The sequence below is a fragment of the Nocardiopsis lambiniae genome, assembly GCF_031845465.1.
Taxonomy (GTDB): Bacteria; Actinomycetota; Actinomycetes; order Streptosporangiales; family Streptosporangiaceae; genus Nocardiopsis; species Nocardiopsis lambiniae.
Map to the genome: position 1 here is coordinate 172008 of NZ_JAVREP010000010.1, position 57671 is coordinate 229678.

General features: G+C 71.7%; 48 protein-coding genes, 1 pseudogene, 1 CRISPR repeat array and 1 riboswitch (2 of these 51 cut by a window edge). Of the genes and pseudogenes, 30 read left to right on the forward strand and 19 right to left on the reverse strand.

What is annotated here, in order from left to right; all coding sequences use genetic code 11:
• The 4 genes from RM479_RS16585 to idi all read left to right on the forward strand — a co-directional run.
• Nucleotides 1-491 carry the final stretch of a family 2B encapsulin nanocompartment shell protein gene (locus tag RM479_RS16585; protein ID WP_311512622.1) on the forward strand. The gene continues 910 nt to the left of window position 1, outside the view, so the window shows 491 of its 1401 coding nt (coding positions 911-1401); its start codon lies beyond the left edge, outside the window; its stop codon occupies nt 489-491.
• Nucleotides 492-532: 41 nt separating this feature from the next.
• Nucleotides 533-1738 carry a family 2 encapsulin nanocompartment cargo protein terpene cyclase gene (locus RM479_RS16590; RefSeq protein WP_311512623.1) on the forward strand — a complete coding sequence of 402 codons (1206 nt, stop codon included), beginning with the start codon at nt 533-535 and terminating at the stop codon, nt 1736-1738.
• A gap of 73 nt (nt 1739-1811) precedes the next feature.
• A complete protein-coding gene (locus tag RM479_RS16595) occupies nt 1812-2675 on the forward strand; it encodes a geranyl diphosphate 2-C-methyltransferase (RefSeq protein WP_311512624.1) in 864 nt (287 codons plus the stop codon).
• 81 nt (nt 2676-2756) lie between these two features.
• Nucleotides 2757-3347 (forward strand): isopentenyl-diphosphate Delta-isomerase, encoded by a 591-nt coding sequence (gene idi / locus RM479_RS16600; RefSeq protein WP_311512625.1) that lies wholly within the window; start codon nt 2757-2759, stop codon nt 3345-3347.
• A 290-nt stretch (nt 3348-3637) separates the two neighbouring features.
• On the opposite strand, the gene RM479_RS16605 is transcribed toward idi, so the two are convergent.
• Nucleotides 3638-5911: a HelD family protein gene (locus tag RM479_RS16605; protein ID WP_311512626.1), complete on the reverse strand. Its 2274-nt coding sequence runs from the start codon at nt 5909-5911 to the stop codon at nt 3638-3640.
• 379 nt (nt 5912-6290) lie between these two features.
• Here RM479_RS16605 and RM479_RS16610 point away from each other — a divergent pair, with 379 nt between their 5' ends.
• The 3 genes from RM479_RS16610 to thyX all read left to right on the forward strand — a co-directional run bounded on the left by RM479_RS16610 (nt 6291) and on the right by thyX (nt 9781).
• Nucleotides 6291-8501, forward strand: a complete 2211-nt coding sequence (locus RM479_RS16610; protein WP_311512627.1) for an anthranilate synthase component I — start codon at nt 6291-6293, stop codon at nt 8499-8501.
• Between the two features lie 142 nt (nt 8502-8643).
• Nucleotides 8644-8784: a GPGG-motif small membrane protein gene (locus tag RM479_RS16615; protein ID WP_274811302.1), complete on the forward strand. Its 141-nt coding sequence runs from the start codon at nt 8644-8646 to the stop codon at nt 8782-8784.
• Nucleotides 8785-8983: 199 nt separating this feature from the next.
• On the forward strand, nt 8984-9781 hold the full coding sequence (gene thyX, locus RM479_RS16620; protein ID WP_311512628.1) for an FAD-dependent thymidylate synthase: 798 nt from the start codon (nt 8984-8986) through the stop codon (nt 9779-9781).
• A gap of 61 nt (nt 9782-9842) precedes the next feature.
• Here the strand turns inward: thyX and RM479_RS16625 are convergent, their stop codons facing one another.
• The 4 genes from RM479_RS16625 to RM479_RS16640 all read right to left on the reverse strand — a co-directional run bounded on the left by RM479_RS16625 (nt 9843) and on the right by RM479_RS16640 (nt 11602).
• Nucleotides 9843-10565, reverse strand: coding sequence for an ATP-binding protein (locus tag RM479_RS16625; protein ID WP_311512629.1), 723 nt, complete (start codon nt 10563-10565; stop codon nt 9843-9845).
• Nucleotides 10562-11125 carry a DUF6879 family protein gene (locus RM479_RS16630; protein WP_274811305.1) on the reverse strand — a complete coding sequence of 188 codons (564 nt, stop codon included), beginning with the start codon at nt 11123-11125 and terminating at the stop codon, nt 10562-10564. The genes RM479_RS16625 and RM479_RS16630 overlap by 4 nt, the downstream gene beginning before the upstream one ends.
• A complete protein-coding gene (locus RM479_RS16635; protein WP_274811306.1) occupies nt 11122-11340 on the reverse strand; it encodes a hypothetical protein in 219 nt (72 codons plus the stop codon). The genes RM479_RS16630 and RM479_RS16635 overlap by 4 nt, the downstream gene beginning before the upstream one ends.
• A gap of 91 nt (nt 11341-11431) precedes the next feature.
• Nucleotides 11432-11602 (reverse strand): hypothetical protein, encoded by a 171-nt coding sequence (locus RM479_RS16640; RefSeq protein ID WP_274811308.1) that lies wholly within the window; start codon nt 11600-11602, stop codon nt 11432-11434.
• 264 nt (nt 11603-11866) lie between these two features.
• Between RM479_RS16640 and RM479_RS16645 the strand changes: the two are divergent.
• From RM479_RS16645 to RM479_RS16655, 3 genes and pseudogenes are all read left to right on the forward strand, one after another.
• Nucleotides 11867-12208, forward strand: a pseudogene (locus tag RM479_RS16645) (transposase); the annotation flags it as partial.
• Nucleotides 12209-12498: 290 nt separating this feature from the next.
• A complete protein-coding gene (locus tag RM479_RS16650; protein ID WP_311512631.1) occupies nt 12499-13707 on the forward strand; it encodes a right-handed parallel beta-helix repeat-containing protein in 1209 nt (402 codons plus the stop codon).
• 225 nt (nt 13708-13932) lie between these two features.
• The gene (locus tag RM479_RS16655) at nt 13933-14766 is read left to right on the forward strand and encodes a DUF2382 domain-containing protein (protein ID WP_311512632.1); all 834 of its coding nucleotides are present in this window, start codon (nt 13933-13935) and stop codon (nt 14764-14766) included.
• A gap of 294 nt (nt 14767-15060) precedes the next feature.
• Here RM479_RS16655 and RM479_RS16660 read toward each other — a convergent pair whose 3' ends face one another.
• The gene (locus RM479_RS16660) at nt 15061-15636 is read right to left on the reverse strand and encodes a chorismate mutase (RefSeq protein WP_311512633.1); all 576 of its coding nucleotides are present in this window, start codon (nt 15634-15636) and stop codon (nt 15061-15063) included.
• Between the two features lie 192 nt (nt 15637-15828).
• Between RM479_RS16660 and RM479_RS16665 the strand changes: the two genes are divergently transcribed.
• Nucleotides 15829-17214: a flavin monoamine oxidase family protein gene (locus tag RM479_RS16665; protein WP_311512634.1), complete on the forward strand. Its 1386-nt coding sequence runs from the start codon at nt 15829-15831 to the stop codon at nt 17212-17214.
• Nucleotides 17215-17250: 36 nt separating this feature from the next.
• Here the strand turns inward: RM479_RS16665 and RM479_RS16670 are convergent, their stop codons facing one another.
• Both RM479_RS16670 and RM479_RS16675 read right to left on the reverse strand, forming a co-directional pair.
• Nucleotides 17251-17547 (reverse strand): MTH1187 family thiamine-binding protein, encoded by a 297-nt coding sequence (locus RM479_RS16670; RefSeq protein ID WP_311512635.1) that lies wholly within the window; start codon nt 17545-17547, stop codon nt 17251-17253.
• Nucleotides 17548-17581: 34 nt separating this feature from the next.
• Nucleotides 17582-18370, reverse strand: a complete 789-nt coding sequence (locus RM479_RS16675; RefSeq protein ID WP_311512636.1) for a hypothetical protein — start codon at nt 18368-18370, stop codon at nt 17582-17584.
• A gap of 114 nt (nt 18371-18484) precedes the next feature.
• Between RM479_RS16675 and RM479_RS16680 the strand changes: the two genes are divergently transcribed.
• The 10 genes from RM479_RS16680 to RM479_RS16725 all read left to right on the forward strand — a co-directional run bounded on the left by RM479_RS16680 (nt 18485) and on the right by RM479_RS16725 (nt 33250).
• Nucleotides 18485-20299 carry a carbon starvation CstA family protein gene (locus RM479_RS16680; protein WP_311512637.1) on the forward strand — a complete coding sequence of 605 codons (1815 nt, stop codon included), beginning with the start codon at nt 18485-18487 and terminating at the stop codon, nt 20297-20299.
• A gap of 10 nt (nt 20300-20309) precedes the next feature.
• Entirely contained in the window at nt 20310-20618 is a 309-nt protein-coding gene (locus RM479_RS16685; protein WP_274811323.1) for a cory-CC-star protein, read from the forward strand.
• Nucleotides 20564-21529, forward strand: a complete 966-nt coding sequence (locus RM479_RS16690; protein WP_397222364.1) for an ArsA family ATPase — start codon at nt 20564-20566, stop codon at nt 21527-21529. Before RM479_RS16685 ends, RM479_RS16690 begins: the two co-directional genes overlap by 55 nt.
• A gap of 236 nt (nt 21530-21765) precedes the next feature.
• Entirely contained in the window at nt 21766-22521 is a 756-nt protein-coding gene (locus RM479_RS16695; RefSeq protein ID WP_311512684.1) for a CDP-alcohol phosphatidyltransferase family protein, read from the forward strand.
• A gap of 198 nt (nt 22522-22719) precedes the next feature.
• A complete protein-coding gene (locus RM479_RS16700) occupies nt 22720-25224 on the forward strand; it encodes a mannose-1-phosphate guanyltransferase (RefSeq protein ID WP_311512685.1) in 2505 nt (834 codons plus the stop codon).
• A 613-nt stretch (nt 25225-25837) separates the two neighbouring features.
• On the forward strand, nt 25838-26380 hold the full coding sequence (locus tag RM479_RS16705) for an FHA domain-containing protein (RefSeq protein ID WP_311512638.1): 543 nt from the start codon (nt 25838-25840) through the stop codon (nt 26378-26380).
• Nucleotides 26381-26564: 184 nt separating this feature from the next.
• Nucleotides 26565-27038, forward strand: coding sequence for a bifunctional nuclease family protein (locus RM479_RS16710; protein WP_274811325.1), 474 nt, complete (start codon nt 26565-26567; stop codon nt 27036-27038).
• 461 nt (nt 27039-27499) lie between these two features.
• A complete protein-coding gene (locus tag RM479_RS16715) occupies nt 27500-27988 on the forward strand; it encodes a MerR family transcriptional regulator (RefSeq protein ID WP_274811407.1) in 489 nt (162 codons plus the stop codon).
• 732 nt (nt 27989-28720) lie between these two features.
• Nucleotides 28721-28814, forward strand: a riboswitch (glycine riboswitch).
• Between the two features lie 98 nt (nt 28815-28912).
• Nucleotides 28913-31807 carry an aminomethyl-transferring glycine dehydrogenase gene (gcvP, locus tag RM479_RS16720; protein ID WP_311512639.1) on the forward strand — a complete coding sequence of 965 codons (2895 nt, stop codon included), beginning with the start codon at nt 28913-28915 and terminating at the stop codon, nt 31805-31807.
• A gap of 219 nt (nt 31808-32026) precedes the next feature.
• Nucleotides 32027-33250, forward strand: a complete 1224-nt coding sequence (locus RM479_RS16725) for a tetratricopeptide repeat protein (protein ID WP_311512640.1) — start codon at nt 32027-32029, stop codon at nt 33248-33250.
• A 356-nt stretch (nt 33251-33606) separates the two neighbouring features.
• On the opposite strand, the gene RM479_RS16730 is transcribed toward RM479_RS16725, so the two are convergent.
• From RM479_RS16730 to RM479_RS16745, 4 genes are all read right to left on the reverse strand, one after another.
• The gene (locus RM479_RS16730; protein WP_274811328.1) at nt 33607-33798 is read right to left on the reverse strand and encodes a DUF5999 family protein; all 192 of its coding nucleotides are present in this window, start codon (nt 33796-33798) and stop codon (nt 33607-33609) included.
• A 168-nt stretch (nt 33799-33966) separates the two neighbouring features.
• Nucleotides 33967-35394, reverse strand: coding sequence for a threonine/serine exporter family protein (locus RM479_RS16735; RefSeq protein ID WP_311512641.1), 1428 nt, complete (start codon nt 35392-35394; stop codon nt 33967-33969).
• Nucleotides 35395-35595: 201 nt separating this feature from the next.
• Entirely contained in the window at nt 35596-36285 is a 690-nt protein-coding gene (locus RM479_RS16740; protein ID WP_311512642.1) for a response regulator transcription factor, read from the reverse strand.
• A 61-nt stretch (nt 36286-36346) separates the two neighbouring features.
• The gene (locus RM479_RS16745) at nt 36347-37159 is read right to left on the reverse strand and encodes a RecB family exonuclease (RefSeq protein WP_274811331.1); all 813 of its coding nucleotides are present in this window, start codon (nt 37157-37159) and stop codon (nt 36347-36349) included.
• Nucleotides 37160-37249: 90 nt separating this feature from the next.
• On the opposite strand from RM479_RS16745, the gene RM479_RS16750 reads away from it, so the two are divergent.
• Nucleotides 37250-38401 (forward strand): site-2 protease family protein, encoded by a 1152-nt coding sequence (locus tag RM479_RS16750; protein WP_311512643.1) that lies wholly within the window; start codon nt 37250-37252, stop codon nt 38399-38401.
• 263 nt (nt 38402-38664) lie between these two features.
• Here the strand turns inward: RM479_RS16750 and RM479_RS16755 are convergent, their stop codons facing one another.
• Nucleotides 38665-39138 carry a hypothetical protein gene (locus RM479_RS16755; protein ID WP_311512644.1) on the reverse strand — a complete coding sequence of 158 codons (474 nt, stop codon included), beginning with the start codon at nt 39136-39138 and terminating at the stop codon, nt 38665-38667.
• A 102-nt stretch (nt 39139-39240) separates the two neighbouring features.
• On the reverse strand, nt 39241-40464 hold the full coding sequence (locus RM479_RS16760) for a helix-turn-helix domain-containing protein (protein ID WP_397222395.1): 1224 nt from the start codon (nt 40462-40464) through the stop codon (nt 39241-39243).
• Nucleotides 40465-40839: 375 nt separating this feature from the next.
• On the opposite strand from RM479_RS16760, the gene RM479_RS16765 reads away from it, so the two are divergent.
• Nucleotides 40840-41142: a hypothetical protein gene (locus RM479_RS16765; protein WP_274811333.1), complete on the forward strand. Its 303-nt coding sequence runs from the start codon at nt 40840-40842 to the stop codon at nt 41140-41142.
• Nucleotides 41143-41594: 452 nt separating this feature from the next.
• Here RM479_RS16765 and ppgK read toward each other — a convergent pair whose 3' ends face one another.
• Nucleotides 41595-42398 (reverse strand): polyphosphate--glucose phosphotransferase, encoded by an 804-nt coding sequence (ppgK, locus tag RM479_RS16770; RefSeq protein WP_311512646.1) that lies wholly within the window; start codon nt 42396-42398, stop codon nt 41595-41597.
• A gap of 231 nt (nt 42399-42629) precedes the next feature.
• On the opposite strand from ppgK, the gene RM479_RS16775 reads away from it, so the two are divergent.
• Nucleotides 42630-43682: a tRNA (adenine-N1)-methyltransferase gene (locus RM479_RS16775; RefSeq protein WP_311512647.1), complete on the forward strand. Its 1053-nt coding sequence runs from the start codon at nt 42630-42632 to the stop codon at nt 43680-43682.
• Between the two features lie 416 nt (nt 43683-44098).
• Nucleotides 44099-45868: a proteasome ATPase gene (gene arc, locus RM479_RS16780; RefSeq protein ID WP_311512648.1), complete on the forward strand. Its 1770-nt coding sequence runs from the start codon at nt 44099-44101 to the stop codon at nt 45866-45868.
• Nucleotides 45869-46146: 278 nt separating this feature from the next.
• Here arc and RM479_RS16785 read toward each other — a convergent pair whose 3' ends face one another.
• Nucleotides 46147-46764 carry a phosphatase PAP2 family protein gene (locus RM479_RS16785; RefSeq protein WP_311512649.1) on the reverse strand — a complete coding sequence of 206 codons (618 nt, stop codon included), beginning with the start codon at nt 46762-46764 and terminating at the stop codon, nt 46147-46149.
• Between the two features lie 341 nt (nt 46765-47105).
• Between RM479_RS16785 and dop the strand changes: the two genes are divergently transcribed.
• Entirely contained in the window at nt 47106-48623 is a 1518-nt protein-coding gene (dop, locus tag RM479_RS16790; protein ID WP_397222371.1) for a depupylase/deamidase Dop, read from the forward strand.
• Between the two features lie 310 nt (nt 48624-48933).
• Nucleotides 48934-49413, forward strand: coding sequence for a PPOX class F420-dependent oxidoreductase (locus RM479_RS16795; protein WP_311512651.1), 480 nt, complete (start codon nt 48934-48936; stop codon nt 49411-49413).
• Between the two features lie 85 nt (nt 49414-49498).
• Nucleotides 49499-50442: a CRISPR direct-repeat array (repeat unit 29 nt; unit sequence GTGCTCCCCGCGCACGCGGGGATGGTCCC).
• Nucleotides 50443-50519: 77 nt separating this feature from the next.
• Here RM479_RS16795 and RM479_RS16800 read toward each other — a convergent pair.
• On the reverse strand, nt 50520-51089 hold the full coding sequence (locus RM479_RS16800) for a TetR/AcrR family transcriptional regulator (RefSeq protein ID WP_311512652.1): 570 nt from the start codon (nt 51087-51089) through the stop codon (nt 50520-50522).
• 254 nt (nt 51090-51343) lie between these two features.
• Here RM479_RS16800 and RM479_RS16805 point away from each other — a divergent pair, with 254 nt between their 5' ends.
• Nucleotides 51344-51952, forward strand: a complete 609-nt coding sequence (locus tag RM479_RS16805; RefSeq protein ID WP_274811341.1) for an NAD(P)-dependent oxidoreductase — start codon at nt 51344-51346, stop codon at nt 51950-51952.
• Between the two features lie 81 nt (nt 51953-52033).
• Here RM479_RS16805 and RM479_RS16810 read toward each other — a convergent pair whose 3' ends face one another.
• Complete coding sequence (locus tag RM479_RS16810) at nt 52034-53542, reverse strand: PucR family transcriptional regulator (protein WP_311512653.1); 1509 nt, start codon at nt 53540-53542, stop codon at nt 52034-52036.
• Between the two features lie 156 nt (nt 53543-53698).
• Between RM479_RS16810 and RM479_RS16815 the strand changes: the two genes are divergently transcribed.
• Both RM479_RS16815 and RM479_RS16820 read left to right on the forward strand, forming a co-directional pair.
• Nucleotides 53699-55000, forward strand: coding sequence for an MFS transporter (locus tag RM479_RS16815; RefSeq protein ID WP_311512654.1), 1302 nt, complete (start codon nt 53699-53701; stop codon nt 54998-55000).
• 89 nt (nt 55001-55089) lie between these two features.
• Nucleotides 55090-56700, forward strand: coding sequence for an amidohydrolase (locus RM479_RS16820; RefSeq protein WP_311512655.1), 1611 nt, complete (start codon nt 55090-55092; stop codon nt 56698-56700).
• Between the two features lie 91 nt (nt 56701-56791).
• On the opposite strand, the gene RM479_RS16825 is transcribed toward RM479_RS16820, so the two are convergent.
• On the reverse strand, nt 56792-57671 hold the 3' portion of the coding sequence (locus RM479_RS16825; RefSeq protein WP_311512656.1) for a S1 family peptidase. It continues 263 nt past the right edge of the window; 880 of the gene's 1143 nt are visible here — the last part of the coding sequence; the start codon falls outside the window, past its right edge; the stop codon is at nt 56792-56794.

Sequence of the window (57671 nt, forward strand, 5' to 3'; positions counted from 1 at the left end):
GTCTGCTCAACAACGCCGACTTCGGCCAGCGCATCCAGGCCCAGGAGGGTCCGCCCACCCCGGACGACCTGGACGACCTCATCACGATGCGCCGCAACACCCAGTACCTGTACGCCCACCCCAAGGCGATCGCGGCGTTCGCCAAGGAGTGCAACAAGCGTGGTCTGGCCCTGGACACCGCCGAGGTGAACGGCAACCGGCTGCCCGCCTGGCGGGGCATCCCGCTGCTGCCCTGCGGCAAGATCCCCGTCACCGAGCACCGGACCTCCTCGATCATCGCGGTGCGCACCGGCGAGGACAACGAGGGCGTCGTCGGCCTGCACCAGGTCGGGCTGCCCGACGAGGTGGAGCCGGGCCTCAACGCCCGGTTCATGGGCATCGACGACAAGGCGGTGATCTCCTACCTGGTCAGCACCTACTACTCGGCCGCGATCCTGGTGCCCGACGCGGTCGGGATCCTGGAGAACATCGAGGTCAAGCCGCGTGCCTGACGCATCGCCCGAGACGACACCGACGAAGGAGGGGTGAGACGGTGTCATCGCTGTCCAGGATGTTCGCGGCGCCCGCCGCCCCAGAGACGGCGGCGCTGGTCGACGCGCTGCTGCGCGACCCCAGACGTCCGGGCCCCGCCGAACTGCCGGTGCCCGGGCGGGGCCCCGCGCCGAACGGCGCGGGGACCGGGACCCCGTCCCTGCCGGTCCACCCGCCGGGCCCGCTCCCGTCCTCGGGAGCGATGGGGACCGAGGTGGCCGGGTCACGGGTCGCGGGCGGGGGAGCCGACCCCGTGCCGGTCCTGTACTGCCCTCCGGCGGTGCGCGACGACCCCGCGCTCGGCGACGAGGTGGACGACCGGCTCGTCGCCTGGGCCGAGGAGGTCGGCGTGTACCCGGGTCAGCTCGACCGGGTGCGGGCCGCCGGGTTCGGACGGCTCATCATGCTCGCCCACCCCGAGACCGACGACCCCGACCGGCTGCTGGCGGCAGCCAAGTGCGCCCTGGCGGAGTGGTCGGTGGACGACCACTACGTCGACGGGGAGGTCGAGGAGGCCCGGCACGACCTGCTCGGGCAGCGCCTGGCCATCGCCCACTCGGTGATCGACCAGGCGCACCTGCCGCGCCGCTACGCCCCCGAACTGGAACGGGTGGTGCGGGCCGACCCCGTCGCGGTGGCCCTGCGCTCCAGCATCGAGAACCTGGGCAGGTACGCCACCTGGCAGCAGGTGCGCAGGCTCCGGCACGAACTGGCCATCATGTTCGTCGCCTACAACCAGGAAGGCGTCTGGTACACCACCGGGCAGCGCCCGCCGGTCTGGGAGTTCCTCATGCACCGGCACGAGAACAGCTTCGTGCCGTGCATGGCCCTCATCGACCCGGTGGCCGGGTACGAGCTGCCCGCCGAGCAGTTCGGCCGACCCGAGGTCCGGCGGGTGTTCACCCTGGCCGGATCCGCCAGCGTCATCGTCAACGACCTCTACTCCATGGGCAAGGAGGACGTCGACGACTTCAGCCTGCCCCGCCTCATCGAGACCGAGGACGGCTGCTCGCCCCGCGAGGCGATGGAGCGCACCGTCGCGATCCACGACGAGCTCATGCACGTCTTCGAGGCCGAGGCCGCCGCACTGGCCGCCACCGGGCCCCCGGAACTGGGCCGATTCCTCTGGGGCCTGTGGGCCTGGATGGGTGGCAGCCGGGAGTGGCACGCCAGCACCGCCCGCTATCACCGCACCGCTCAGGCCTGAACCGAGCGCACGCTCCGCGGGGCCGGCCACCGGGTCGGCCCGCGCACACCATGACGACAAGGAGTTCCTCTCGATGACCGACACCATGCCCTCGACCGCGGACAAGGTCCTGCGCACCGCCTACCAGGAATCGGTGGCCGCCTACTGGAACGCCGAACAGGACCCGGTCAACATCCGCCTCGGCGACGTGGACGGCCTGTACCACCACCACTACGGGGTGGGGGACTACGACCCCTCCGTCCTGGAGGGCCCCGAGGAGACCCGGGACCAGCGCATCATCGAGGAGATGCACCGCCTGGAGACGGCCCAGGCCGAGCTGCTGCTCGACCACCTCGGGCCGCTGGGGCCCCAGGACCGGATCATGGACACCGGATCCGGGCGGGGCGGGACGAGCTTCATGGCCAACGCCCGGTTCGGCTGCTCCGTGGACGGGGTGAGCATCTCCCGCAAGCAGGTGGACTTCTGCAACGCCCAGGCTCGCGAGCGCGGGGTGGACGACCGGGTGCGCTTCCACTTCCGCAACATGCTCGACACCGGTCTGGAGACCGGGTCGCTGAGCGCGAGCTGGAACAACGAGTCCACCATGTACGTGGACCTGTTCGAACTCTTCGCCGAGCACGCCCGCCTGCTCCGTCACGGTGGCCGCTACGTGACGATCACCGGCTGCTACAACGACGTGACCGGCGGTCGCTCCAAGGCGGTCAGCCGCATCGACGAGCACTACACCTGCAACATCCACCCGCGCAGCGCCTACTTCAAGGCGATGGCGGCCAACGGGCTGGTTCCCATCTCCGTGGTGGACCTGACCGACGCCACCATCCCCTACTGGGAGCTGCGGTCCCACTCCTCCGTCGCCACCGGCGTCGAGGAGCCCTTCCTGACCGCCTACCGTGAGCGCAGCTTCCACTACCTGCTCATCGCGGCCGACCGCATCTGAGCACCCGGGGCCGTGTCCGTCCGCGGGCACGGCCCCGACGCCGCACACGGCAGTCACCACCCGCACGCACGAAGGACGGCGATGTCCCACACCGCGAGAACCGCACCGCCCGAGCGCGCGCCGGCGCCCGCCGACACGATCATGCTCGAACTCGTCGACGAGCACGGGGTCACCACGGGCACGGCCGAGAAACTGGCGGCGCACCGGGCGCCGGGCACCCTGCACCGGGCCTTCTCGGTCTTCCTCGTCGACGACCACGGCCGGCTGCTCCTCCAGCGCCGGGCCCTGGACAAGTACCACTCGCCCGGTGTGTGGTCCAACACCTGCTGCGGCCACCCCTTCCCGGGGGAACGGCCGCTCATCGCCGCCGTTCGACGGGTCGGCGAGGAACTCGGGATGGCGCCCGCCCTGCTCCGGGAGGCCGGCACGGTCACCTACCGCCACCCCGACCCGGAGTCGGGGCTGGTGGAACACGAGTACAACCACCTCTTCGTCGGCCGCGCCGACCGGCCGACGCGCCCCGACCCCCGGGAGGTGGCGGAGGTCCGCGCGGTCACCCCCGGAGAACTGGAACGGCTGCGAGCCGAGGCACCGTTCTCGGTGTGGTTCACCACGGTGTGGGAGGCCGTTCTCCCTCGGCTTCGGGAGTCGGTGCCCGACGGGGGCTGGTGACGGCTTCCCGGCGGGCCCACCGAACCTTCCAGGGCCCACCGAACCTTCCAGGGCCCACCGGAGGCTCCGGGGCCGACCGGTCCGGGCTCTCACCCGGCTCCGGTGCCCACCGGTCGGTGGGCGAGAGGGGCGAGGAGATCCCGGTCCCCGCGGTCGGCCAGGTGCTCCGACAGCCGTTGCGGTGGGGCGCCCTCGGTGAGGCCGACGGCCCGGACAGGGCGGCCGGACCGCCGGCGTCCGGGGCCGGACCGGCGGCTCCCCTTCCCCACGCCCCTCACCGGGCCGTCGCCTCAGCCGGCCAGCCTCCGCAGGACGGCGGGGAGCGGTCCGGTGTGCGCGACGGTGAGGCGGCGGGTGGCGCGGGTCAGGGCGACGTACAGGTCGTTGGCGCCGCGCGGTGCCGCCAGCAGCGCCTGCGGGTCCACGACCACCACCGCGTCGAACTCCAGCCCCTTGGCCTCGGTGGCGGTCAGCACCACCACGTCGTTCTCCAGCTCCTCGGCGCGGGCGGCCGTCGGCAGGGCCGCCCGTACCGCCGCCACCCGCTCGTCGGCGGTGATCACCGCGACCTTGCCCTCGCCGATCCGGCCCCGTTCCCCGTCCACCAGCGCGGCCAGCCCGTCCAGGTCGGCGGGCAGGGGCACGGCGCGCGGCGGGGCGCCGTCCTCGCGCACCGACTCCGGGGGTTCCTCGTCCGGGGCGGCCTCGCGCAGCACGTCGGCGGCGACCTCCATGATCGGCGCGGGCGTGCGGTAGTTCACCCGGAGCCGTTCCACGTGCACCTTGCCGCGCGCGTACGGTTCCAGCGCCCCGGTCCAGGAGACCGCCCCGGCGGCGCTGCCGGTCTGGGCGAGGTCACCGACGACGGTCAGGGAGCGGGTGGGAACCCGGCGCATCACCGTGCGCCAGGCCATGGGGGAGAGTTCCTGGGCCTCGTCGACGATGACGTGCCCGTAGGCCCACTCCCGGTCGGCGCCGGCGCGTTCGGCGGTGGTGAGGTCGGCACCGCCGTGGCGGTGGCGGGCGGCCAGGGTCGCGGCGTCCAGCACCCCCTCGTCGGCCAGGCCGGTGAACTCCAGGACCCCCTGGGCGTAGCGCTCCTCCTCGGCGCGTTCGGCGGCGGCACGGCGCTCGCGGGCGCGGCGCCCGCCCTCGTCGCGGCCGAGCAGTTCGGCGGCCTCGTCGAGCAGTGGCACGTCCTGGACCGTCCAGTCGGCGTCGGCGGGGCGGTGGAGCAGGGCGGCCTCGTCGGGGGAGAACCCGGCCCGCGCGCCGACCCGGGACAGCGCGTCGCGGTCGGTGAGGAGACCGCGCAGCAGGGCCTGCGGGGTCAGCACCGGCCACAGGGCGTCCACGGCCTCGCGCACCGGGTCCTCGGACCACAGGCGTTCGCGGACGAACCGCGCGTCCTCCCGTTGGAACGGGCGGCCCAGGGCCTCGGCCTCGGCGCGGGCGAGCGCGGAGAGGAGTTCGGTGACGGTGTACCTGCGGGCGACGTTGTGCGCCAGGCGCAGCCCTCGCGCGGTGCGCACGATGTGCGCGCAGGTCGATCCGGGCACGGTGAGGGTGGTGCCGTCGACCTCCACCACGAGGTCGTCGGCGCCGAACGCCTCGCGTGGGGTGCGCTGTCGGTCGGCGACGGCGGACCGGAGCAGATCGACGACGCGGGTGTCCCCCTTGAGCGCTGCCACCGGGTACGGGTCGTGCCGGTGGGCGGACACCCCGGGGAAGAGCCCGCCGAGGGTGCTCATGACCGCGTCGGTCTCGCCGAGGGAGGGCAGGACGTCGCCGATGTAGCGCAGGAACGCCGGGTTGGGCCCCACCACCAGGACGCCGCGCCGCTCCAGTACGTGGCGGTGGGTGTAGAGCAGGTACGCGGCGCGGTGCAGGGCGGCGACGGTCTTGCCGGTGCCGGGCCCGCCCTGGACCACGAGCACGCCGTCGAGCCGGGCCCGGATCACCCGGTCTTGTTCGGTCTGGATGGTGGCGACGATGTCGCCCATGCGGCCGGTACGGCCGCTGCGCAGGGACGAGAGCAGGGCGGCCTCGCCGACGAGCCGGCGGCGGTCGTCGGCGCCGAGCCCGTCGATGTCGAACACCTCGTCGTCCAGGCCGACGACCCGTCGGCGGCGCACGCGCAGGTGGCGTCGGCGGATCACCCCCTGCGGGTCGCCGGGGGTGGCGGCGTAGAAGGGGCGGGCGGCCGGGGCCCGCCAGTCCACGAGGATGGTCTCGTACTCGGCGTCGCGCAGGCCGATCCGACCGATGTAACGGGCCTCGGGGCCGTCGTCGTGGACGATGTCGATCCGGCCGAAGCACAGCCCCTCCTCCACCGAACCGAGGCGGGCGCGCTCCCGCGCGTGTTCGTACGCGCGGGACTCGCGTTCCACGATGGCGGCGAAACCGGAGCGTTCCTGGAGGTGGGCGGCGGCGAGCCGGTGCGCGGTGCGGTCGCGCAGTTCGTCCAGACGCGTGTACATCGCGTCGACCCGCCCCTGTTCGGCGGCCAGTGCGGCGCGCTCGGGGGAGACCGTTCCGGAGGTGTCGGATTGACCCACGGGCATCCTTCTGATAGGCTAAGCGCTAAGGACAAGATTTTTCTTGATCCTTGGCGTGCAGAGTTTCCCACCGTAGCACGCCCTGGGCCCCGGCACGGACGGTACGGACGGGACGGATGAGAGCGCCCCGACCGGCCGCTCCCCTCCCGGCGACGCCGACACGGATCACGCGGACTTTCCCCCGAAGGCTCCTCACGCGCCCCCGCACCCGCTACACTCTGCCCCATGCGAAACACCTCCGTTCAGGCCCAGTGGTGGCGCCGCCTCTAGGCGGCGTCGATGTTTCGCGTATCTCTCGCAGCGACCGCCCCGGACCGGCGGTCGTTTCCGTTTCACGGCCCCCGGCCGGTGTGACCCACCCCGACCAGCGCCAGAAGGACCGGCCGTGACATCCAGCGACGCACAGACCACCACGTACCGCACCCGGGGCGGCGTGACCGTCCACCGCCAGGCCACCCCCTGCGATCCGGAGATCCTCACCGACCTCGTCCGCGACGTCGAGTACCGCCGCGGCGGTGTCCTGTCCTCCGGCATGGAGTATCCGGGCCGGTACGACCGCTGGCACCTGGGGTACGTCGACCCGTGCCTGGAGTTCACCACCCGCGGCCGTCGCGTCACCGCCACCGCCCTCAACGAACGCGGTCGCGTGCTGCTCCCGGTCGTCGCCGACGCGCTGGAGACCACCGGGGTCGACTTCGAGAGCGGCCCCGACCACGCGGCCGTCACCGTCCCCGAACCCGACCCCGGAGTCTTCTTCACCGAGGAGGAGCGCAGCCGCCGTCCCAGCGTCTTCACCGCCCTGCGCGCCGTCATCGACGTCCTGAGCGCCCCCGAGGACGGCAACCTGGGCCTGTACGGCGCCTTCGGCTACGACCTGGCCTTCCAGTTCGAACCCATCCGGCGGCACATCGACCGCGACCCCACCGATCGCGACCTGGTCCTGCACCTGCCCGACGCGATCGTCGTGCGCGACCGCAAGCGCGAGACGTGCGTGCGCTACACCTACGACTTCGCCGTCCCGGCCGGGACCGGCCGGGACGAGGCCGACACCCGGGGACTGGACCGGCTGACCGAGCCCACCCCGCCGGTCGTCGCCGGTGAGGTCCCCGGTGACCCCGAGCCCGGTTCCTACGCCCGCGTCGTCGCCCACGCCAAGGAGAGGTTCCGGCGCGGCGACCTGTTCGAGGTCGTCCCCGGACACCGCACCTACGCCCGCTGCTCTTCGCCGGCCCGCTTCTACGAGCTGCTGCGCGAGCGCAACCCCGCCCCCTACGAGTTCTTCTTCAACCTGGGCGGGGGCGAGTACCTGGTCGGCGCCTCCCCGGAGATGTTCGTGCGGGTCAGCGGCGAGCCCGGAACCGGCCAGCGGGTGGAGACGTGCCCCATCTCCGGCACCATCCGCCGGGGCGACGACGCCCTGGGCGACGCGGAGAACATCCAGGAGCTGCTCTCCTCCGTCAAGGAGAAGTCCGAGCTCACCATGTGCACCGACGTCGACCGCAACGACAAGTCGCGGGTGTGCGAACCCGGAAGCGTCCGGGTCATCGGTCGCCGCCAGATCGAGATGTACTCCCGGCTCATCCACACCGTCGACCACATCGAGGGCACCCTGCGCCGGGAGTTCGACGCCCTGGACGCCTTCCTCACCCACATGTGGGCGGTCACCGTCACCGGTGCCCCCAAGACGTGGGCGATGCGCTTCATCGAGCAGCACGAGACCAGCCCCCGCCGCTGGTACGGCGGCGCGGTCGGGGTGATCAACTTCGACGGCTCCATGAACACCGGGCTGACGCTGCGCACCGCCCACATCCGCGACGGCGTCGCGGCGGTGCGCGTGGGCGCCACCCTGCTCTACGACTCCGACCCCGAGGCCGAGGAGCGCGAGACGTTCCTCAAGGCGCGGGCCCTGCTGGAGACCCTCGCCCTGAGCGAGGAGGACGACACCGCCTCCGCGCGGGCGGGCGCCGCGAAGACGCGGGACGACGAGGAGCGGCCGGGGGAGGGCATGAAGGTCCTGCTGGTCGACCACGAGGACTCCTTCGTCAACACCCTGGCCGACTACGTGCGACGCCACGGGGCCGAGGTGATCACAGTCCGCTACGGGTTCGAGCCCTCACTCCTGGACCGGCTGGCCCCGGACCTGGTGGTGCTCTCGCCCGGCCCGGGTCTGCCCGTCGACTTCGGCATGTCGGCCCTGCTCGACGAACTCCAGAGCCGGAACCTGCCGGTGTTCGGGGTGTGCCTGGGATTGCAGGGCATGGTGGAGCACGCCGGCGGGGAGCTGCGCACCCTGGACGAGCCGGTGCACGGCAAGCCGGGGCGGGTCCGCGCCCTGGGCGGCGCCCTGCTCTCCGGACTCGGGGAGGAGGGGCTGTTCCAGGCGGCCCGCTATCACTCCACCTACGCCCTGCCCGAACTGGTGAAGGGCTACGAGGTCACCGCCGTCATCGACGCGGAGGGCGAGGAGCCGGTGGTGATGGCCATCGAGGACCGACAGAACCGCCGGTACGCGGTCCAGTTCCATCCGGAATCGATTCTCACGGCCTCCGTCGGCGAGGAGATCGTCGCACGGGCGTTGCAGCTGGCCCGCGGCTGACGGGGTAAGGGTGCGCGGGCGAGTGTGACGGGGGTCACATTCACCCGCGCCCATCTGCGGAAAATGTTGTCTGGTGACAACATTTTAAGCTTCTTGGTGTTTCGTCTTGTTTGATCTGCTTCCTCTCGGTCAGGGGTGGGGCATGGGTATTCTGCTTACGATCCTCGGAATCATTCTTCTCATCGTCGGCGTCCTGGGCGTGGTGCGCGGACAGCTCCTCTGGGGCATCATCGCCATCGTGCTCGGACTCTTCCTCACCCCCGGCTACTTCTTCGGTATCTAGCCGGACGACCCCACGACCCCGGCGCGGTCCCCGACCGCGCCGGGGCGTCCCCCTGTCTTCGGCCCGCGTGGGACCCGGCCGGACGTGTACCCTCGGGGAAGGCTGATCAGCCCCACCCCGTTCCACGCCCCCCGTGCCCGGTCCCGGTCACGGCCCAGCGGCGTGCCCGGGGCGGGGCCACGACACGGGAGGCAGTGCAGTGAAGAGGGTCGAACCGCAGGTCCGACTGATCTCGCGTCCGCAGGTGGACTACGACGCGATCGCCGACTATCTCAAGGAGGTCGGCGGGCAGTCCTGGCTGGAACGCTTCGACCGCGGTGAGCTCGACGACCACCTCAACGACCCGCAGAACCTCGCCGAGTTCGCCGGGCGCCTGTGCTACCGCTCCTGGGAACCGGGCCTGAACCCGAACGTCACCCGGGTGCGCACCGACCAGGACGCCTACCTGGGCAACATCCTGGCCAGCCTGCACGGCTCGGTGCTGGAGCACGTCACCTTCGGGTTCGTCCTGCACAACGTCTCCCGCGTCCTGACCCACGAACTCATCCGGCACCGGCCGGGCGTGGCCATCTCCCAGGAGTCGCTGCGCTTCGTGCGCCTGAGCGACCTGCCGTTCTGGTTCCCCGACTGGGCCCAGGACGACCCGGAGCTGATGGAGCGCGCGGGCGAGATGCTCCAGCGGATGGAGGAGTTCCAGCTCTGGATGGCCGACCACTTCGGCCTGGACGACGAGGGCGTCAAGTTCGCGGAGAAGAAGCACAAGACCTCCTTCATGCGCCGCTTCGCCCCCGAGGGCGTGGCCACCGGGCTGGTGTGGAGCGCCAACGTGCGCACCCTGCGCCACACTCTGGAGGCCCGCACCGCCCCCGGCGCGGAGGAGGAGATCCGCCTGCTCTTCCACCTCATCGGAGAGACCCTCCAGAGGGAGGCCCCGGCCCTGTTCGGCGACTACGTCGTCGAGGACGGCGCCTGGGTCCCGCAGTGGCGCAAGGTCTGACAGCGCCCTGATCACCGAGCGGGGCTCGACCGGATACCGGTCGGGCCCCGCTTCCACGTGTTCAGTACCCCAGATCCGCCAGGCGTTCCGTGGAGTCGGTGTCCACACGCGGACCGATCGTGTTCCGGAGCAGTGCCACGGAGTCGGCCATCGGCAGGACGTCCAGGGGGAGGCGTCGGGCCCCCTCCCGGGCGATGAGCCCCGACAACGTGTTACGGCTGGTCACCACCACCATGCAGCCGGGTGAGGCGGGCAGCAGCGGACGCACCTGAGCCGGTCCGAGCACGTCGTCGATGACGATCAGCAGGTGCTTGCCGTCGGTCTCGGTACGGTACAGGGCCGAGCGGCCGTCCAGGTCCAAAGGGACACGGTCGGGAGGGACACCGAGCGCCCGCAGGAGGGAGTCCAGGTTCTGTGCGGCCTCCGCGCGCGGGCCCGGGGCGTGTGCGTGGACGCCGACGTAGAGGCAGCCGCCGGGGAATCGGGCTCGGGCACGGTGCGCCCAGTGAACGGCCAGCGCGGTCTTGCCGACACCGGGTGGGCCGGACAGCACCACGACCGGGACACGGACCTTCGCCTCCTCCGCCAAAGCGTCCAAGCGCCGCAGATGTGTCGTCCGGCCCACGAAACCGGTGGCCGGCAACGGAAGTTGGCGGGGGACCGGTGCGGAGCGGCCGGGGGAGGAGGCGATGTGGACGCCACCGTGGACGGTGCCCGCTTGGACCACGGCCTCGGGGCTGCCGTACACGGTGTTCTCTGTGCGGTCGTCGTGGGAGTTCGTCACAGGGGTTTCATGTCGGCGTCGAAACGTTTCTCGTATTCGCTGAAGGGGACCGACAGGTGCAGGGCCCGGTCCCGTACGGCGTTGGCCAGGACGACCTCTCCGGGGTCGGTCACCAGCTCGGGGGTGAGCATGGTTCCGTCCGGCGCGTAGTTCATCCGCACCAGGCGATGCGAGTCGAACAGCCAGTAGTCGGAGCGGGGGATGCCCGCGGGCCAGGTGTTCTCTGCGACGGGCAGGATGTTGACGTCCTCGCCGGCTTCGACGTTGGATCGGTAGGCCCACACGCATTCGAATCGCAGGTAGTCGGTGAGGGGTTCGATGACCACGTGCACACGACGGAAATGGCGCTCGCCACCGACGATGCGCGCCCACTCCGAGTGAGAGTCGGTGGTGATGATCTGGCCGTCGGCCAGAAAGCGCCGGAACGCTTCCTCCTCATAACCGACGTCGTAGATTTGAAGTGTTTCGAGCCGGAAGGCGGTGTAGCGGCATTCGGTGAAGAACCGGTCGAATTCCTCCGTGTCCACGGGCCGGATACCACCGCCGTCGGAAGGGGTCACACGCTCCTCCGCCGGTAGGCCTCCACAGCGGCCAGGACGATCTCGGGAGAGATGCGCACGGCGGTCTCACCGGGCAGGGGATCGGCCAGCTCACTGAAGTCGGTGTCGTTCAGCCCGACCCCCTGGACGACGAACTCACCCGTGTCGCTGAGGTAGACGGAGGGACAGCCCTTGTCCCCCGACTTGTCGTCCTTGGCCAGCAGTACCAGTTCCATGGTGCTCCGATCAGGCCGCTCCGGAACGCGAATCGCGGACCACGAAACTAACATGAAGCCTTGCCCCGTAGGGTTTGTGGCCGAGGTCGACCTACTCGCCGGTGTATCTTCTCCGTATCCGCTCCACTTCGTTCCCATCGTCCTCGCGGGACGCACGCACCAGCCGTTTGATGTCGGCTGCGGCGAGCGCGTCACCCAGCGCGGTGACGCTCGTCCGGCGTGTGTCCGTCCGGGCCTCGGTGGGGCGGTCGGAATCGCTCATGTCTCCAGTTGACCACATCCTCTCAAGGGCGATGGGCCATCGAATTACATCCGTTTTCGGTGTAGAAGGACTTTCGTCCCTCGAATACGGGGTTCGCTTCCGACAGTGGCCGTTACCCTCTTCCGGTACTCCAGTCGGACTTCCGGTTTGATCGGTAACGATCACGTTCGTAGGGATCTCGTGGTGTTCGACCGCGCTGATATGGCCGTTTTCCGGACACGGCAACGGCCACCGCCCGATCATCGATGGTTGTGAAGACGACAAATCCCGAGGCGGTGGCCGCACCTGCTGAACGCGACCACCAGCACGATCGTCGACCCGTACCCGGCCCGGCCCGAGACCCGCACCACCACCCGCCAGATGATCCGCGCCCTGCTCGCCCCACTCACCCGCAAGAACTGCCGGACCCTGGCCGAGCACGCCGGACACCGGGCCCCTCAGCGGATCCAGCACCTGCTCAACCGGGCCGCTCTGAACGAAACCGCCCTGGCCGCAGACCTGCGCGGCTACGTCATCGGCCGCCTCGGCACCGACGACGTGGTCCTGGTCGTGGACGGGACCGGCGACCTCAAGAAGGGCACCCACACCGTCGGGGTGACCCGCCAATGACCCCGTGCGGCGACCTTCTGTGATCCGCTCCCGATGGGCGCCGGTTTCGTGGAATGGTCATCGACCACGGCGGCTGTTTCACCCCGTCCGGCACCCGCTGGCGCGCGCGGGCCGTGTCATGGTCCGGGACGGGGGCTGGGCGGGTGGCCGCCGGCGCGGGCCCTCGGTGGTCGCACGGGTATCGGGAATGCGCTTTCCGTGCTAGTTTCCCGATTCTGGGAGCGCTCCTGTCATCACCCGCTCACGGTCCGCGACTCCCTCGCGGGCCGATGAAGGAAGGCAACCCGATGAGATCCCCTACCCCCCGGACCCGCCGCCGCGCCCTGCTCGGCGTCGCCGTCGCGGCCGTGCTGGCCTTCGGCGCCGCGACCCTCACCGCACCCGGCCCCGAACCGGTCGCCCTCACCGCCGTCGAGGAGGCCGCCCCCGCGGAGACCTTCGCCGCCTGCGGTGACGGCGGCTTCGACACCGAGGTCACCCAGAACGGCTCCACCTACACCGCCCGCGCCGGCGGCAGCACCCTCTACCGGGGCGGCGACATGCTCGCGGCCATGCGCGCGGCGGTCAACGGGCTCAGCCCGGGCCGCACCACCCGCGAACGGGTCGTGGTGCGGGCCTCCGGCTCCATGCCCGCCAACACCTCCCTGGACCTGCCCAGCCACACCTCCCTGGAGGTCTGCGGCACCATCGACGTCACCGGGACGCCCACCGGGAACAACGCGGCGATCCGGATCCGCCACGCCGTCGACGTCGCCGTTCCCCATCTGTCCCTGACCGGCAACCCGTACTTCGGCGTGTGGGTGCGGACCTCGCGCGACGTCCACTTCGGCCGGATCGACCTGCGCCTGTCGGGCGGTCTGGGCATGCGCATCGACAGCCGTGACAACGACGCGGTCCGCGAGGCCCGGAACATCCGCATCGACGACGTGTACGTCTCCGGAACGAACAACCACGGTGTGGAGACCTACGGCGTCGACGGGCTGACCATCGGCACGGTCACCGCGCGCGACACCGGCTACTCGGGTCTGCTGCTCAACGACACCGTCAACGCCACGGTCGGCCTGGTCGACGCCGTGGGCGCCGGGACCGGAACCGGGTACGCCGCCTTCCGCACGGCCAACCGCAACGGCCGCGTCGGCAACGGGTACCCCGTCAACATCCGGGTCGGCGAGATCCGCGCCCGCGGCGGCGGCCGGGGGATCTTCTGCGTCTCGGAGAGCGGCGGCCTGGTCGTCGAACGCGTCGACATCGCGCGGACGGGGAGCAACGCCGTCCTGGTGGAGAACTGCCACAACGTCACCATCGCCGAGCAGGGCGGGACCATCGCCGGGCCGGGTGACATCCGCATCGCCGCCCGGAGCGAATTCGCCAACACCTCCGGGGTGACCTTCCGGAACCTGCGCCTGGTCGACACCGCCCTCAACGAGAACCCGTGCGCCGTCGGCACGGTCGTCCGCGACATCACCTGGGTGAACAGCCGCGACAACAGCTGCTGACGCCCCTTCCGGGGCGGGCCGATCGCACACGGCCCGCCCCGGTCCGCGGCTCCGACCGCATGCTCCCCGCCAAGGGCGGCCCCGGCCCCCGTCAACCACGGCCAAGCTCTCCCCAATTCTCGGTCGGTCCCGCTGAAAAGCCTCTTCCCCCTGGTCAATGTGGGTAGGCCAGGCGAAGTGCGCGGCGGGTAACCGGCCCGCCGGCCGGGTGAAGGGGTGAGGAACATGGCACACCACCGCGCAGAGGAACTCGTGGGCCACCACGTGCTGGACGAAGAGGGCAACTCCATCGGTAAGGTCTCCCGGGTCTACCTGGACGACCGCACCGGTGACGCGACCTGGGCCTCCGTCAACACCGGCCTGTTCGGCATGCGCGAGACCCTGGTCCCCTTGCAGGGGGCCCGACCGGTCCAGGAGGACATCCAGGTCCCCTACGACAAGTCCACCGTCAAGGACGCCCCCAACATCGACGCCAAGGACCACATCTCCCCGGAGGAGGAGCGCGAGGTCCTGGAGTACTACTCCGCGCACGGGATGCCCGCGCAGCGCTCCCCGCAGGCAGGTGCGCCGGACACGGCCGGTGCGCCGGGCAGGGCGGGCGAGCAGGGCAGGGCGGGCGAGCCGGGCATGGCCGGCAAGCCGGGCATGGCAGGTATGCCCGACCCGCGTGCGAACGCCGAGGACGAGGAGGTCGTCGTCCGCTCCGAGGAGCGGGTCGACATCGGTGTCGAGCGCCGCGAGGCGGGGCAGGCGCGGATGCGCCGCCACGTCGACAAGGAGCACTTCGACACGACCGTCCCGGTGAGCCACGAGGAGTTGGAGGTCGAGCGCCGGCCGATCACCGACCCCGACCAGGTCACGGGTGACCGCTCGATGGAGGAGGGGGAGGAGACCTTCACCCTCTACGAGGAGCGCCCGGTGGTCACCAAGCACCAGGTGCCGGTCGAGGAGATCCACGTGCGCAAGCGCGAGGTGACCCACGAGGAGCACGTCGCGGGCGAGCGCCGTTCCGAGCGGATCGAGTTCGAGGACGACGAAGAGGCCCCGAAGGATCGGTGACGACCCCGAAGGCGCCCGTCCGGATACCGCCGGTCGGGCGTCTTCGCCCGCGCGGATCCGCCGCCCCGGTGGGGAGCGACGTCTCCGGTGCGGGACGAGGGCCGGTCTTCCGTGCGCCTTCGCGTCCCTCACCACCGACGACCTGCTCCAGGGGGTACCGCGACACCCGCCCGGTCGGCGACGGCCCGTGGTCGGGCGCCCGTGTCGAGGACGGCCCATGCCGCGTGCCCGCCCGGGACCGGCTCCCGGAGGGTCCCGCGCCGCAGGCCTCCGCGGCCGGACGGCCGTGGGCGGTCAGGAGCACACCGAGGACAGGGCCATCCTCAACGCCGCGCGCCCGCGACGGTCCAGGCCGCGTTCGGCGGCCACCCGGCGGACGTTGCGTTCCAGTCCCGCCTCGCAGTCGGGGGCCGACAACCCGGCCCCGGCCTCGGTCAGCGCCCCCACCAGGGCCGGGGTGATCCGGTCCAGTTCGGCGCGCACCCCCGTCGGGTCCGGCGCCCCCTCCGGGCCCTGTTCGGGACGGGCGTACCACTGGGCGTGCCTGCCCCGCTGGATCACCTTGTTGGCCTCGATCTGGTCGCGCATGACCGTCAGCGCGGTCGCGGGGTCGCCGTCCAGGTCCAGGGCCGATCGCTCGGCCTGGGCCAGCACCGTCTCCTCGCGTTCGGGCGCCTCGACCGGATCACCGCTGTGCCATTTGGCGGCGGCCATCAGCTCCGCGGTGGCCAGCCGGTCCGCCGACAGCTCGACCACCGGGGCCAGAGCCGTCTCCACCGGCGGGCCGGTCGGCGGAGCGGCGTACACCGATGCGCCGGTGGCGCACACGAGGACGAGCGCCGAAGCGACGGTGGTGGCGATGACACGCACGGGAAACCTCTCGGAAGACGGGAGGAGGACATCCGGAGTGTAACCATAAGATCGCCGATCGTTACGGGAAGTGAGCGATCCCGGTTCCGTTCCGACCGCTCCGTCCTCTCGTGTCCCGGGGTGTCCTCCCCGCCGTGGACACGCCGGGCACATAAAGTCGCACTGTCGGTCACCGACATGGAGGGGAGTGCCATGGCTGACCAGGAGGACGTCGGCGCGGAGGTCACCGAGGAGCCGAGCGGGGCCGGGGAACGCCCCGACCCCGAGCCCCGCGGTCGCGAGGCCGCTCCCGGACGCGGACACACCATCGTCATCGGGGCGGGCATGGCCGGACTCGTCGCCGCCGACCGTCTGGCCCGGGCCGGTGAGCGCGTCACCGTCCTGGAGGGGCGGGACCGCACCGGCGGACGCGTCCACTCGGTCCGGGCGTGGGACGGCGTCACGCTCGACGCGGGCGCCTCCTGGATGCGCGGCGAGGAGGGCAACCCCCTGGCCGAACTGATCCGCGACATGGGCCTGCGCACCGCCGTGTTCAACCGCTCCACCGAGACCGCCTACGACCCCAAGGGCCGACGGCTGCTCTTCGACCGGCACCGCCGCAACATGGAGGACGTCAACCTCCTGCACGAGCACATGTACTGGGCCAACATCGGCGCGGGCGCGCAGGAGTCCATGGAGCACGGCATCGACCAGGCCCTCTACGACGCGAACCTGGTGCGCGGCCGGGCCCGCGACGCCAAGGAGATCGTGCACCGCATGGTCGAGAGCGATCACGGCGCCGACGCCGAGGAGGTCTCCTTCGAGGCCGTGGGCGCGCTGCACGAGTTCAGCGGCGACGACGTGGTCTTCCCCGACGGCATGGGGCGGATCACCGACCACCTGGCCCGAGGGCTGGACGTGCGCCTGGGGCACGTGGTGCGGGCGGTCTCCCACGACCGGGACGGCGTCTCGGTGCGGGTGGACGCCCCCGGGGGGGAGGAGACCCTCACCGCCGACCGTGTCGTCGTCACCCTCCCGTTGGGCGTCCTGAAGGACGGGCGGGTCGCCTTCCACCCCGAGCTGCCCCAGGACAAGCGGCGCGCGATCGAGCGCCTGGGCAGCGGTCGCCTGGAGAAGGTGTTCCTGCGCTTCGACGAGGTGTTCTGGGGCGATGCCGAGGTCCTCGTGCACCTGGGCACCGAACAGGGCACCTGGTTCCATTGGTACGCCGGTCAGCGCGTGCTCGACGTGCCGGTGCTGGTGTGCCGCAACGGCGGCAACGCGGCCCGTTTCCTGGCGGGGATGAGGGAGGAGGAGGTGGTCGCGCACGCCATGGCGTCGCTGCGCACCATGTTCCGCAAGGCCCCCGATCCGATCGACCACCACCTCACCGACTGGACGGGCGACCCCTTCGCCCGGGGCGCCTTCTCCTTCACCGCGGTCGGCTCCGACGACGGGGACCGGGTGGCGCTGCGCGCGTCGGTGGACGAGCGGGTGTTCTTCGCGGGGGAGGCCACCGAGATCGAGCACATCGCGACGGTGCACGGCGCCCTGCTGTCGGGGCGTCGCGCGGCCGAGATGATCCTGGACGAGGAGTGAGCCCGACGGGCCCCGGACCGGGGCCCGTCGGTCGGGTCAGAGGCGGTCCAGTTCCTGTTCGAGCGCCTCGACCTTGCCGTCCAGGGCCCCGGTGACCCCCGGTCGGATGTCGGCCTTGAGCACCAGCGAGACACGGCCGGCCCCTTCGCCGGCGGCCTCCGTGGCCGCCTTCACGACGGCCATGACCTCGTCCCACTCTCCCTCGATCGTGGTGAACATGGCGTCGGTGCGATGGGGCAGTCCGCTGTCGCGCACGACCTTGACGGCCTTCGCGACGGCCGGCGCGACGGATTCGCCCGTGCCCTGAGGGCTGACGGAGAAGGCGACGAGCATGGTGACCTCCCGGGTCGTTGCGGCGGTGCTCTCCTCAGCCTCGCAGACGCCGCTCCGCCTCGGCCACTCCCGCCACGCAGGCGCGTCGCACCCGGTGATGGTTGTTCCACCGTTCCAGGAGACCGAACGGGCGGGGGTCGGGATCGGGGTCCCCGTCGGCCTCGGCGAGCGTCAGCGACTGCCCGGTGAGCTCTCCGCGCCGGGTCCACCGCTCCCACCGCTCGAAGTCGGGGCTGGCCTGGTGCCCCATGACCAGGGCCGGTTCGCCGGAACCGGAGGGGTCGTCGCCGTTGCGCCCCCACAGCTCCACGAGGGAACCGGGTTCGGTCGGCCACGCGGGGGAGGTGACCACCTCCACCCGGAGGTCACCGTCGCGTCCCCGGACCAGCAGCGCGTCCTCGGGACGGTCGCGCGGGGGGAGCCCGACCACCCGGTCCACGTCCACCAGGCGCACGATGGCCCGGCCCATCCACCACCAGTTCTCCCGGCGCGCCATGAGGCTGCCCACCCGCAACCGGGTGGGCGGGTGTTTGTGGACCTCCTGCTCGACCAGGTCGGCGAAGGCCTCCCCGCGGGGATCGAGGGACACCTCGACGCGGCCGACGGCGGCCATGGCCGGCTCCCCCTCTGCGGGCGGAGCGCTCACACAGAAGGCGGCCCATCGGCCCAGGGAGGCGATCAGGGGCAGATGGGCCAACGGCAGCGCGACGCAGGGCACGTCCTCGACCAAGGGGACCACCGGGATCGCGTGCGGGCCCGATCCGCCCGACCAGCACAGTTCGCCGATGGGGGAGCGGCGCCAAGTCGTGGCCGGATCGTGCACGATTCTTCCTTTGGTGTGATGTAGGACTCATGTTAATTTCTCGGGACTGTACTCTCACCCCCGGGTAAATGCACCCCGCAGAGCACGCGGGTGCACTAAAGGGAGGAACCCCCCATGTCCGCTGTGGCCGTCCTACTAGGGGCGTTGGCGCTGTTCGCGCTCGGCTACCGCTTCTACTCCAACTACCTCGCGAAGAAGGTCTACGCCCTCGACCCGGCGTTCCTGACCCCGGCACACGCCTACAAGGACGGGGTCGACTTCGTCCCCACCAACAAGCACATCGTCTTCGCCCACCACTTCATCTCGGTGGCCGGTGCCGCTCCGATCGTCGGCCCGGCCATCGCCGTCTTCTGGGGGTGGGGGCCCGCCCTGGTGTGGGTGGTGCTCGGCACGATCTTCGCCTCCGGAGCCCACGACTTCGGTGCCATCGTCGTCTCGGTCCGGCACCGGGCCAAGAGCATCGGCGCGCTGGCCGGTGACGTGATCAGCGGCCGGGCCCGGATCCTGTTCCTGCTGATCATCTTCTTCCTGGTCACGATGGTCAACGCGGTGTTCGCGGTCATCATCGCCGGGCTGTTCGTCGCCAACCCCCAGGCGGTCCTGCCGGTCCTGGTCACGATCCCCCTGGCGATCGGCGTCGGACAGGTCGTCTACCGCCGCCGGACCGCCGCCCTGGTGCCCTCGGTCATCTCCCTGATCGTGGTCTACGCCTGCATCCCGCTCGGCCAGATGATGCCCATCACCGTCGACCCGATCGCCGGCGCCCTGGGCGTGGACGTCTCCCTGGTGTGGCTGGTGCTGATCTTCACCTACACCTTCTTCACCTCGCGCCTGCCGGTGTGGATGCTCCTCCAGCCGCGTGACTACATCAACCAGCAGCAGATGGTGCTGGCGCTCGTCGTCATCGTCGCGGGCATCGTCGTCGGCATGAACACCATCGAGGCCCCCGTCCTGCGCGGCGACCTGCCCGAGGGGTCCCCGGCGATCTTCCCGCTGCTGTTCATCACCATCGCCTGCGGTGCGGTCTCCGGGTTCCACAGCCTCGTCGCCTCGGGTACCACCTCCAAGCAGTTGGACAAGGAGACCGACGCCCGTTACGTCGGTTATCTCAGCTCGCTCGGTGAGGGCACACTGGCGGTCTGCTCCATCCTGGCCTGCACCGCGGGCATCATGATCTACAGCGCCAACCAGGGCGGGAACTGGTCCGACATCTACGTCGACTGGGCCGCCGCCGGCACCAACCCGGCCGGCCGCTTCGTCCAGGGCGTCGCCGGGTTCGCCTCCAACATCGGCGTCCCCGAGGGCATCGGCCTGGTCTTCGCGACCCTGGTCGTGGTCAGCTTCGCCGCCACCAGCCTCGACACCGCCGTCCGGCTCCAGCGCTACACCATCCAGGAGATCAGCGTCATCGTCCGGGACCGGGCGACCGAGGGCGGCGCCCTGGAGAAGACCTTCTCCTTCCTGGCCCGCAACATCACCGTGGCCACGCTGATCGCGGTCCTGGTGCCCTTCGGTCTCGCCCTCGTCCCCGGCAACTTCGCGGCCGGCACCCTGTGGCAGCTGTTCGGCACCACCAACCAGCTCACCGCCGGGCTGGCGCTGGCCGTCATCGCGGTGTGGGTCACCAAGCGCGGCCGCAACCCGATCGCCGTGCTGGTGCCCCTGGCCTTCCTGGTCGTGATGACCTCGTGGGCGCTGGTCGTGCAGCTCCTCGGGTTCCTGTCGTCGGAGGACTCCCTCCAGCGGTACCTCCTGGCCCCGTTGGACGCGGTCATCTTCGGCCTCGCCGTGTGGATGACGATCGAGGCGGCCATCGCCCTGCGCAAGGCCTTCGCCGCGCGCCGCGGGGGCACCGCGCCCGCCGACGAGGACGCCGCCGAGCCCGAGGCCGCCGCCGAGGGCACCGCCGGCCCGGACGACAGGGCCTGAGCCGCCGGCCATGACCGAACACCGTGACGATGCCGGGTCCTCCCTCGGGAGGGCCTGGCATCGCGCCGTCGCCGCCTGGCGCCGCGTCGAGGACTTCCACCAGCAGGTCTTCGACGCGCGCTGGGGGCACGAACGCCACCGCCTGGCCCGCACCCAGCAGGACACCCTGCGCGCCCTGCTCATGCTGGAGAGCCTGGGCGTGGACAACCCCGTCGCCTACGAGACCCTGGACCTGCTCCCGTACATGGTCGCCGACCTGCACGAGTGGCACCTGAGAATGGGCCGGGACGACTTCGGAGCCCCCGGAGGCTGCTGCTGAACACCCCCACCGCCCACACCGCGCCGATCCTCTTCGTCGGAGGCAAGGGCGGCGTCGGCAAGACCACGGTGGCCGCCGCCCGGGCCCTGGCCCTGGCCGACGCGGGACATCGGGTCCTGCTCATGTCCACCGACCCCGCCCACTCCCTGGGCGACGTCCTCGAACACCCGCTGGGCGACCGCCCCGTCCGGGTCGCCCCCGGCCTGTGGGCCGCCGAACCCGACGCCGACACCGCCGTGCGCCGCAGGATCGCCCAGGTCGTCAGGGACGCCGAACGCGCCCTCCCGGCCGAGATCATGCCCGCCGTCCGCCGCCACCTCGACCACGCCGGGGCCGCCCCGGGGATGGCGGAGTCGGCCCTGGCCGATCTGCTCATGGAACGGATGGAAGAGGTCGGCGACCGGTGGGACCGGCTGGTCGTGGACAGCGCGCCCACCGGGCACCTGCTGCGCCTGCTGGCGCTGCCGACCCTCCTCACCCCCTGGGTGACGGGGTTGACCCGCCGACGCGAGCGCGCCCGCAAGGCCGAGGCGTTCGCCGACGCCGTGGTGGCCGAGCCGGAGGAGGACCCGTTGCTGGCCCGGTTGCACGAACGCCGCCATCGTTTGGAGGGGGCCGCCGCCCGGTTGCGCTCCGCCAGCCGGGTGGGCCTGGTGACGGTGCCGCGCCGCATGGTCCTGGCCGAGACCGCCCGGGCGCTGGACTCCCTCACCGAGGCGGGCTTCCCCCTCGACACCGTGATCGTCAACCAGATCCCGCCCCCGGGCGCGGTCGGCCCCGACGGGACCGCGGTCCTGGCCGAGATCCGGCGGCGCTTCGCCCACGTGGGCGTCACCGAGGTCCCCCTGGCGGATCGGGAGCCCACCGGTCCGTCCGGGCTGCGCGCGCTCGCCGCCCACCTCCCGGGGTGACCCCGCAGGGAACCGCGGCGGCCCCTCCTTCGTTCGATGTGATGGATCGGTCCTACTGAAACCGTCATATCGGGCGATTTCCGGCAAGTGGCACCGGGTACCATGGGCGATCGACCGCCCACCGGTCCAGGAGGAGGAGAAGGGCTCCGCGGTGGCGGGAAACGACACGTCCGACCGTTATCGTTGGCGGCATGGGGCGATCCGCGCAAGACGGCAGACTCGATGCGGGGGGCGATGTGGCCAGTCCGGCGGTCAGTGACCGCATCTGGACGGTTCCCAATCTGCTGAGCATGCTCCGCCTATTGGGCGTTCCGTTCTTCCTGTGGCTGGTCCTGGTGCCACAGGCCGACTGGTGGGCGCTGCTCGTGCTCGCCTTCGCGGGGATCAGCGACTGGCTCGACGGCAAGATCGCCCGAGCCTGGAACCAGGCCTCCCGGCTGGGCGCGCTGCTGGACCCGCTCGCCGACCGGCTCTACATCTTCGCCGCCCTGCTGGGCCTGGTCGTGCGCGACATCGTCCCCTGGTGGCTGATGGCCATCCTCGTCCTGCGCGACGTCCTCATCCTCGGCGCGCTGCCCCTGCTGCGGTATTTCGGCTACGGCCCCCTCCCGGTCAACTTCGCGGGCAAGGCCGCCACCCTGTGCCTTCTCTACGCCTTTCCCCTGCTGTTCATCGCGGGTTACGCCAACATCCTCGGGGATGTGGCCAAGATCATGGGTTGGGCCTTCGCCCTGTGGGGAACGGCTCTTTATTGGTGGGCCGGATTGCTCTACGCCGTACAGGGACTGCGCCTGATCGCCCAGACCCGCCGCGACGAACGCGCCGATCACACCGACGGTCGTGACCGGACCGTCGGTGACGGCGACCCCGATCGCGGTCTCGACCAGGGTCGACCCGATCCAGCCACACCGGGGACCGACGGCGGTGACACCGACGCGGTCACCGACGGTCTCGGCCTTCCGGGCCGGGATCAGGGGCGTACCGGCCCCTGAGCCACCGACGGACCGGCTCACCGCGAGTCCTGTCGGAACGAAAGGGAGTGTCGTCTCCGTAATGAGAACATGTCCCACCGCGCGATCCGCCGCGCACTCCGAACACCGTCCCCTCGCGGTACCCTCCGCGTCCGCGCTCGGCCGGAGGTGCCGACGATGACCGCCCACGACGAGGCCTCCACGACGCCCTCACCGAACATGAAGGCCGTCGTCATGGCCGGGGGCGAGGGCACCCGCCTGCGTCCCATGACCGCCAATCAGCCCAAACCGCTGCTCCCGGTGGTCAACAAACCCATCATGGAGCACGTGCTGCTCCTGCTGCGCAAACACGGTTTCACCGAGACGGTGGTCACCGTCCAGTTCCTGGCCACCCTGATCCGCAATTACTTCGGCGACGGCGAAGAGCTCGGCATGAAGCTCCACTACGTCGCCGAGGAGGTCCCGCTCGGCACCGCCGGCAGCGTCAAGAACGCCGAGGAGCACCTGCGCGGCGAGCCGTTCATCGTCATCTCCGGCGACGCGCTCACCGACATCGACCTCACCGACATGGTGCGCTTCCACCGGGAGAAGGGCGCCAAGGTCACCATCGCCCTCAAGCGGGTCCCCAACCCGCTGGAGTTCGGCATCATCATCGTCGACGACGAGGGGCGCATCCAGCGCTTCCTGGAGAAGCCCACCTGGGGTCAGGTCTTCTCCGACACCGTCAACACCGGCATCTACATCATGGAGCCGGACGTCCTGGAGCGGGTGGCGGCCGGCGAGGTCGTCGACTGGTCCGGCGACGTCTTCCCCGAACTCCTCCAGGACGGCGAACCCCTCTACGGGTACATCGCCGAGGGCTACTGGGAGGACGTGGGCACCCACGAGAGCTACCTCAGCGCCCAGGCCGACGTCCTGTCCGGCAAGGTCGACGTGGAGATCGACGGCTTCGAGGTCTCCCCGGGCGTGTGGGTGGGCGAGGGCGCCCAGGTCTCATCCCAGGCCGTCCTCAAGGGCCCCCTCTACATCGGCGACTACGCCAAGGTCGAGGCCGGCGCCGAACTGCGCGAGTTCACCGTGCTGGGCAGCAACGCCGTGGTGCGCTCCGAGGCCTTCGCGCACCGCACCGTGCTGCACGACAACGTCTTCATCGGTCGCGGGGCCAACCTGCGCGGCGCGGTCATCGGCAAGAACACCGACATCATGTCGGGGGCCCGGGTCGAGGAGGGCGCGGTCGTCGGCGAGGACTGCGTCATCGAGTCCGAGGCCTATCTCAACAACGACGTCAAGGTCTACCCGTTCAAGACCATCGAGGCCGGCGCGGTCGTCAGCACCAACGTCATCTGGGAGTCGCGCGGGCAGCGGTCGCTGTTCGGGCCCCGCGGCGTCTCGGGGCTGATCAACGTGGAGATCACGCCCGAGCTGGCGGTGCGACTGGCCAACGCCTACGCCACCACGCTCAAGAAGGGCGCGACCGTCACGACCGCGCGCGACGTCTCGCGCGCGGCCCGCACGCTCAAACGGGCGATCATCAGCGCCCTGACGGCGGCCGCCGTCGAGGTGCGCGACCTGGAGGTCGTGCCGCTGCCGGTGGCCCGCTTCCACACGTCCCAGAGCGGGGTCGACGGCGGCATCACGGTGCGCACCACGCCCGGGGACCCCGAATCGGTGGACATCCTGTTCCTGGACTCCGACGGGGCCGACCTGTCCCCGGCCGCGCAGCGCAAGCTCGACCGGGTCTTCTCCCGCGCCGAGTACCGCCGGGCCTTCCCCGGGGAGATCGGCGAGCTCACCTTCCCCTCGCGCAACGTGGAGAGCTACGCCCACGACCTGCTGCGCGCGGTGGACACCTCCGGGGTCGCCGAGGCGAACCTGAAGGTCGTGGTGGACTGCGCGGGCGGCAGCGGCTCGCTCATCCTGCCCTCCCTGCTGGGACGGGTCGGCGTCGACGTGCTCACGGTCAACAACCGGCTCGACGAGTCCTCGCCCACCGACACCACGGCCAAGCGCGACCGGGATCTGGCACGGCTCGGCGAACTGGTCGCGGGCTCGGGCGCCGACTTCGGCGTGCGCTTCGACCCGGTCGCCGAGCGGCTGTCCATCGTCGACGACAAGGGCGAGGTGGTCGACGGGGACCGGGCCCTGCTGGTCGTCCTGGAGCTGGTGTGCGCCGAGCGGGGCGGCGGCAGGGTGGCGCTCCCCGTCACCACCACCCGGATCGCCGAGCGGGTCGCCGCCGCGCACGGCGTCCGGGTGCACTGGACGGCGACGGCCACCAGCGAGCTCACCAAGGCGGTCCGCAGCGAGGGGGACGAGATGATCCTGGCCGGTGACGGCCGGGGCGGTTTCATCATCCCCGAGTTCGGTCACACCAGTGACGGCATCGCGGCCTTCGTGCGGCTGCTGGGCCTGGTGGCCCGGACCCGGCGCTCCCTGGGGCAGATCGAGGGATCGATCCCCCAGGCGCACCTGCTGCGCCGTTCGGTGCCCACCCCGTGGGCGGTCAAGGGCAGCGTCATGCGGGCCGTCGTGGAGGCGGCCGGCGACCGGGAGCTGGACACCACGGACGGGGTGCGGGTCATCGAATCCGACGGCAGTTGGGCGTTGGTCCTGCCGGACACCGCCGAAGCCGTGACCCATCTTTGGGCCGAAGGTCCCGACCCGGACACGGCGCGCCGCCTGTTGGACGATTGGGCGGCCGTCGTGGAACGCGCGGAGGGCTGACCCGATGATCGATCGGGGCGCGGGACACGAGGTCCGCGCCCCGATCGGTGTACAGAGGAAACAAAAGGTCGTCCAACCTGCCACCGATCGCGTTCCTCCTGGATAAACTGGACATAACGACAGGTCGTGGCGGTCCGGAGGCGCCGAGGCCAATCCGTGGGGTGCGGTCGAGAACCAAACCCCTCGGAGCGGCATCGGTACCAGAACAGGTGCCTCTCCTCGGCGAGGTCGGCCATCGGTGGAGTCGGTGCTCAAGGCGGCGGATCCACCGTTCACCCCATCGGTCGCGTGGTGGTGTGTTCACGGCAGGCCGCAGGGGAGCGAAACCTTTCCCGGACAGGGATATGGTTTACAGTCGAGTGTTCCCTGGAGCGCCGCGTCGCCTATCGTACGGGCCTTCCCGCAACGGCGGACCCGTCAAGGGTGACAAGGAGTACACCATGGGGGATGAGACCTAGCGACCGACCGTGCGAGACGCGCCGCCGCCGCGACGGCGGACCGTCTCGCCGCGTTCCGGACACTGTGCGGGCTCCTCGCCCGTACGACGGCCGGAACGTGCCACCGATCAGCCGAATCAAGCACCGCCCCGTGCGGTAGGAGGCCGAGCCGACCTATGTCGAGCGTTTACTGCACGCAGTGCGGTCACGCCGTTGCGGATGATGCCCGTTTCTGCTCCCACTGTGGGACGCCTGTCCGCAGGGCCGGACAGTCGGGTCCACGACCCGCGGGGAGCGGGGAATCCGCCGGAGACGTCACGTCCACCATCTCCATCTCCGGCATACAGGCCTTGGAGGAGGAGGACTCCGGTGACGACGTGGGCGGTGACGACCCCGGCAACGCCGACGCCCTGCCTCCGGGCACGGCGCTCCTGGTGGTCAAGCGAGGCCCCAACGCCGGCAGTCGCTTCCTCCTGGACAGCGACGTGACCACCGCTGGCCGCCACCCCAACAGCGACATCTTCCTGGACGACGTCACCGTCTCGCGGCGGCACGTGGAGTTCTTCCGCCGCGGTAATGGTTTCGGGGTCCGTGACGTGGGCAGCCTGAACGGCACCTATGTCAACCGTGAGCCGGTCGACGAGGCCGAGATCGGCGGGGGGGACGAGATCCAGATCGGCAAGTTCCGTATGGTCCTGCTGACCAAGCCGCGTCGCTGAGCGAAGTCGCCACGACGCGTGCGCACGCGGTCGACGGCGGCGGGTGGGCCGAGAAGGTTTGCGGCCCCCCGCCGCCGGACAGCTTTGTATCGAAGGGTGCCGATTTCGCCCTCGGGTCCTGATCCAACGGGGGATACAGGGACGAGCGCCCATCCGGCATGACGACTCGTGGGACGGAGCCGCTGTGAAGCACATGGAGTTCGTCGGCGTCCGGGTTGAGATGCCCTCGAATCAGCCGATAATCCTGCTCAAGGAGTCCGATGGTGACCGCTACCTGACGATCTGGATCGGTGGGGTGGAGGCGACCGCGATCGCTCTGGCGCAGCAGGGCGTCGTTCCGGCCCGACCACTCACCCACGACCTCTTCCGGGACGTCCTGGACGCCCTCGGGACCAGGCTCACGACGGTGAACATCACGGGCCTGAGCGACGGCATCTTCTACGCCGAACTGGTGTTCAGCAACGGCGCGGAGGTCAGCGCCCGCCCCTCGGACTCGATCGCCCTCGCCCTGCGGACCGGGACACCGATCTACGCCCACGAGGACGTGATCGATGAGGCGGGGATGCCCATCCCGGATGAGCAGGAGGATCAGGTCGAGGCCTTCCGGGAATTCCTCGACAACATCTCGCCCGAGGATTTCGAGCGCCGAGCGGAGTAGCGGGGGCGGTGTCGGCGGGAGCCGCCTCTCGCCGCGCCCCGGGAACAGGTCATCTCGATGGGGTTCCGGGCTGGACACGGCCGCGACCTGCGGCTTCGTCCCTTGCCTCCGGTGTTAGATTGGGATTGGGGAATTGATCGTCGTGGTCGGGGCCGAAAAGCGGAGGACGCGCGCGTCGCGCGACCGCCGCGGCACCGGGACGCCCGGGAGCGCGCACTTGACGACGCGCCGAGGGGTGTCGTTGACGCTGCCCTCCGGTCGTCCTACGGTCGGTGCAGTGGAACCCGCGGCGCACCCGTTCCCTCTGTGGACATCCCCTGTCGATACCGCCGCGGGACGAGGAGCCGGAGGTCGGCGTGGCGGTAGCGAGCGGCAAGCGGGAACCCCATGACAGGCGGTCCATGCTGCGGCTAGCGGGGCAGCAGGGCCTACTGTGCGAAGAGGACGTGGTGGCGCTGCCTATGGACGTCGGGTATCGGGGCCCCGCGGCGTGCACGGCCGCAGGGATCACCTACCGCCAACTCGACTACTGGGCCAGAACCGGCCTGGTGGAGCCGAGCGTGCGCACCGGCGCCCACAACGCCCCCCTGTACAGCCTCCCCGACATACTCCTCCTCAAGGTGGCCAAACGGCTCCTGGACACCGGGATATCCCTCCAGCAGATCCGTACCGCGGTCGATCACCTGCGCGGTCGCCCCGCCCCCGAACTGGCCCGGATCACCCTCATGAGCGACGGTGTCAGCGTCTACGAGTGCACCTCCCCCGAGGAGGTCGTCGACCTCATGCAGCGCGGCCAGGGCATGTTCGGGCTGGCGCTGGCCAACGTCTGGCGGGAGCTGGAGGAGACCTTGGGCGTGGTCCCGGACGAGGAGCGCGGCGACCTGCCCCCGGTGACCCCCGCCCCGATGGACGAGCTGGCCCGGCGTCGGCGGGAACGCCGTATCGGCTGACCCCTGTCGGCGCGAGCCGGTGACGGTCCGCGCGAGCGGATCCGGACCGCCGGTGTCCCACCCGACCGGGGCGCGAACGCGCCCCCGCGGCGGACCCGAGCCCGCCCGAACCCCGCGCACCGTCGTCCCCGGCCCGGCCGCGCCGGTTCGACGCGGCTTCGCTCGCGCACGGCCGACCGGCCCCCGAGACCGACCGACCCGGGGGCGTGCCCGACGGCACCCCCGGACGAGGGATCGTCGCCGTCGGATACGGCGGTCCGGCCGCGGATCGTCCGAAGGTGATGACAGAGTGAGTGATGAGGGGTTCGCGCGGATGGACGGCCGCGCGAACCTCTCCATACGTCCTGTCCGAGAGGAGAGGGGGAAGGGTCCGTGCGGAGGGACGGCCGCACGGGCCCTTCCGCGTCGGCGCACCGACGCGATCGGGCCCGGGGTCGTTCCCGGACCGTCCGAGAGAAGAGGGCGTGGGGCCCGTGGGCCCCGTCGGGAACCGTCCGAGAGAGGGCGGTGGAGGGCCCGTGCGGAGGGACGGCCGCACGGGCCCTCGTCGTTCCCTCGGCCGCCCCGGTGATGATCCGGTGCCCGCGCGCGCGAAGAGGGCGGGGACGTGGCGCGCGGAACGCGCGGGGCGGCTCGGCTCCCGGGCGCGGAATCGAGTACGGTCGTAACCACAACAGGGATGAAAACCGACATTCGCCCTGTCCTTACAAGTGCACACCGTCAGCAGGCTGTCGATACCGCGCGGGAGAGACCCCTGGATCCCAGGGGCGCCGACGGGGCAATACTCCCCAGTAACCTCTCAGGCACCACGGACCGCGCGAAGGAGGCCGCTCTGAAGCCTGGGCACCCTCGTGTCCGGTGACAGAGGGGGAGACCGTGAGGAACACCGCCGATCCGTATCGGCCCTGTCACCAGGAGGTCTCCGTGTCCGACCAGCCCGTGAACGTCCCCGGCGCGCCCGCCCGGGTGTTCGCCGACCGCCACGTCGGACCCTCGCCCGGTGCCATCGAGGAGATGCTCAAGACGGTCGGCTACGGCTCCACCGCCGAGATCATGGCCGCCGCCGTCCCCGAGAGCATCCTCACCGCCCCCGGTCGCAACGCCCCGCTGGACCTGCCCGAGGCCATCGGCGAGGCCGAGACCCTCGCCGAGCTGCGCGACCTGGCCGCCCGCAACAAGGTCGTCACCCCCCTCATCGGCCAGGGCTACCACGGCACCTTCACCCCGCCGGTGATCCTGCGCAACATCATGGAGAACCCGGCCTGGTACACGGCCTACACGCCCTATCAGCCGGAGATCTCCCAGGGCCGGCTCGAAGCCCTCATCAACTTCCAGACCATGGTCTCCGACCTCACCGGCCTGCCGGTCTGCGGTGCGTCCCTCCTGGACGAGGCGACCGCCGCCGCCGAGGCCATGACCCTGGCCCGCCGCGCCTCCAAGAGCAGGGCGGACGTCTTCGTCGTCGACTCCGACGTCTTCCCCCAGACCCTCCAGGTACTGCGCACCCGCGCCGAACCCCTCGGCATCGAGGTCGTCGTGGCCGATCTGTCCCAGGGGCTGCCCGACGGCGACGCCTTCGGCGTCCTGGTCCAGTACCCCGCCTCCAGCGGCGTGGTGCGCGACCCGAGCGCCCTCATCGCCGCCGCCCGCGAACGCGGCGCCCTGGCCGTGGTCGCCGCCGACATCCTCGCCCTGACCCTGCTGCGCAGCCCCGGCGACCTGGGCGCGGACATCGCGGTGGGCTCCACCCAGCGCTTCGGTGTCCCACTCGGCTTCGGCGGCCCGCACGCCGGCTACATGTCCGTCACCGAGAAACTGCGTCGCCAGATCCCCGGCCGCCTCGTCGGCGTCTCGGTCGACGCCGCCGGCCGTCCCGCCTACCGGTTGGCCCTCCAGACCCGCGAGCAGCACATCCGCCGTGAGAAGGCCACCAGCAACATCTGTACCGCCCAGGTGCTGCTGGCCGTCATGGCCGGGATGTACGCCGTCCACCACGGCCCGCACGGCCTGCGCGCGATCGCCGAGCAGGTGCACGCGCACGCCATGGACATGGCCGACGCCCTGACCGCGCGCGGCTTCGAGATCGTCCACGCGTCCTTCTTCGACACCCTGCGCGTGCGGGTGCCCAGCGCCGACCGCGTGCTGGAGAACGCCCTGGCCGCCGGCTACAACCTGCTGCGCGTCGACGCGCACACCGTCGGTGTCAGCCTGGACGAGACGACCACCCCCGCCGACGTCGCCGCCGTGCTCAACGCGTTCGGCGAGTCCGGCCGGGCCCCGGAGGAGGGCGCCCCGGTCGTCGACGAGGACCGTCGGCGCTTCCCCGCCGAACTGGCGCGCGGTGTGGACTACCTCGACCACCCGGTGTTCAACACCCACCGCAGCGAGACCTCGCTGCTGCGCTACATGCGCAGGCTGTCCGACCGCGACCTGGCGCTGGACCGCACGATGATCCCGCTGGGCTCGTGCACCATGAAGCTCAACGCCACCACCGAGATGGAGGCGGTCACCTGGTCGGAGTTCGCGGGCCTGCACCCGCTCGCCCCGCTGGACCAGGCGGCCGGCTCGGTCGAGATCGTCCGCGACCTGGAGGCCTGGCTGGCCGAGATCACCGGCTACGACGCGGTGTCCCTCCAGCCCAACGCCGGTTCCCAGGGCGAGTTCGCCGGTCTGCTGGCCATCCGCGGCTACCACCGCTCGCGCGGTGAGGACCACCGCGACGTGTGCCTCATCCCCGGCTCCGCGCACGGCACCAACGCCGCCAGCGCGGTGATGGCCGGCATGCGCGTCGCCGTCGTGGCCTGTGACGAGGGCGGCAACATCGACCTGGACGACCTGCGCGCCAAGATCGCGCGGCACGCCGACGCGCTGTCCGCGATCATGGTGACCTACCCGTCCACGCACGGCGTGTACGAGGACACCATCACCGAGGTGTGCCGCCTGGTCCACGAGGCCGGGGGTCAGGTCTACGTCGACGGCGCCAACTTCAACGCGCTGCTGGGCTGGGCCAAGCCGGGCGAGTTCGGGGCCGACGTCAGCCACCTCAACCTGCACAAGACCTTCTGCATCCCGCACGGCGGCGGCGGTCCGGGCGTGGGCCCGGTCGCGGTCCGTTCCCACCTGGCCGGTTTCCTGCCCAACCACCCGGGCCAGCCGGAGGCGGGTCCGCACACCGGCGTGGGCCCGGTCTCGGCCGCCCCGTTCGGCTCGGCGGGCATCCTGCCGATCTCCTGGGCGTACGTGCGGATGATGGGCGAGCGGGGGCTGCGCACCGCCACCGAGGTCGCCGTGCTGTCGGCGAACTACGTGGCCAAGCGCCTGGAGCCGTACTACCCGGTGCTCTACACCGGCGCCAACGGCCTGGTGGCCCACGAGTGCATCATCGACATCCGCCCGCTCCAGAAGGCGAGCGGCGTCAGCAACGAGGACGTCGCCAAGCGGCTGATGGACTACGGCTTCCACGCTCCGACGATGTCCTTCCCGGTGGCCGGCACCCTGATGGTGGAGCCGACCGAGAGCGAGGACCTCGCCGAACTGGAGCGGTTCATCGAGGCGATGATCGCCATCCGCGCCGAGATCGACAAGGTCGCGGCGGGGGAGTGGGACGCCCTGGACAACCCGCTCAAGAACGCCCCGCACACCGCCGAGGAGGTCACGGCCGACGAGTGGGGGCACGGGTACTCCCGCGCGGACGCCGCCTACCCGGTGCCGTCCCTGCGCCGTGACAAGTACTGGCCGCCGGTGGGCCGCATCGACCAGGCCTACGGTGACCGGAACCTGGTGTGCTCCTGCCCGCCGCCGGAGGCCTTCGAGCTGTAGGCCCCGAGGGGGCGTCGCCCGACACCGGGCGACGCCCCCATTTCGGACATAAAGTGAATCTACGACATAAAGGTGTGTCGTGTGTCCGCTACCGGAACACACGGGCCCCATGAGGCGACACCGACCACCACAGCCCCCATCCCGGACCCCCTCCCGCGTTAGAGTTGCGGCGACACCCGCGTGTCCCGCCCCGCGGACCCCCACCGGAAAGCGCTCAGCATGACCACGACGTCCGGACCCTCCGCACGCTCCGGCCCCGCCGACCCGCCGCCCCGCGCCACCGACCCCCGCGATGCCCCGGCCGGCCCCACGCCCTCGGCCGAGGAGGCGTCCGGACTGTGCGATCAGGCCCGCGACCTGGTCGCCAACGGCCACCTGGACCGCGCCGCCGACCTCTACCGCCGCGCCGCCGCGGCCGACGCGCCCGCGGCCGTACGGGCCCGCGCCCTGCTGGGCCTGGCCGTGACCGAGGACGGCCGCGGCGACACCGGTGCCGCCCGCGACGCGGCCCGCCGCGCGATGGAGGCCGGCGATCCGCGCCGCACCCCCCGTGCCGCCCACCACCTGGCGCTGTCCCTGGAACAGGGCGGCGAGGGGGCCGAGGCCGAACGGATCTGGCGTCGCCTGCTCGACCTGGGCGCGGGACCCGGCCACACGGCCCTCGCCCATCACGGACTGGCCCGCGCGGCGGAGGAACGCGGGGACGCCACCGCGGCCGAGGCGCACTGGGAGGCGGCGCTCTCCCCGCCGGTCGGCTCCGCGCCTGCGGACCGGCTGCACGCGGAGACCCTGGTCGAGGCCGCCCGCGACCTCACCGGCCGGCTGTTGCGTCGCGGCTCGCCGGGTGCCGCCCTGAGCGCCGCCGACCGGGGTCTGTCCGTCGCCGACGACCCGGAGCTGCGTCTGCTGCGGGCCGCCGCCCACCTCGAACACGCCATGGCCGACCTCGGCGCGGTCGTCGACCCCGACGCGGGGGGCGTCGAGGCCGAGCCGGTCACCGCGGGGGCGGCGGTGGAACTCCTCGCCGGGCTGCTCGCCCTGCGCGGGGACACCGACGGCTCCGCCCGGGTGTGGCGGGCCGGGCTGGAGGGGCACGGCGAGGAGACCGCCGAGGAGGCGCGCGCCCGGTTGCGCCGCGGGTTCGCCACGGGTGAGGACTCCTGGTGGGACGCCTACCTGGAGGAGGCGGTCGCCACGGCCAGCGCGCCGGCGCTGGCGGCGGAGCTGTTCGCGGCGCTGACCCGGATGCACGCGCTGGTGTCGCTGCCCGCACTGGAGGGCGAGTCGCGCCCGGCCGTCCTGCGGGAGGCCCTGGTGCAGGCGGTGCGGACCCCTGACGAACTCGTGTGGGGGCCGGGGCTGCACGCCGATCTGCGTCGCCGGCTGGCCGAGGCCACCGGAGGGGACGACGTGCTCGCGGAGGACTGGCCGGACCGTCTCTGACCCTTTCCCGAAGACGGGTGGGCCCGACCGTTCCGGGGCGCGTTCCGTGGACGCCGCCCGGCGCGTTCATCGCGAGGGCGCAGAACGAACGGGGCCGGTGTCCCGCCGGCCGAGGACGGCTCCGCGCACGGCGATGCCGTGGGCCGCGTTTCGCGGACGGAGGGCGAGGGGCGGGTGTGCGGGGGCCTCGTGCGGCGGGCCGGGCGCGCTCCGGGGGCGGTCTCCCGCTTCCCCGCCGACCGCGACGATCCTCACCGCCCGAGGGCGACCCGGACGGGCGTGCCGCCGCCCGGGGCGATGGGTCCCGGGCGGGGTCGTCGGCCGGTCAGGGCCGGTGGGGACGGTGGGTTCCGCCGTCAGGCGGCCAGGACACGGGGCCGGTGCGGTGCCACGACGGCGCCGTCCGGCAGCAGCTCACCGGTGTCGTCGAAAAGGACGACGCCGTTGCAGAGCAGACTCCATCCCTGTTCCGGATGGCTGGAGACGACACGGGCCGCCTCGCGGTCGGTGTCCTCGAAGGACGGGCACGGAGGCTGGTGGCTGCACATGGGGTCGGCCTTTCACTAGAGGCTCTTCGTTGAGCTGACGCCAAGAATAGTGGTTCACATCACATGATCGTCGCGTTTCGGGTCGGAAACACGCTGCCTGTGTCGTCGTCCGCTCTCACCCTGTGAGATACCCGCAGGCGACGAGTGGTTCTCGTCACCTTGCAAGGATCAATAACCGCCGCGGGTCCGGCGCGCCGCCGGCCGGCTGCGCATCCCCGCCCCGGCCAACCCGCCGCGCTGGAACGCGCGCACCAGCTCACCGCCCAGGTTCACCCCCGCGCCCAGGGCCAGCCCCACCATGACCGCCTCCACCAGCGACAGCAGGCCCGACACCGCGGTGCCCTGGGTGAACTCGATCAGCCCCCGGTACAGCAGGCTGCCCGGCAGCAGCGGCGCGATCGACGGCACCAGGTAGGGCAGCACCGGGCGACGGGTCCGCCGCGCCAGCCAGTGGCCCACCACGCCCACCGCCACCGCGCCCGTAACGGTGCCGACCACCGGCGGCACCTGGAGCAGGGATCCCATCCCCGCGTAGATCACCCAGATCATCACGCCCAACAGGCCGATGGTCGGCAGCATCCGGGTCGGCACCGCCAGCGAGATCGCGAACGCGATCGCGATCCCGGCCGCGCCGAGCAGCACCGGGACCTCCATCGAGGTGCCCGCCGAGGGCAGGTTGTCCAGGTCGATCGAGACCCCCAGGCGCACCGCCGTGTACGCGATCGCGCCCACCCCCGACACGATCGCGCCCAGGATGAAGAACGTCTCCAACAGCCGGGCCGCCGCCGACACGTAACTGCCGCTGATCCCGTCCTGGAGACTGGCCACCAACGGGCGTCCCGGGAGCAGCGCCATGATGTTGCCGGTGATGATCGCGCCCGCCTGTAGGCCCAGGTCCATCTCGGAGCTGACCCACAGCAGCCCGACGCCGATGGTCGCCGCGACCATCGCCGCCGCGGTCATCTGGTAGAACTCGGCGACCCCGCGCCGGGCCAGGAAGACCGAGGTGCGGTCGCCCAGCACCGCCGCCAGGAACGCCACCGTGGCCACGATCGGACCGCCGCCCATCATCACGCCGGCGCTGGAGGCGATCAGCCCGAAACCGACGACGATGACCCAGTTGGGGTAGGGCATCTTGGCCCGCCGGACCTGCTCCAGGCGGGCCGCCGCGTCCTCCAGCTCCAGCAGGCCCAGGGCCGCCTGCTGCACCAGGGTGTGCAGCTCGCCCACCCGGAAGTAGTCCAGGCTGCGGCGGCGCACCACGCGCTCGCCGGTGATGGGCGGCTGGTCGCCGCCGGGGTGCGTGGACAGGGTGATGGTGGTGAAGGTGACCGACACCTCCGAGCGGGGCAGGTTGAAGGCCACCGACAGGCTGAGCATCGCCTCGCTGACCGCCTCGGTGCCCTCCCCGCTGGCGAGCATCAGCTCGCCCACACGCAGCACCAGGTCGATGGCCCGGGCGTCGGGCAGCGGACGCTCGTCCTCGTCGTCGAACCCGTCCGGCGTCAACTCGCGTTCGTGTCGGGCCCTCCAGTCGCGCATGCGGCTCAGCATGCGGTCCTCACCCGACGGCGGGCGCCCCCGCTTGTCCGACATGTTCGTCCTCTCCTCCCCGCCGATCCCCCTCGGCGGTCGACGCGGTGCTCACGACCCCAGAGAGGGACGCGGCCCCGAAGGGTCGGGTTCGCCCGCACGGGCACCGGGTACCGGTGAGTTCGATCACCGGATCATCCTGCCAAGTCCGGCGGTGCGCGCAGGGGGAACGCGCCGGAGGCCGACGATGATCCGCGCGGGTCCTCACCCCTGCCCATCGGGCTCCCCGGGCCGCACCAGACCGCTCTCGTAGGCGTGCACCACGGCTTGGACCCGGTCGCGCAGACCCAGCTTGGTGAGGATACGGCCCACGTGCGATTTCACCGTGGTCTCCCCGACGACGAGCCGGGCGGCGATCTCGGCGTTGGAACGGCCGCGCGCCACCAGACGCAGCACCTCGCGTTCGCGGTCGGTGAGCGGGTCGGCGGCCCGGGCAGCCTCGTCCACGACCGAGGGCAGCAGCGGGGCGTACCGGTCCAGCAGGCGTGCCAGGACCGGGGGCGAGATGACCGAGCCTCCGGCGGCGACGGTCTCCACGGCGCCGATCAGCTCCTCGGGCGGGGAGTCCTTGAGCAGGAAGCCGCGGGCGCCCGCCCGGAGCGTCTCCACCGCGTACTCGTCCAGATCGAAGGTGGTCAACACCAGGATCCGGACGCGGTGTCCCAGGGGGCGGGCCCAGTCGACGATGCGACGGGTGGCCTCGACGCCGTCCATGCCGGGCATGCGCACGTCCATGAGGACGACGTCGGGCAGCAGCCGGCGGGCCGCCGCCACCGCCTCGCGTCCGTCGGAGGCCTCACCGACCACGAACGCCCGCGGGGACGCCTCCAGGATCATGCGGAAGCCGGCGCGGACGAGCGGTTGGTCGTCCACCAACAGGACTGAAACGGGCACAGGGGTGATTGTGCCGTATCGGCGGGCGCCCCGTGGACCGCCCGGTGCTCCCGCCGAGGGGCTATCCGCGCGGGGCCGTGGGCAGGGGCGGTGGGGTGCCGCCGAAGGCGGGGCAGATCGCCTGGTGTTCGCACCAGTCGCACAGCCTGCTCTTCTTGGGCTCCCACACCCCGGCGCGGCCGGCCGCCTCGATGCGCGTCCAGATGTCGGAGATCTCGGCCTCGGCGGCGCGCAGTTCGTCCTCGGTGGGGTCGTACCACCGGATCGCCCCGTCCCCGCCCAGGTAGACGAGCTGCAACCGGGTGGGGACCACACCCAGGTCGCGCCAGATCATGACCGCGTAGAAGAAGATCTGGAACTTGGCCTTGTCCTCGAACCGGGGCGAGGGGGACTTGCCGGTCTTGTAGTCGACGACGCGGATCCGGCCGTCGGGGGTCACGTCGAGCCGGTCGACGTAGCCGCGCAGCCGCAGCCCCGTGGGCAGGCCCACCTCCAGACGCATCTCCCGGTCGCGCGGCTCCAGGGCGGTGGGGTTCTCCAGGTCGAAGTAGCGGAGCACCAGGTCGCGGGCCGACTCCAGCCAGGCGTCGCGGGCCTGGTCGTCGGCGAACAGCTCCTCCACCTCCGGGCGCTTGTCCCGGAGCCGGTTCCACTGGGGGTCGACCAGGCCGACGGCGGTGCGGGGGGTGCGCGTCTCGGCGGGCAGCTCGTACAGGCGCTCCAGGCAGGCGTGGACCAGGGTGCCGCGCAGGGCCGCCGCGCTGGGCGCTTCGGGGAGCCGGTCGATGGCGCGGAACCGGAACAGCAGCGGGCACTGGAGGAAGTCCGACGCCCGGGAGGGCGACAGGGCGGACGGCAGGAGCGCGGTGGTCATGTTCCGAGCCTATGAGAAGGCCGTGACAGGCGACACCCGCTGTCGCGGGGGTGGGGACGGGGGTCGGGGAAGGGCCCGTAACCTGGGGGCGTGACCACCGGCAACGATCGTCCCGCGCCCCGTTCCCGCGACCGCTCCCGGGCCCCCGGGCTGCTCCTGGGCCGACCTTTCGGGGTCCCCGTCTACGTCACCGCCTCGTGGTGGGTGGTGGCGGTCCTCATCACCCTGGTCTACGGCGGGATCGTGCAGGACCGGTTGGCGCTCGGGCCGATCGCGTACGTGTTGGCGTTCGTGTTCGCGCTGCTGTTGTACGCCTCGGTGCTGGTGCACGAGTTGGCGCACTCGGTGCTGGCGCGCCACTACGGGCTGCCGGTGCGGCGGATCGTGCTGTACGTGCTGGGCGGGGTCTCCGAGATCGAGAAGGAGGCGCCCACCCCGGGCCGGGAGTTCTGGATCGCGTTCGTCGGGCCGTTGTTCTCGCTGTTGATTGCGGCGGGGGCGTTCGGGCTGTACCTGCTGTCGGACCCGTTCACGGTGGTGGGGGAGCTGCTGTTCCAGCTGTGGGTGGCGAACCTGCTGGTGGGCGTGTTCAACCTGCTGCCCGGTCTGCCGTTGGACGGCGGCCGGTTGGTGCGGGCCGGGGTGTGGAAGCTGACGGGCCGACCGTTGGCGGGCAGTGTGGCGGGGGCCTGGGGCGGCCGGATCCTGGCCCTGGTGGTGGTGGCGACGCCGTTGCTGTTGGGGTGGCTGGGTGGTGGGCTCAACCCCTGGGGCACGGTGTGGGGTCTGGTCCTGGGCGGTTTCATGTGGATGGGCGCCACCGATTCCCTGCGCGCCGCCCGGGCGCGTTCGCGGGTGCCGGGGTTGCGGGCGCGCGGGCTGGCCCGCAGGGCGGTCGCCGTGCCGGCCGACACCCCGTTGGCGGAGGCCGAACGGCGGGCCGGGGAGGCCGGTGCCGAGGCGATCGTGGTGACCGACACGGGCGGGACGCCGACGTCGATCGTGCACCCGGGGATGGCCGCCGAGGTCATACCGGCGCGTCGGGCGTGGACGCCGGTGGTGGAGGTGGCGCGGGCGTTGGGCGCGCACTCCGTCGTGCCGTGGGGGCTGGAGGGCGAGGAGCTGTTGGAGTTCCTGACCGGGCACCCGCTTCCGGAGTACCTGGTGGTGGACGACGCCGGCGATGTGCACGGGGTGCTGCGCGCCGCCGATGTCAACGCGGCGATGTCGGACCGGGACTGACCCGTGCCCTTCGGGGCCCCGCCCGTTCGGGCGTCTCCGGCGGCGGGAGGGGCCCGTGCGGTCGCCGTGCTCGCGCCGCCCCACGGTGGCGTTCCTCGAAGGTGTCCGCTCCGTCGGTCCACGGGACCCCGGGGCGCCCGTGCCCCGGTGAGCCTCCGCTCGGGTCGGTGTCCGGGTGCCCGGAGGACGGGGGCCTTCGGTCGCCGCGTCGACGTCCCCGCGCCCCGGAGGTCTCCTCCGTCGGTCCGCGGGACCCCGGGGCCTCACCTCCGGGCGCCCTCGGGCCACAGCACCGTCACGGGCCGGCCCAGCGATCGGGCGTGGGCCACCACGTCGGCGGTCCCGCCGGGGCCGCGGGCGGGCTCGCCGTCCCACACCGCGACGAGCCGGTCGCAGCCCTCCACCAGGAGGCGTCCGGCCTCCGCGTGGGCTCGGGGCGTGGACTCCACGTGCGGTAGGGCGTGGACGCGGACGGCCCGGGAGAGCAACCGGTCGTACAGCGGGTGGTGCTCGGCGGGCAGTCCGTCGCGGTACTCCCGGGCGGGGACGATCACCTCCAGGGGCGCTCCCGCGGCGACGACGGCCTCGGCGAAGAGGGCGTCGGCCCCGTCCGCCAGGCAGGACAGGCCGACCATGGCGCGTCCGTGGGGTGTCAGGTGCGCGTCGATGAGCGCGGCGATGGCACGGCTCACGCCGGGGGTCAGGTTCCGATGGCCGGTGATGCCGATGCGGATCACGTCACCCTCCCTGCTGTTCGTTTAGCCGCCTTTCTACCCAAAGTGCAGGGAGTGGGCCCCTACCTTCCGGTGAGGGGTGGGTGGCGTTCTCGCGGGTCGGTCTCACCCGGCGACGGGTGTCCCGGTCACGAGCGCCGCGAGCCGGTCGTCGAGTTCTCTCACGCAGACGGCGCCGGGGCCTCTGTAACGCCGCCTGAAGGAGCGCACCCGGTCCACGACCCGGGCCGATCCGAAGCGCACGCCGGTCTCCAGGGCCTCCACGGCCAGGCGGAACGCCTCGTCGACGTCGCCGGCCTCGGCGTGGGCGGAGGCCAGTTCGACCTTGAGGACCGCGGACTGCTTGGCGCCCTGGGCGACGGGTCGCGCAGCCTCGGCGAAGGCCGTGCGGGCGTCGTGGGGGCTGCGCAGGCGCACGCCCACCAGGGCGCGGTAGCCGGAGATCTTGGCGTGGTCGAAGGCGAACACCCAGGGCCAGGGCGGGTTGATGTTGCCCGAGCGGGAGATCTCCTTCTCCGCGCGGCCGATGGCGTGGGCGGCGGCGGAGCGGTCGCCGATCCCGGCGTGGGCCAGCGCCCCCACACAGGCCAGCCAGGCGCGGGCGGTGGGGTGCGCGGAGGGGCCCAGGACGTGCTCGGCCTCCTGGACCAGTCCCAGTCCCAGTTCGGGGTCCTCCGCGGTGTCGATCTCGAAGGCGGCCAGGGAGCCGAGCATGTAGACGTCGAGCAGGCGCATGCCGGCCTGGCGGGCGCGGATGACGGCGGTGCGGTAGTGCATGCGGGCCGAGCCCATGTCGCCCTGGTCGGCGTGCAGCCAGGCGGCGAACCCGGAGGCCTCGCTGGCTGCGGCGCTCACGGCGGAGTGGTGGCCGGTGCCGCGCGCCTTGACCAGCATCCGTTCGGCCAGTTGGACGTGGGTCACGGCGCTGGGCAGCAGGTCGAGGGTGGGCGAGGTGGAGTCCATGCGGCGCTGGCCGCCGGTGATGGAGCGCAGGGCGGGTGCGGTGGTCTCGTTGACGACCGTGTGGACGACGTTCTGGGGGGATCCGTTCGTGATCGTCCCGCGTTCCCCGCCCCGGTCGGCGGGGATCTCCTCCGGTGTGGGCGGCGCGGTGCCGTCGAAGCGCAGGAGGTGCAGGGGGACGTCCAGGCGTCGGGCCAGGTCGTGGACCTGGGCGACGGTGAGCGCCTGTTGTCCGTTGACGACGCGGGAGACCCAGCTCTGGGAGTAGTCGACGGCGCGGGCGAGATCGCCCTGGGACCAGCCGCGGGCGGTGCGCACGCCTTCGATGACGGCGGCCATGTCGCAGGTGGCCAGAGCGGCCGCGATGCGCGGTCGGGACCACAGGTCCGGTGGAAGTTGGGGCATGGAGTTCAGATTAGGGATTCGTGGTGCGGTCGGTGGCCGTGTTCGGTCCGACGATTCCATGGAAAGTGTCGGTTCTGGCTTTTTCGTGGCTTCTCACAATGCCGTTCGATGGAGCTTGGCTGGCCGTTCCCTGCCTGCTAGGACGAGATGTTCGGATAAGAGCGATAAAATACTTCTGGTGGCTTTCAACCGTTCTGTTTGGTGTTATGCCGGTATCGTCCCGTGCCTTGGGAAAAGGGTGCGCAACAGCTCATGCGTGATCCGCATAGGCGTGCGTTCCCGGTCCCGGGGGTGCGGCATCGTGGGAGGGGACGTTGGCGACCACGGGAGGCTTGAGTGACCGTCGAGACCCCACCGGCGGGTGACCCTGACGGGCGCTGTTCGGGCGGAGCCGACCTCGCGCTGCGGGGGCTCGCCGCCGAACTGCGCTCGCACGGGGTGGAGGCCCGTGAGGACGGCGTGCACGGCATCGTGCACGCCGGTCCGCAGCACGCGCTGCTGCGGCCGCACAGGGGCGACCTGTGGTGGTGGATGCGCTGGCCGGGGGAGCCCCGGCCGTTGGCGGGTGTGCCGCTCTCCCCGGCCACCCGTACATCCGACGCGGTCCGGCGCATCCTGGGGGCCCTGGACCGCACCTGAGACCGCGCGACCCCGACCGCGCCCGCACGGCCCCGGGCCCGCCCCGCGCCTCCGGGACCGACGGCGCGCGGGCCCCGGGCGAGCCGGTCTCCCCCTCGGCGGGGCCTCCCGGCCCCGCCCGCCCGACCTCCCCGTCGAAGGGGCGCCTTCCCCGCGCCCCCGACCACGGCGGGGGACCGGAGCGTCCCGACCGCAGTCCCTCCGTGGCCGGGCCGCGTCCGTGCCGTGCCCCGGCCGCACCTCCCCCGTGGCCGGGGCACGGCGATCATCCACACGCCCTCTCGGCGGGCACGGGGGCGTCCGTCCTCCGGGACGGAGCCGGCGGGCGCGCCCCGTCCCGTGGCCGGGAGGCGCCTTCCCGTTCCCCTCCCCGGTCCTCGCGGGGCCGCGGTGCCCGGACGGGCCCGGGAGACGGACCGCGCCGGCCGGGGGGCGACCGGTGCGGTCCGGGTTCAGGAGTGCGGGGTGTCCGGGGCCGCGGGGACCGCACCGGAGCCGGGACCCGCCTCCACCGCCGCCAGGGCCGCGCCGACGATGCCCGCCGTGTTGCGCAGCTCGGCCGGAACGATGGGGGTGCGGATGTCCAGCAGGGGCAGGAACTTCTCGGACTTGCGGCTCACCCCGCCCCCGACCACGATCAGGTCCGGCCAGAGCAGGTCCTCCAGCACCCGGTAGTAGCGCTGGAGCCGTTCGTGCGCCCACTCGTGGTACGACAGCCGATCGCGCTCCTTGGCCCCGGAGGAGGCCTTGGACTCGGCGTCGTGGCCGTCGATCTCCAGGTGCCCGAACTCGGTGTTGGGCACCAGCCGTCCGTCCACCACCAGCGCCGTGCCGATCCCCGTGCCCAGGGTGGTCATCAGCACCACCCCCAGCACGTCCTTGGCGGCGCCGTAGCGGGCCTCGGCGACGGCCGCGGCGTCGGCGTCGTTGAGCAGCCGCACCGGCCGTCCCGTGACCCGTGAGAACAGGCTCCGGGCGTCGGTGCCGATCCAGCCCTTGTTCAGGTTGGCGGCGGTGCGCACCACCCCGTTCTGCACCACGCCGGGGAAGGTGACGCCCAGGGGGACGTCGACGGTCTCGGGGAAGTGCGCGGCGATCTCGCCCACGATCTCGGCGATCTCCTCGGGGCCCGCGTCGTGGGGGGTGAGGATCTTCAGGCGCTCCTTGAGGAACTCCCCGGTGGCCAGATCGACCGGTGCCCCCTTGATGCCGCTGCCGCCGATGTCGATCCCCAGCCCGGTGGTCGGCTGTGACATTGAGTCCTCGTCTCCGTGGTCCGTGGGTCCGCGGGTCTCGACCCGCAGGGCTGATACTGCCCTGCCCGGTGGGGCTTCGCACACGATCGGCGGTGTCGGGGCGCGTGTCCGCCGCGTTCCGGCGGCCCGTCGCCGCCCCGGGACGGCGACGGATGTGCGCGGATGGTGTCGGCGGACCGATACGCTGGGCGATCGCCCCGACCGAACGAACCTGGGAAGACGAGAGCGACGTTGACCGGTATCCATGGCCGCCGTGGTCCCTTCACCGACGGTGACACCGTGCAGTTGACCGACCCCAAGGGTCGTATGCACACGATCACCCTCCACGATGGAGGCACCTTCCATTCCCACAAGGGCAAGGTCGAACACGCCGACCTCATCGGCCGGCCCGAGGGCAGCGTGGTGCGCTCCAACACCGGCACCGCCTATGTGGCCCTGCGCCCCCTGCTCATCGACTACACCCTGTCCATGAAGCGCGGGGCGACCATCGTCTACCCCAAGGACGCCGCCCAGGTGTTGGTGGAGGCCGACATCTTCCCCGGAGCCCGGGTCGTGGAGGCCGGGGCGGGGTCGGGCGCCATGTCCAGCTGGCTGCTGCGCGCGGTCGGCGAGAACGGCATGGTGCACTCCTACGAGCGTCGCGCCGACTTCGCGGAGATCGCCCGCAAGAACGTCGAGCGGTTCTACGGCGGCCCCCACCCGGCGTGGAGGCTGACCGTCGGCGACCTGGTCGAGGAACTGGACGAGACCGACGTCGACCGGATCTTCCTGGACATGCTGGCCCCCTGGGAGTGCCTCGACGCCGTCGCGAAGGCGCTGATCCCCGGCGGGCTGCTGTGCTGCTACGTGGCCACCACCACCCAGCTCTCGCGCGTGGTGGAGGAGCTGCGCGAGGACGACCGGTTCTACGAGCCGCGCTCGTGGGAGACGATGCTGCGGACCTGGCACGTGGAGGGTCTGGCGGTGCGCCCCGACCACCGCATGATCGGCCACACCGGGTTCCTGGTGGTCGCCCGTCGCCTGGCCGACGGGGTGGAGGCGCCCGAGCGCCGTCGCCGCCCGGCCAAGGGCGCCTACGGTCAGGACTACGAGGCCGCGCGTGCCGCCGCCGGTGCCGCCACTGCCGGTCCGGCGTCGGCCGTGCGGGAGCCGCAGGCCCCGCAGGCGCCCGCCGAGGAGGTGGCGTCGGAGGCGCCGGCGGAGGTCGTCGAGGAGACGGCGCCGAAGCCGGAGGGGGAGGCCGGGACGGTCGCCTCGGAGGCCGCCGGACCCACCGCCGAGTGATCCGCACGCGGAACCCCCTGGCCCGCACCGGTCACCCGGTGCCGCATGCGTTCTGGTAGGAGTTCAACCGAAAAACACCGAAGGCCCGTCCGGAACCTGGATCCGGGCGGGCCTTCGTGTACGCGCGGTGAGGGCGTTCCGCGGTCGCCCTGCCCATCCTTCGCGGGGCGTAAACATGTGCGTTTCATCGGTGGCGACGTGCGCGGCGACGCCGCGCCGGCCAGGGGCGAAGGCGTGACCGAACCTCTCCCCGGAGGTTACTTTCTCATTACGTCGGGTCATCCCGTAGCACTGTGACCTGCGATGACGCAAGACCTGGAAATGAGGCCTACGACACTCGTCCAAGCTGGGAGGTTAGGAATCGGGCACGGGTAGGTAGGCTCCCGAGTAGTCGTAGTCGTCCTTCTCATAGGGAGGTGGCGGACGTGGCCGAGCGCGATGATGAGCGTCAGAGCGACCGGGACCGTGAAGTCGCTGAACTCACGGCCCAGGTCTCCTACATGGAAAAGGAACTCAGCGTGGTTCGGCGTAAGCTCGCCGATTCGCCCCGACATGTGCGCCTCCTGGAGGAGCGGCTCAGGGAGGCCCAGGCCAATCTCGCCGCCGCCAACGGGCAGAACGAGCGTCTGGTCTCCACCCTCAAGGAGGCCCGCGAACAGATCGTGGCGCTCAAGGAGGAGGTCGACCGGCTGGCGCAGCCGCCGTCCGGCTTCGGTGTCTTCTTGGGCGTGCGCGAGGACGAGACCGTCGAGATCTTCACCAACGGCCGCAAGATGCGGGTCAACGTGAGCCCCTCGGTGGACCTGGACGCGCTGCGCCCGGGCCAGGAGGTCATGCTCAACGAGGCCTTCAACGTGGTCGAGGTGGAGTCCTTCGAGACGGTCGGCGAGGTCGTCATGCTCAAGGAGATCCTTGAGGACGGCGAACGCGCCCTGGTCATCTCGCACCACGACGAGGAGCGCATCGTGCGCCTCGCGGACCCGCTGCGCGACGAGCCCATCCGACCGGGTGACTCCCTGCTGCTGGAGACCCGCTCGGGGTACGTGTACGAGCGCATCCCCAAGTCGGAGGTGGAGGAGCTCATCCTGGAGGAGGTGCCCGACATCTCCTACACCGACATCGGTGGCCTGGCCGGGCAGATCGAGCTCATCCGCGACGCGGTCGAGCTTCCCTACCTGCACAAGGACCTGTTCCGCGAGCACCAGTTGCGCGCCCCCAAGGGCGTGCTGCTGTACGGCCCGCCCGGGTGCGGTAAGACGCTCATCGCCAAGGCGGTCGCCAACTCGCTGGCCAAACAGGTCGCCGAGCGCACCGGCCGCGACGTCGGCAAGAGCTTCTTCCTCAACATCAAGGGCCCGGAGTTGCTCAACAAGTACGTCGGCGAGACCGAGCGGCACATCCGCCTGGTCTTCCAGCGGGCTCGTGAGAAAGCGTCCGAGGGCACCCCGGTCATCGTTTTCTTCGACGAGATGGACTCCATCTTCCGCACCCGTGGCTCGGGCGTGTCCTCCGACGTGGAGAACACGATCGTGCCGCAGCTGTTGAGCGAGATCGACGGTGTGGAGGGTCTGGAGAACGTCATCGTCATCGGCGCCTCCAACCGCGAGGACATGATCGACCCGGCGATCCTGCGGCCCGGCCGGCTGGACGTCAAGATCAAGATCGAGCGGCCCGACGCCGAGGCGGCCCGGGACATCTTCGCCAAGTACATCCTCGTGGATCTGCCTCTCCACGAGGACGACGTGGCCGAGCACGGCGGTTCGGCCAAGGCCACGGTGGACGCCATGATCCAGACGGTCGTGGAACGGATGTACACCGAGGGCGAGGAGAACCGGTTCCTGGAGGTCACCTACGCCAACGGTGACAAGGAGGTCCTGTACTTCAAGGACTTCAACTCCGGCGCCATGATCGAGAACATCGTCTCGCGGGCCAAGAAGATGGCCATCAAGGACTTCATCGACCACGACTCCAAGGGCATCCGGGTCGCGCACCTGCTCCAGGCGTGCGTCGACGAGTTCAGTGAGAACGAGGACCTGCCCAACACCACCAACCCCGACGACTGGGCGCGGATCTCCGGCAAGAAGGGCGAGCGCATCGTCTACATCCGGACCCTCGTCACGGGCAAGAAGGGCGCGGACTCCGGGCGGAGCATCGACACGGTGGCCAACACCGGCCAGTACCTGTAGCGACGCACCCGTACCACTCCTCGTGGGGGCCGACCGGACTTCCGGTCGGCCCCTTCGCGTGCCGGTCGCCGGGGCCGGGAGGGCGTTCGACGCCCCTGCGGTCCGCGGGCGGGCAGGGGAGTGCCCCGTCGTCCTCCCGGAGAGCACCGACGGTGACCGTCGAGGGTGGACGCGGGAGGGCGTGGTGGGGCCGCCGCCACCACGGGAAGGGTCTGAGCGGGCCTGTGCGCCACGTGGCCAGTCCCGGAGCCGACCGCCCCGGGCCGGGGGCAGCGGGGTCAGGTCAGGGCGCTGAACAGGATCGCGGCGGTCGCGCCGAGCAGGCCGCCCGCCACCACCTGGGCGGGGGTGTGGGCGCGCAGATGCACCCGCGACCAGCCCGCCGCCAGTGCCGCCAGTGCGGCCGGGACGCCCGCCCACGGGCCGTACAACAGCGCGGCCAGGGTCGCGCCCGTCACGGCGGTGAGCGCGTGCACGGACACCTTCCAGCCGCCGCGGTCGGTGACCGCCCACACCACGGCCAGGGTCGCGCACATCACCAGTGCCAGGACCAGCAGTTCCACGGGGCCGTGGAAGACGGCGCCCACCGCCGCGCCGGTCAGCACGGAGGCGACCGCCACCGCGATCGGCCAGCGGCGGTGCGCCGGGTCGGGGACGTGGTGGTCGACCCACCAGCCGCGCCGTTGTCCCAGCAGCAGGAAGCCCAGGGGGATCGCGGCCCCGAAGAGCACCGCCACCGCCGCCCACAGGAGCCCCGAGGCGGGCGTCGGAGTGGCGGCGAAGGCGACCATGGCCCCGATCGCGGCCGTCGCCACGGCGGGGGCGAGGAGTTCGGTGACCACCAGCGCACACCGGGTGGAGAGCGGAACGGTCCGGGCTGGAGCGGTAGGGGACAAGGGGCACCTTCCGGGCGTGCGGCGGGACGCGTCCATTGTGTCGCCGCCCCGATGCCCCGTCGTCTCCGGGGCGGCCGAGGGGGCTCTGGCGCACCGTTTCGCCGAAGGCCGCGGCGGGGCCGTTGGAGGAACGGCGGTCGCAAGGCGTGGAGGGGGCGCGGCGCGGGCGGTCGGCTTTTTCGGAGAAACGGTCGGGAACCTTTTCCCCGCCTTTGGAGAGACCGACCGACCTGCGACGACAACGGCACGCCGGGGGCTCGGGAACTCCCGCGAAGACGGCACTTGGGCCACAATCGACGCGGAGGCGTTCAAGATCAAGCCTTGGTGGATAACCTCTCACCATGAGTGTGCGGCGGATTATGGGTATCGAGACCGAGTACGGGATCTCCGTGCCGGGCAACCCCGGGGCCAACGCGATGGTCACCTCCACCCAGGTGGTCAACGCCTATCTGGCCGCCTCGGCGGCCCGGGCACGGCGGGCACGATGGGACTTCGAGGAGGAGAACCCGCTGCGCGACGCGCGCGGCTTCGACCTGGCGCGTGAGGTGGCCGACCCCACGCAGCTCACCGACGAGGATCTGGGGTTGGCCAACGTCATCCTCACCAACGGGGCGCGGCTGTACGTGGACCACGCCCACCCGGAGTACTCGGCGCCCGAGGTCACCAACCCGCGCGACGCGGTGCTGTGGGACAAGGCGGGTGAGCGGGTGATGGCCGACGCGGCGGCCCGGGCGGGCGCCACGCCGGGGATCGAGCCGATCCAGCTGTACAAGAACAACACCGACAACAAGGGCGCCTCCTACGGGTGCCACGAGAACTACCTGATGCGGCGGTCGACGCCGTTCGGCGACATCGTCCGTCACCTCATCCCGTTCTTCGTGTCCCGCCAGGTGGTGGTGGGCTCCGGCAAGGTGGGGATCGGTTCCGACGGGCAGGGCACCGGTTTCCAGATCTCGCAGCGCGCGGACTTCTTCGAGGTCGAGGTGGGGCTGGAGACCACCTTGAAGCGTCCCATCATCAACACGCGGGACGAACCCCACGCCGACCCGGACAAGTACCGGCGGCTGCACGTGATCATCGGCGACGCCAACATGAGCGAGATCTCCACGTACCTCAAGTTGGGGACGACGGCGTTGGTCCTGTCGATGATCGAGGACGGGTTCATCAGCGTGGACCTGTCGCTGGAGACGCCGGTGGCGGACCTGCGGGCGGTCTCCCACGACCCGACGCTGACGCACCGGGTGAAGCTGCGCGACGGGCGGCGCATGACGGCGCTGGAGTTGCAGCGGGAGTACCTGGACCAGGCGCGCAAGTACGTGGAGGACCGGTTCGGGACCGACGTGGATCCGGACACGGTGGACGTGCTGAACCGGTGGGAATCGGTGCTGACCCGGCTGGGGACCGACCCGATGAGCCTGGCCGACGAGCTGGACTGGGTGGCCAAGCTGAAGGTGTTGGAGGGGTACCGGTCGCGGGACGGGCTGGACTGGTCGCACCCGCGGTTGCAGCTGGTGGACCTCCAGTACTCGGACGTGCGGTCGGACAAGGGGATCTACAACCGGTTGGTGGCGCGCGGGCGGATCAAGCGGTTGCTGGACGAGCCCCATGTGCAGCGGGCCGTCACGGAGCCGCCGGAGGACACCCGGGCGTACTTCCGGGGACGGTGCCTGGCGAAGTACGCGGACTCGGTGGCCGCGGCGTCGTGGGACTCGGTGATCTTCGACCTGCCGGGGTACGACTCGTTGCAGCGGGTGCCCACCCTGGAGCCCCGCCGAGGGACGAAGGAGCACGTGGGAGCACTCCTGGACGCCTCGGCCACGGCTGCGGACCTGGTGGCGGTGCTGTCGGGCAACCGCTAGGCGAACGGGCACGGGGGCACGGCCGAGGCCGTGCCCCCGCCCATGCCCGGCCCCACGAAGCCGGGATGATCCCGTGGGCTTCCCGCGAGCGGCCCAGCGGGAGTCGCGATGAACCGGGGGTCGAAGCCGGACCCTACCTGAGGGAACCTCGCCGTTTCGCGGTCCGCGACTCGAATGACCTTCCGTGAACCTCTGGGGGTGATCGTTCTCCGGCGGTCGCCCTTTTCCGCCGTGCGGGGGCGCCGACCGCTCGAAGGGGCGTGGCCTCCGGGGATAGGCTGAGGCCGTTTCCCGGTGAAGAGAGAGGCGCATGAGTCCTTCGATCGCGACCAACACCACCGTCGACCTGGCCGGGCTGTTGGAGTTCATCCGGCCGAGGCACAACGCTCTGCTCATCACGCGCAGGGGTGACGGGGGGCCGCAGGCCTCACCGGTGACCTGCGGCGTGGACGCCCAGGGCCGGATCGTGGTGTCGACGTATCCGGAGCGGGCGAAGGCCCGCAACGCCGCACGCGACCCGCAGGTGAGCGTGGTGGTGCTGTCCGACTCCTTCGGCGAGGCCTGGGTCCAGGTCGACGGAGAGGCCGAGGTCATCGACGGCGAGGAGGCCGTGGAGCCGTTGGTGGAGTACTTCCGGGTGATCGCGGGGGAGCACCCGGACTGGGAGGAGTACCGGGAGGCCATGCGCCGCCAGGGGAAGGCGCTCGTCCGGGTGACCCCGAAGCGCTGGGGCCCGATCGCCACGGGAGGATTCCCCGCCGACCGTGTGCCGTCGCCGTTCGCCGACTGAGTTCGTGCCCGTGTTGCTTATGTCCGTTTCTTGAGAAGTTGCAGAATCGGCTGGTTTCCACTGGAATCCATGCAGGTCATTTGCCGTGCTCCCCGCGCACGCGGGGATGGTCCCGCGCTGCGGGTCGCGGCGTCCGTGGCGTTGCGGTGCTCCCCGCGCACGCGGGGATGGTCCCGGACCCAGGACCCATGCCTCGAAGCCGCTGGCGTGCTCCCCGCGCACGCGGGGATGGTCCCGTGTTGTCGGCGCGGTTCCTCCCGAGCCGGCTGTGCTCCCCGCGCACGCGGGGATGGTCCCCGGTTCGCCGTCATCGTGCTGCCGCACCACCCGTGCTCCCCGCGCACGCGGGGATGGTCCCAGGCAGCGGGTCTGGTTGCCGCCGCGCAGGATGTGCTCCCCGCGCACGCGGGGATGGTCCCGCCATCGAGGCCGCCCGCGTCATCGCGGCCCTGTGCTCCCCGCGCACGCGGGGATGGTCCCCCGCCCGCTCCGGCCATTCCTCCGGACGCCCCGTGCTCCCCGCGCACGCGGGGATGGTCCCCAGCCGCTCATCGCCTCGATGGAGGTCTCCAAGTGCTCCCCGCGCACGCGGGGATGGTCCCGCGCAGCGGACGATCTGGGCGAGGTCGTCGGCGTGCTCCCCGCGCACGCGGGGATGGTCCCGCCGCCGGGCGGTACGGGGAGCCTTCGGCGTGGTGCTCCCCGCGCACGCGGGGATGGTCCCACGACCAACACACCCGTACAGTGGTGCGCCATGTGCTCCCCGCGCACGCGGGGATGGTCCCCGGAGGGTCTTGTCGATCCGGTTGAGGATGCGGTGCTCCCCGCGCACGCGGGGATGGTCCCCCGAACCAGTTCACCCGCGCGTTCGGCATGGAGTGCTCCCCGCGCACGCGGGGATGGTCCCAAATGGCATTGCACGGCGCAAATCCGACGCATGTGCTCCCCGCGCACGCGGGGATGGTCCCACCCAGCCCTTGTAGAAGGCTTCCACCTGGTGGTGCTCCCCGCGCACGCGGGGATGGTCCCGGCCTCAAGCTCGGCGCGCAGCGTGGCTGTGTGTGCTCACCGCGCACACGTCGACTCGGTTCTGCCCTGACCCCGGGTCACGGATTCCGGCGGCACAGACCGACGAAGACGAGTTCGAGGAGCCGCTTGGCACGCGGCTCCCAGTCGCCCGCAGGGTCGAGCTGGTACAGCCCGGCGATGGCCAAGAGCACGTCGTCGGGTTCCAGGTCCTCGCGCAGCGTCCCTGCGGCGCGATTGGCGTCGAGCAGCCGCTGGAGCGCGGCGGTGAGCGGTCCCCGGGCCTCCTGGGCGAAGCGGCCGTGGCTCGTGGCGCTCTGGAGTGCTCCGATGAGCCCCGCCTTCGTCATGGCGTAGCGGGCGAAACGGTTGAGCCACAGCCGGAAGGCGTTCAGCGGCGGGTGTTCCTCAAGCAGGTCGTCGGCGGCCTGTGCCATCTGCTGGACCTCGCCCCGGTACAGCTCGAAGATCAGGTCCTCGCGGGTGGGGAAGTGCCGGTACAGGGTGCCGATGCCCACGCCGGCCTTCTTGGCGATGGAGTTCAGGGAGGCGTCACCGCACGTCGAGAACGCCTCGCGGGCGCTCTCCAGCAGGTGGGCGCGCGTGCGGACGCCTTGGGCGTGCAACTGCTCGACGCGCTTGGTCGACACGGACGTGATCCTTCGTTAGCGGAGATCTCTCCGCCATAGGTTAACCGATCTGTCGAATTTTTGTCATACCAGCTCAACCGCCTTTTCTCGTGGAACCTGAGGCTGGCGTCACAGGCTTTGGCGATTGCGTGGCGGAGACCCCTCCGGTACGTTGGGGGTACTTGACGGAGACCTCTCCGTCACTGGTGTGGGATCGTTCCCCCCGACTCGACGGCCCCGCACCAGGTCGAGTACCCGTTCCGAAGGACCCGCCCATGCAAGACAACATCACTCCCGTGCGGATCGGTGTCATCGGCGCGACCGGCGGCATCGGTGCGCGTATCGCGGCCGAGGCCGAGGCCCGAGGGCACAGCGTGTGCGTCATCCGGCGCGACGCCCTCGACCTCGACTACGGCGACCTTGACGGTCTGGACGTGCTGGTCAACGCCCACCAGGCGCAGGTGGGCCGCGAACGCGACCACCTGGAGGTGGACCGGCACCTCATCTCGCTGCTGACCGGTACCCCCGTGCGGCTCATCGTCGTCGGCAGCGCCGGACACCTGTTCACCGACGACTCGCGCACCGCCATCTACTGGCAGAGCAGGCTGGCCCGCGGGCCCCTGCGCAACCTGGCGCGCGCCCTCGAACGCGCCTACTTCCTGTACAAGATCAGCCTCGACCTGCGGTGGACCTACCTGGCCCCGCCGGTCGAACTCGTCAGTCAGGGCGAGCGGACCGGGCGCTACCGCGTCGGCGGGGACGTCATCCTGACGGACGAGTTCGGACGCAGCAGGCTCAGCCACGCCGACTACGCGGTCGCGCTCGTGGACGAGATCGAGACCGACGCCCACGCGGGGCGGATGTACACCGTCGCCGCCGCCTGACCAGCGGCGGTCCTCCCCACGTGCGGCGGGGAGGACCGCCGGCGCCCGGCCGTTCCCGCGGCTCCGGCCCGGCCGCCACACTCAGTCGTGCCAGCCGCCGTCGGCGCAGCGCATCGGGTTCAGGCTCAACGCCGTCCACACCTCCAGGCGGGCGCGCGGGTCGCGCAGGTCGTGGCCCAGCACCCGCTCGGCCGTCCGCAGCCGTGCCCGCAACGTGTTGCGGTGCACCCCCAGCTCCCGGGCGGTCTCCTCCACGTGCGCGCTGTTGTCCAGGTAGTGCCGCAGGGTGTGCGCCAGGTCGGTGCCGTTGCGCGCGTCGTGCTCCACGATCCCGCCCAGCACCGCGTCGGTGAACGCCCGCGACCCGCTCTCGGGCACCGACGACCGCAGCAGCGCCCAGGCGTCGGCCTCGTCCATGTGCAGGTACCCCTGCGCGGGGATCGCCCCGCGCAGCCGGGCCACCGCCGAGGCGAGTTCGCCCGGACCGCGCGCCCGGCACGCCCCCGCCGCCGACACCCCGTCCAGCAGGGCGAGCAGCCGCTCTCCCGCGTACGGGCGGCCCGTGTCGGGCAGCACCGCCACCAGCACCTCGCCCATGTGGCACAGCCCGCTGTCCCCGGCGGCCCCCGTGTCGCCCAGCACGTCGACCAGGGCGTCGGCCACCGCGTCCAGCGTCCCCGGGTCCGCGGTCCGGAAGCACACCACCTCCCAGGGCGGGGCCGGCAGCGTCAACGGCACCCCCACCGGGCGCCCCAGCGCGGCCGCGCGCAACAGCGGGGCGCGTTCGCCGAACAGGGACCGGCGCGCGTCGCGGGAGTGCAGCAGGTCCACGGCCAGCAGGGACGCGGCGTGGTTGGCGAGCACCCGCACGTTCGGTGAGGACTCCTCGCAGCGCAACGCCAGCCAGCCGAGGGTGCGCCCGGTCGTGCCCAGGGTCTGCAACAGGATCGCCGCCCCCTCATCGGCCAGTACCCGCATGCCCGGGGTGCGCGCCGCCCCCAGCACCTCCGCGCGCACCAGCGAGTGCCAGACCGGCTCGCTCTCGGGGACCGCCCGGCTGGTCATCCCGTTGCGGTCCAGCAGCAGACACGCCCCCGACGTCGCCGACGCGAGTTCGCGCATCACCCCCGCCGGGCCCGAACGCAGCGCCGCCCGCGCCATCGCGTCCTGGGCGGCCAGCACCCTGCCCTGCTCACGGGTGCGTTCGGCGGCGTAGTGGTCGGCGACGGTCTCCACCACGGCGATGAACGACGTCTCGCCCTCGACCCGCAGGACAGGGAACCCGAGCCGGTCGCCCTCGTCCAGGATCTCGGGCGGGATCGTCCCGCCCAGCCACACGTCGATGGCGAACGCCAGTCCCGCGCACCCGGCCTCGCGCAACCGCCGCACATAGGCACGGCGCTCCTCCTCGCCCTGACCCAGGCCGAGGCCGACGGTCAGGACGAGTTCCCCGCCGCGCAGCCACCGCACCGGGTCGGGCAGCTCGGTCACGTGCGCCCACCGCACCGCGCGGTCCAGCCCGGCCAGCCCGGCGGAGGCGCCGACCTCCAGGTGCGGCGCCGTGGTGATGTCGCGGACGGTGATGCTCACGGAGCCTCCTCCTTGTGCGGTCCGCACTTTTGTCACGGTGCGCCCTATGCGGATCATCCCATCACCGGTGGCCGCGGGGTGTCTACCGTCACGACAACACCCGGATCACATCGGCCGTGGTCACCGACGACCACGCCACGCGCCATCGGAGTTCCCATGTCAGAGCGGACCGCCCCCACGTCCCCGCACCCCGCGCGTGCGGCCGTGGCGGCCTTCGTCGGCACCACCATCGAGTGGTTCGACTTCTACGTCTACGCCACGGCGGCGGCCTTGGTGTTCGCCACCCAGTTCTTCCCCCCGGGGACCGACCCGGTCGTCGGCCTCATGGCCTCCTTCGCGACCTTCTCCGTCGGTTTCTTCGCCCGTCCGCTGGGCGGGATCGTCTTCGGCCATTACGGTGACCGCCTGGGCCGCAAGTCCGCCCTGGTCATCACCCTGCTCATGATGGGAGTGGCCACCTTCTGCGTGGGCCTGCTGCCCACCTACGAACAGATCGGGTTCGTCGCCCCGCTGCTGCTGGTGGTCCTGCGGTTCGTGCAGGGCATCGCGGTGGGCGGCGAGTGGGGCGGCGCCGTCCTCATGGCGGTCGAGCACGCCCCCGAGGACCGCAAGACCTTCTACGGTGCCTTCGCCCAGCTCGGCAACCCCGCCGGCGCCCTGCTGGCCACCGGCTCGTTCAGTCTCATCGCCGCCTGGGACACCGAGATCCTCTACGACTGGGGATGGCGCCTGCCGTTCCTGGCCTCGGTGCTGCTGGTCCTGGTGGGCCTGGTCATCCGACTCAAGGTCGAGGAGTCCCCGGTCTTCGAGGCCGTCCGGAACAGTGGGGAGCCCACCGAACTCCCCGTCCGCGAGGCGCTGCGCACCTCTTGGCGGCCACTACTGCTGGGCATCGGCATCCTGCCGGTCGCGGTCGGCGGCTACTACATCGTCACTACGTTCCTCCAGGGGTACGGCGTCACCGAGGTCGGCATCAGCGAGCAGGTCATCCTCAACGGTCTGAGCCTGGCCGCGTTCGTCGAACTCGTCGCCACCCTGGCCGTGTCCTGGTTGGGCGACCGCTACGGCACCGTCCGTGTGGTCACCATCGGCCTGGTCGGCGTCATCGTCCTGGCCGTGCCCCAGTTCCTGGTCCTGGAGACCGGCAGCGTCGGGCTGATCTTCCTCGTCCTGTGCGTGATGCGCCTGGCCATGGCCACCGTCTACGGGCCCATCGCCCGCGTGCTCGCCCAGATGTACCCGCCGCGCGCCCGGTACACCAGCATCTCCATCGCCTACCAGGTCGCCGGCGCGATCTTCGGTGGTCTGTCCCCGCTGGTCAGCACCGCCCTGTACGCGGCGACCGGGAGCATCCTGCCGGTGGCCGGACTGCTCATGGCGATGGCCGTGGTCAGCATCGTCTGCCTGGCCAAGGCGCCCCGACACCGTGACGCCGACCTGCTCGAACCTGCGGCCTGACCCCGCCCTTCCCGTCCGCCCCGGGACGGACCGCCCGTCCTGCGCTCCGTCCCGGGGCTCCCCACCCGTACTCCAACGAGGAGGAAGCCGTGCCCGGCCTGCTCATCCACAACGCCACCGTCCTGACCATGGACGAGGCCCGTCCCCGCGCCGAGGCGGTGGCCGTGCGCGACGGCCGCGTCCGTCTGGTGGGCGCCGTCGAGCAGGCCCGCGCCGCCGCCGGACCGGGCGCCGTCGAGGTCGACGCCGGTGGGCGCACCGTCCTGCCCGGGTTCATCGACCCGCACAACCACCTGTTGTCCACGGCCGAGTCCCTGGCCGCCGTCGACGCCCGCTACCCCCGGGTGGGCAGCGCCGCCGAGCTGGTCGCGGCGCTGGCCGCCGAGGCCGCCCGCACCCCCGCCGGTCAGTGGATCCGCGCCTTCTCGATGGACGACGCCAAGTATCCGGGCGGGCGTCCCACCCGGCGCGACCTGGACGCGGCCACCACCGAGCACCCCGTCATCGTCTACCACGTGTCCGGTCACCAGGCCGTCGTCAACTCGGCGGCGCTGGCCTGGAGCGGGATCGGCGAGGACGTGCCCGACCCCGCGGGTGGTTCGTTCGTGCGCGACGAGGGCGGTCGCCTCACCGGCATGGTCACCGACGCCGCCATGGAACTGCTGCTGCCGCTGGCCGTCGACATCGGCTGCCACGGTCCCAACTTCCACACCGACCTGCCCACCGAGCACCTGTTGGGCTGGCTGGCCGACGCCGCCCGCCCCTACCTGTCGGCCGGTGTGACCACCGTGTGCGACCCGCAGGTGTCGGCGCGCGAGCTGCGCGTGTACCGGGCGGCACGGGCCGCCGGAACGCTGCCGCTGCGCACCTTCGGGATGCCGCTCTCCCACCAGCTCGACGACCTCACCCGGGCCGGTCTGGCCTCGCCCTTCGGGGACGAGTGGCTGCGGCTGACCGGCATGAAGTTCTACTCCGACGGCACCCTCCTGGGCGGCACCGCGAAGTTCACCGTCCCCTACGGCGAGCACGGTCAGTTCGCCGGAAGCCTCTACCACCACCCCGATCAACTGGTGGACCTGGTCACCCGGGCCGCCCGCGAGGGCTGGCAGGTGGCGATCCACACCCAGGGCGACGCCGCCATGGAGCACACCCTGGCCGCGATCGCCTCGGCGGCGAAGGTCTCCGGGCCCGATCCGCGGCCCCGCGTGGAGCACTGCGGGTACCCGACGGTGGAGCAGGCCAAGCGGTTCACCGAGTACGGGGTCATCCCGATCAACCAGCCCAACTTCCTCTACGACAGCGGCGGGGACTTCCTGCGCCGCCTGGGCGACCGGGCCCACCGGCTCCAGCCGATGCGCGAGGAGATCGACCTGGGGTTGCGCCCGGCGCTGTCCAGCGACGCCTTCGTGTCCAGCCTGCGGCCGATGGACACCATCGCCAACGCCGTGGGACGCCGCACCCGCGAGGGCGACGGGATCGGGGTCGACCAGGCGATCACCCTGCACGAGGCGCTGCGGGCGCACACCCTGGACGCCGCCCACGCGCTGGGCGTGCAGGACCGGCTCGGCGCGCTCAAGCCGGGGTACCTGGCCGACATCGTGGTCCTGGACCGCGACATCGAGGGCCTGACCCCGGACGGTCTGCGTTCCGTCGACGCGTGGCTGACGGTGCTGGACGGGGGGATCGCCCACCGGGCCTGAGCCCGGAGGGGCCGCCCCGGAGAAAAGGGGGTGTCCCCGTCCGCGCGGCGGGCGCGGGCGGGGACACCGGGGATGGGGATGGTGAGGGTGACTAGCTGGTGCGGATCCGCACGCCCCACGAGTTCACCATCGGCATGACCTCCTGGTAGAAGGTCGTGCCGCCGGTGCGGCAGTTGCCGGAGCCACCGGAGGTGACGCCCTGCGCCTGCGAGCCGGAGATGAACGAGCCGCCGGAGTCGCCGGGCTCGGCGCACACGCTGGTGCGGGTGAGCGAGTACACGGTGCCCTGCGGGTAGCGCACGGTCTGGTTGCGGGCCTGGAGGCTGCCGCAGTGCCAGCCGGTGGTGGAGCCGGAGCGGCAGATCGCCGAGCCGATGGGGGCCTGCGTGGTACCGGTCACGGACTGGTAGCCACCGCTGTTGTAGCGGGAGACGAGGTTGGTCAGGGTGAAGTTCGAGGTGCCCCGCACGAACGCGGCGTCGTTACCGGGGAAGACCGAGCGCTCGAAGACGCCGGTGCCGTTGCCGATGGTGACGTTGGTGCCGACCCGGCCGCAGTGGCCGGCGGTCACGAAGCCGGGCTGGCCGGCGCTGTTGGTCGCCGCGAAGCCGACCGAGCAACGGCCGCCCATGTAGTAGGCCAGACCACCGATGATGTCCGCGTACAGCTGCGGGGTCTCGTCGGTCGTGACCACCTCGACGGAGGAGGCGTCGACGCCGGCGTCGGCCAGCAGGGCCGCCACGTCGGTGCCCTCCAGGACCTCCAGGACGACGGTGTCGTCGGCGACGTCGGGGTACCAGCCCAGGACGCCTTCGGGCGCGTCGGCCGCGTCGAGGGCCTCGACGACCTCGGTCAGGCCCTCGGTGCCGTGGTCGACGACGGTGGCCTCGGCCCCGGTGGCCTCGACCGCCGCGACGGCGGCGGCGTCGGTCACCAGGATCGTGAGCTCGTCGGTCTCGATGTCGTACAGC

Coding starts and splice junctions, on each gene's coding strand:
- RM479_RS16595 (WP_311512624.1), top strand. CDS start 1,812: ATGACCGACACCATGCCCTCGACCGCGGACAAGGTCCTGCGCACCGCC.
- idi (WP_311512625.1), top strand. CDS start 2,757: ATGTCCCACACCGCGAGAACCGCACCGCCCGAGCGCGCGCCGGCGCCC.
- RM479_RS16605 (WP_311512626.1), bottom strand. CDS start 5,911: ATGCCCGTGGGTCAATCCGACACCTCCGGAACGGTCTCCCCCGAGCGC.
- RM479_RS16615 (WP_274811302.1), top strand. CDS start 8,644: ATGGGTATTCTGCTTACGATCCTCGGAATCATTCTTCTCATCGTCGGC.
- RM479_RS16635 (WP_274811306.1), bottom strand. CDS start 11,340: ATGGAACTGGTACTGCTGGCCAAGGACGACAAGTCGGGGGACAAGGGC.
- RM479_RS16640 (WP_274811308.1), bottom strand. CDS start 11,602: ATGAGCGATTCCGACCGCCCCACCGAGGCCCGGACGGACACACGCCGG.
- RM479_RS16650 (WP_311512631.1), top strand. CDS start 12,499: ATGAGATCCCCTACCCCCCGGACCCGCCGCCGCGCCCTGCTCGGCGTC.
- RM479_RS16655 (WP_311512632.1), top strand. CDS start 13,933: ATGGCACACCACCGCGCAGAGGAACTCGTGGGCCACCACGTGCTGGAC.
- RM479_RS16665 (WP_311512634.1), top strand. CDS start 15,829: ATGGCTGACCAGGAGGACGTCGGCGCGGAGGTCACCGAGGAGCCGAGC.
- RM479_RS16670 (WP_311512635.1), bottom strand. CDS start 17,547: ATGCTCGTCGCCTTCTCCGTCAGCCCTCAGGGCACGGGCGAATCCGTC.
- RM479_RS16680 (WP_311512637.1), top strand. CDS start 18,485: ATGTCCGCTGTGGCCGTCCTACTAGGGGCGTTGGCGCTGTTCGCGCTC.
- RM479_RS16685 (WP_274811323.1), top strand. CDS start 20,310: ATGACCGAACACCGTGACGATGCCGGGTCCTCCCTCGGGAGGGCCTGG.
- RM479_RS16700 (WP_311512685.1), top strand. CDS start 22,720: ATGAAGGCCGTCGTCATGGCCGGGGGCGAGGGCACCCGCCTGCGTCCC.
- RM479_RS16705 (WP_311512638.1), top strand. CDS start 25,838: ATGTCGAGCGTTTACTGCACGCAGTGCGGTCACGCCGTTGCGGATGAT.
- RM479_RS16715 (WP_274811407.1), top strand. CDS start 27,500: ATGGACGTCGGGTATCGGGGCCCCGCGGCGTGCACGGCCGCAGGGATC.
- RM479_RS16725 (WP_311512640.1), top strand. CDS start 32,027: ATGACCACGACGTCCGGACCCTCCGCACGCTCCGGCCCCGCCGACCCG.
- RM479_RS16730 (WP_274811328.1), bottom strand. CDS start 33,798: ATGTGCAGCCACCAGCCTCCGTGCCCGTCCTTCGAGGACACCGACCGC.
- RM479_RS16735 (WP_311512641.1), bottom strand. CDS start 35,394: ATGTCGGACAAGCGGGGGCGCCCGCCGTCGGGTGAGGACCGCATGCTG.
- RM479_RS16745 (WP_274811331.1), bottom strand. CDS start 37,159: ATGACCACCGCGCTCCTGCCGTCCGCCCTGTCGCCCTCCCGGGCGTCG.
- ppgK (WP_311512646.1), bottom strand. CDS start 42,398: ATGTCACAGCCGACCACCGGGCTGGGGATCGACATCGGCGGCAGCGGC.
- dop (WP_397222371.1), top strand. CDS start 47,106: ATGAGTGTGCGGCGGATTATGGGTATCGAGACCGAGTACGGGATCTCC.
- RM479_RS16795 (WP_311512651.1), top strand. CDS start 48,934: ATGAGTCCTTCGATCGCGACCAACACCACCGTCGACCTGGCCGGGCTG.
- RM479_RS16805 (WP_274811341.1), top strand. CDS start 51,344: ATGCAAGACAACATCACTCCCGTGCGGATCGGTGTCATCGGCGCGACC.
- RM479_RS16815 (WP_311512654.1), top strand. CDS start 53,699: ATGTCAGAGCGGACCGCCCCCACGTCCCCGCACCCCGCGCGTGCGGCC.